The sequence below is a fragment of the Corynebacterium tuscaniense DNF00037 genome (genome assembly GCF_000759055.1).
GTDB classification, from domain to species: Bacteria; Actinomycetota; Actinomycetes; order Mycobacteriales; family Mycobacteriaceae; genus Corynebacterium; species Corynebacterium tuscaniense.
On sequence record NZ_JRNG01000020.1, the window covers coordinates 1 to 55,054 of the forward strand.

The window sequence follows — 55,054 nt, forward strand, 5'->3', positions numbered from 1 at the left end:
CCTGTGCGAAGCTCACCACATCACCGCGTGGAAAAACGGTGGGGAAACCAACTTGAAAAACCTGGCACCACTGTGTCGTTACCACAACCGCGTCAACGACGACGACCTACACAAGCCGCACCGCGGTCACATCGAAATACGCACCGGCACCCCCACGTGGATCTCCCCCAAGGGCTATCCGGTGGTCAACACCACACACCCGTACGGAGCGATGCAAACGGTGTTCCCCCAAGCCGCTTAAACAGACGAAAAAGCGCCCCCGGGTGGGAGCGCTTCGTCGATAAGCAATTGCTTAGTGCTGGTGACCTGCCTCTTCTTCTTCAGGCTTGTTCACCACAGAAGCCTCAGTGGTGAGCACCATGCGTGCCACGGACGCGGCGTTGACCACAGCAGAGTGAGTCACCTTCACCGGGTCGATGATGCCCTGCGCGATGAGGTTGCCGTACTCGAGCGTGGCGGCGTTGAAGCCCTCGCCGTTCGGCAGCAAAGCGACCTTGGACACAACGACGGAACCATCCAGGCCCGCGTTCTCTGCGATCCAATAAGCCGGCTTCACCAACGCGTGAGCAACAGTGAGTACACCGGTCTTCTGCTCACCCGGGTAGTTCGCAGCGAGCTCCTCGAGCTTGGCTGCGATCTGCACCAGCGCGGAACCACCGCCGGCGATGATGCCTTCCTGTGCAGCCGCACGGGCAGCGTTGATGGCGTCCTCGACGCGCAGCTTGCGCTCGTTGACCTCGGTCTCCGTCGGCGCACCGACGCGGATGACAGCGACACCACCGGACAGTTTGGCCAGGCGCTCTTCCGCCTTCTCCTTGTCCCAGGTGGAATCGGTGTTCTCGATCTCGCGGCGGATCTGCTCGCGGCGGTTCTCCACTGCTTCAGGCGTGCCAGCGCCGTCGACGATGACGGTGTCATCCTTGGTCACGGTGACGCGGCGGGCGCTGCCCAGCACGTCAAGCTCCGCGTCCTTGAGGTTCACGCCGACCTCCGGGTCGATGACGGTGGCGTCGGTGACCACAGCGAGATCGTCCATGAAGGCCTTGCGGCGCTCACCGAAGTACGGCGACTTCACCGCAACAACCTTCAGGGCACCACGGATGGAGTTGACCACGAGGGTCTGCAGCGGCTCGCCCTCAATGTCCTCAGCGATGATGAGCAGCGGGCGGGAGGTGCCCACGGCCTTCTCCAGCAGCGGCAGGAACTCCGGCAGGGAGGTGATCTTGTTGCGGACGAGCAGGACCTGCGGGTTCTCCAGGATGGCCTGGCCGGCTTCCGGGTCGGTCATGAAGTAGGGGGACAGAAAACCCTTCTCAAAAGAGATACCTTCGGTGACGTCCACGTAGGACTCGATGGACTGGGACTCCTCAACGGTGAGGACGCCGTCCTTGCCCACCTTGTCCATGGCGCCGGCAACCATCTCGCCGACGACGGAGTCGCGGGAGGAGACGGTGGCAACGTTGGCGATCTCCTCGTTGGAGGACACCTCGGTCGCGCGCGCCTTGAGCTCTTCGACCACAGCCTCAGCAGCTGCTGCGATGCCCTTGTTCAGCTCGATCGGGTTCGCACCAGCGGCAACGTTGCGCAGGCCCTCGTTGATGATGGCCTGGGCGAGCAGTGTTGCGGTGGTCGTGCCGTCACCAGCGATGTCATTGGTTTTCACAGCGACGGACTTGACCAGCTGCGCACCGAGGTCCTCAAACGGTTCCTCGAGGTCGATGTCGCGGGCGATGGTCACGCCGTCATTGGTCACGAGTGGACCACCGAACGCCTTGTCCAGCACAACATTGCGGCCACGCGGGCCTAGCGTCACGCGGACTGAGTCGGCGAGGATGTCCACACCGCGCTGGATGCCCTCGCGGGCCTCCTGGTCAAATGCAATGAGTTTTGCCATAAGGGATTAATCCCGCCTTTTACTTCTCGACGACGGCCAGCAGGTCACGCGCCGACAACAGCAAGTACTCCTCGCCGTTGTACTTCAGCTCGGTGCCGCCGTACTTGGAGAAGATCACGGTGTCGCCTTCCTTGACGTCCACCGGGATGCGGTGCTCACCTTCGTCGTCCCAGCGGCCGGGGCCGACAGCAATAACGGTTGCTTCCTGCGGCTTCTCCTGTGCGGAGTCCGGGATGACCAGGCCGGAAGCGGTGGTGGTCTCAGCTTCGACAATCTGAACGAGGATCTTGTCTTCCAGAGGCTTGATGTTGACGTTTGCCACGATTGAACCTTTCGTGAAAGTTGGATTCATTACACGGTTTCTCGGTGCGCAGCCGTCGTCGCGGGTGAACAAACTGTGCCCAAAACCTGTTTAGCACTCTACCCATGCGAGTGCTAAACGACAACAATGGGGCTCACCAGCCCCACGCTCGGAGCTAGTCCTGCACCGTCCCCATGTTGAGCACAGCGTTGTGCCAGAGGTTGTACTCCTCCGGGTTGTCGTCCTTGTAGTGGCGGACGGCGCGGATGGCTTGTTTGATTTGGTCCACGATGTCGTCGTCAATGCTGTGCCCATCGCGACCGACGAAGATGACCGGGCCGGAAATCGCCGATGTCGGGTCTTGCAGGAAATTAGCGTTGTCCGTCGCCGCCAAGTTCGCCGCCATGGACGCAACCGGGTTCGGCGCGGCACGATTCTCACGAGCCTGCGGTGAGTAAATGGCCTCATATTGCGTGTCGTTTTGGGAAAACGCGACACGCACTCCCTCAAGAACAACGGGGCCGAGGAACTGGCTCGCGTGGTCAATGTCAAAGATGATCCGACGGTAGGTCAGGTCCGGATTCACCAGAAAACCGAAGCGTTCATGATCGCGAGACTTCATGGCGGGAGAGCGTCCTTTCGGGATGTGAATTTTTACGCGGTTGTCACGTTAACCCGAAAGTACAGACTTCGCTCGGTGAGATTTAAGAATGAACGAGCGGGGTCTCCACCTCAAGTGCCGTGTCCGTTGCGGTGTCCCACCCGGAAGGCTGCGCGCCTTCGTGGATGAGTTGGGCGGCAAGTGCCGCAATCATCACTCCGTTGTCGGTACACAGGGCGAAGCGCGGCACCCGGAGTTCGATTCCGTGGGCGTTGCACCGTTCTTGCGCGAGTTCCCGCAGCCGCGAGTTCGCCGCGACTCCCCCACCGAGCAACAGGGTGCGCGCTCCTGCGTCTTCGCAGGCCATGATGGCTTTTGCGGTGAGAACGTCCACGACAGCTTCCTGGAAGGATGCGCACACATCCTCGACGCTGATCACCTCTCCGGCCCGCTCGGCGGCCTCAACGTACCGCGCGACGGCAGTTTTCAGGCCGGAGAAAGAAAAGTCGTAGCGGTGCTCGCCGCGCAGGTCTTCAGCGCGCGACAGGGCGCGCGGGAAAGAAATTTTCGGCTCACCACGTCGCGCAAGCTTATCGACGACCGGCCCACCCGGATACCCCAACCCCAACAAACGGGAGACTTTGTCGTAGGCTTCGCCGGCAGCGTCGTCAAGCGTGCTTCCGAGCTCCTTCATAGGTTTGCCTACCGCATCGACTTCAAGGATTTGGCTGTGCCCGCCGGAGACGAGTAGCGCAATGGAGTGCGGTAGTTCATCCGCATCATCAAGGTTGGCCACGGCAACGTGTCCCCCCAGGTGATTCACACCATAGAAGGGCACACCCCACGCTGCGGCGTAGGCCTTCGCCGCTGACGCCCCGACGAGCAACGCCCCTGCTAGACCCGGCCCGACTGTCGCAGCGACGGCGTCCGGTTTGGTGATGCCAGCATCCGCCAACGCTTTTTCCATCACACGTGGCATCGCCTCGAGATGGGCGCGGGACGCGATCTCGGGCACCACCCCACCGAAGCGGGCGTGCTCTTCCATGGACGATGCCACGACGTCTGCGAGGATCTGCATGCTGCCGTCCGGCTGTAGATCAATAACACCCACGCCTGTTTCGTCGCAGGAGGATTCGATTCCCAGAATGATCATTGCTCTGACTCCTTTGACCCCACTGACACCTCAGACACGGAGTGGCGCATCATCGTGTACGCATCTGCTCCAGTAGAGGGATAGTATCCCTTGCGCACTCCCACCTCGGCAAACCCGTAGCTCTTGTACAGCGCGATGGCGGGCTCATTATCGGTGCGGACTTCGAGGAACATTTGGGCGTCGTACATATCCGCGGCGTGCACCAGCTGGTCCATGAGCGCACGTCCAAAGCCACGGCCCTGGAATTGGCGCGCAACCGCGATGGTGTGCACCTCAAACTCCGGGTCTTCGCGTGGCCCTAGGCGGGCGACGCCGGCGTACCCGGCAAGAACGACTTCGTCGCTGTCTTCCACGAATGCCCCAACATAGAAGGTGTAGGGGTGCGCGAGTTCCGCGAGGAAGACATCGCGGGACCATGGACTTTCGTCGACAAAGAGATCCGCTTCAATGGCCGCGGCTGCAGCCGCATCGGCGGGTCGGAGTTCACGGATGCGCACGGGGTCACTCCTCGCCGACAGCTACGCGCGGAATCGCCGGTGACAGCGGCTTCGCTGCGGGCTCTTTCGCATCTGGGCGACGCAGATACAGCGGGACGAGTGGCTCACCCGGCGCGCCCAGATCGCGCACAGTTGCCCGCGCGGCGGCAACCAACGCCCCAGCGCGCGGTGCTTCATACGTGACGGTGCCCGCCGCTTCAACGAGCGCCGGTGGCAGTTTCGCACGCAAGTGATCCGGCACGGACACGACGTCCACCGCGCCTGACTCAAGCTGGTCAGGCGCAATTACGTTGGGGCCATCAACGCGTTCGCCGCCGGAGTAGCGCGCCCAGTACACCTCGCGGCGGCGGGCGTCGGTGAGGATGAGGGAGGAGCCGCGCACAAGCAAAGCAACCGCATCATGTGTGCACACACCATGCACGGGCACCCCCAGGGCCTGCCCAAACGCGGATGCAGTAGCCATGCCCACGCGCAGACCCGTGAAGGGGCCGGGGCCGCAGCCCACAACAATCGCCTCTAAGTCGGTGAACGCGAGCCCTGCGGACGCGAGCAGTTCCATCACCGTGGGAACCAGCAGCTCATTGTGGGCACGCGTCGGGGTGACCACCTCCGCGAGGGTCTCCCCCGAACGCGCATCAACGATGCCGGCCACCAAATCTGTGGTGGCCGTATCAAGCGCGAGGACAATCATGTGGCTGCTGGGCTACTGAATACGTGGGCCGAAACGCCACATGCTGCCGTCGTAGTGGACCGGGAAACCCTGCTCAGTGCTGAAGATCTCCTGGAAATAGTTGTCTCCGCACAGGTCCATCACGTTGGCCGGGACCGCATCAACTGCGACAGCCTGCTCACTCGAATCATCGAACAGCAGAATGTAGTTGTTGCTACCGTCCAGTTTGATCTGATCCGCAAGATCACCGGCGGCCTGCAGCTTCATGTCCACCAGCTGCTCCGGCTCGTTGTTGCACACCGGAACAAAGCCTTGAATCTCCTGGCCGTACACGTAACGCAGGTCAATAATCTCGGCTGCGACGGCGTCATTGGTCGGCGGCTGCATCTCCGCAAGCGTCGTTGCCAACGACCCAGATGCTTCTGCTTCTCCAAGCGCTTTCTGCCCGGAGGCGGCGCTCAAACTCGGCATAACAAAAATCAGGGCTGCGAGCACGATCACCCACAGCGCGATAACAATGGCGGTCCAACCTTTTTGGCTAGCAGTCAGCTTTTGCATGGGACCAACCCTACTCTGATGGCGCCCAGGAGATGATGCGGGCCTGCGATTCTGGGTCTTCCATCACACGCGTGTCACGGTCCAGAGTGACTAGTAGGTAGCGTGTGGCCAGCTGTTCAACGAGGCCCCCGCCCCACTCCGCCACCACGACGGCGCTATCGAGTTCGGAGTCCAGGTCGAGCGCATCCAACTCGCCGAGCGGGTCGACCGAGCCGGTGCCGCCGACGCTGTCGAGGAGCCGGTAGGCATCAACATGTACGAGCGCAGGCCCACCCGTCGGGTTTTTGTGTTCGCGCGCGATGATGAAAGTGGGGCTAGTCACGCGCCCTTTCACACCCATCCCTTGGGCGATTCCCTGCGTGAGGGTGGTTTTGCCAGCGCCGAGGGGGCCGTCGAGGATGACAACGTCGCCAGCTTCCAGCGCCTCGCCCAGCGTGCGGCCGAACGCGCGCGTGTCATCAGCGCTCGCGCATTCGACGGTTCCTGGGGAATCAAACGGTTGCTTCATGGCTCTCCTGCTTATCGACGTACTCCCTCACCACACGCCCACCCGGCGCACACACCACCTCGTAGTGGATCGTGCCCACCCGGCGCGCCAGCTCAGCGGCACTCATGCCGCCGCCTCCGAAGATGACTGCTTGGTCACCAACGTTTATGCCCGCGCGGTCAGCCCCCAGCCACACGATGAATTGGTCCATGCACACCCGGCCGACCTGTGGGTAGCGGCGACCACCGATGGTGACCTCGATGTGATCCTGCCAAGCACGCGGGATTCCGTCGGCGTATCCCATCGGGACAATGGCGGTCCAGCCATCCTCCGGTGCTGTCCAGGTCAAACTGTAGCTCGCCCCTTCGCCCTTGCTGATGCGCTTCACGGCGGTGAGCCCAGCGGACAGGGTCATCGCTGGTTGAAGTTCAGCGCCAGCGCCAGCCGTCGCGTCGGCCCTAGTGCCCTCCACCGGGTTAAGCCCGTAGAGCGCGATACCCGGGCGGACCATCCCGAAAGCATTTTCCGGACCGGTGAGTGTGCCCGGTGAGTTGGCCAAATGGTTCACGGGCACCTCTAACCCGTGGGCGCGGGCAAGGGTGATGGCCCGCTGAAAAGCATCACGCTGCACCTGGTTGTAGGGATGGGTGGGTTCATCAGCACAGGCAAAGTGCGACATCAGACCGCGAACCTCCAGGCCGGAGGCGGTGGCAAGGTCGAAGGCTTGCGGCCAGTCTTCCTCATCAATCCCGGAGCGATTGAGGCCGGTGTCCACGATGAGGTGCACGGGGCACTTCACGTTGTGGTTCACCAGCCAACGCAGATGCTCCAAGCCGGGAACCCCCACCTCGATGCCCTCAGGGATCTCCTCCCCCGGCTGCCAAATCCACGCCAGTACCGGTTTATCGGTGAGCTGGCGGATCCGGGCAGCCTCCGCAAGAGTGGCCACCCCGAACGCGTCGGCGCCGGCGTCTTCCATCGCCGGGATAACGCGCTGCGCACCATGGTTATAGGCGTCTGCTTTGACCACGCACATGAGTTTGGCCTCACCCGCCACGCGCTTCATCACGGCAGTGTTGTGTGCAATCGCACCGAGGTCAATGGTCAAGGTGGCGGGACTCATAGCTGTCATTGTGCCAGCTGCCCCACATCACACCAGATGCAGCACACCCAGACCCGCCAACAACACCGCCACAGCCCACGTCGCACCAGCGGATACGGCTGCGGAGTTCTGCCGCGCAGCCTCAAACACGCGGCCGGCAGGGCTCTCCGGGTAGCGGCGAACCCAGGCGACAAGCAGGGCACATAGCGTGGGCAAACTCAACGCGACGGTGGCGTACAACACCAGGAAGGCGTAGCGGGTCCCCACTGGCACACCCGCCGTGGACAGCACTGCCAAACCACCGTAGAACGGCACCGACGTCGCCGACTGGATGATGCCCAGCACGAAGCCCACCAGCACCGTCGTGCCGGATGGGGTGCGCAGCGGCCGCATAATGCGCTGCACAAGCCCAGAATTGTCACCGCCACGCACAGCAAGCACCGCGGTAAGAAGACCGGTGGCAATGAGCAAAATGCCAAACACCGGCCCGTCGACAAAGCGATGCACCACATCGCCCAGCCCGTCGAATACGACGAGCATCAAGAAGGCCAACGATGCAACGCCGAGCCAGTCGCCGGCGATGAGCAAAGCGGCGGTCGTCGGAAAGCGAGGTGCCACAATGCCCACCGCGACGATGACCCCGATCAACAACAGGTTGATCGAGTCAATGAACGCGAAGCCGAGAGCTGCGAGCACTACTCGACCGTGACCGATTTGGCCAGGTTGCGCGGCTTATCAATGTCATCGTTGCCGCACTCCCGCGCGATGAACGCCGCGAGGAACTGCAACGGAACCGTAGCCAGCAACGGCTGCATGATCGTCGGCGACTGCGGGATGCGGATGAGCCAGTTCGAGTACGGCTCCACCGAGGTATCGCTTTCCTCCGCGATCACAATCGTCTTCGCGCCACGCGCCCGGATCTCCTGGATGTTGGACACGATCTTCGAGTGCAGCTGCGGCAACCCGCGCGGGCTCGGCACGATGACCACGACCGGCAGATCGTCCTCGATCAGCGCAATCGGACCGTGCTTCAATTCGCCTGCCGCGAAACCTTCCGCATGGATGTACGCGAGCTCCTTCAGCTTCAGCGCTCCCTCAAGCGCAATTGGGAAGCCAACACCGCGCCCCAGGAAGAGCATCGTCTGCACCGCGCCAAGCGTCGAAGCAATCTGCTTCGCCTGGTCGTGGCTGGCCAGCGCCTCCTCGATCTTGGCCGGAATCGCCTCAAGCTCATCCCAGATCGCACGGATCTCATCCGGGTATTTCGTGCCCTTCGCCTGCGCGAGAGCAAGACCCACGATGTAGTTCGCCGCCACCTGCGCGAGGAACGCCTTCGTCGACGCCACACCGATCTCTGGACCCGCATGGGTGTACAGCACTGCATCGGACTCACGCGGAATCTGCGAACCATTCGTGTTGCACACCGCGAGCACCTTCGCGCCCTGCGTTTTCGCGTGGCGCACGGCTTCCAGCGTGTCAGCTGTCTCACCGGACTGGGAGATCGCGAGCACAAGCGTGCGCTCATCCAGCACCGGGTCGCGGTAGCGGAACTCAGAGGCCACCTCAATCTGCACCGGGATGCGCACCCAGTGCTCAATCGCGTACTTCGCAGCCAAACCCGAGTGGTACGCGGAGCCACACGCGACAACGAAGACCTGGTCGAAGGACTCCAGGTCACGCTCAGAGATCGTGTTCTCATCCAACACCACGCGATCCCCATTCCAGTGGCCAGCAAGCGTGTCGCGGACTGCGGCGGGCTGTTCATAGATCTCCTTCATCATGAAGGAATCAAAGCCACCCTTCTCCGCAGCCTCTAGGTCCCAGTCGATGGTGAACGGCTTGCCTTCGCTCGGCGTTCCATCAAAATTGAGCACCTCGTAGGAATCCTTCGTGATCACCACGACGGAATCAGATTCCAGTTCGACCGCATCCTTCGTGTACTCAATAAAAGCTGCCACGTCCGAACCCAGGAACATCTCACCGTCGCCCACACCCACGATCAGCGGGGTTGAGCGGCGCGCCGCAATGATGGTGTCCGGGTGATCAGCGTGCGTAAACAGCACGGTAAACGCGCCCTCAAGGCGGTTGAGCACGCTTAACGACGCCGCCTTAAAGTCCCCCGCCGTCTCCCCCGCGTTATACGCCTGCGCCAACAAATGCGCGGCGACCTCGGAGTCCGTGTCTGAGACCATTTCTATGCCGTCGCGCTCCAACTCAGCCCGCAGGGGCGCAAAGTTCTCAATGATGCCATTGTGAACAATCGCCGCCTTGCCGTCGAAGGACACATGCGGGTGAGCATTCTCATCAGTCGGGCGACCATGCGTTGCCCACCGCGTATGACCAATAGCAGTGGTACCTGCCAGGGCATCCGCGCCCATCTCCGCAATCTTGTCTTCGAGGTTCTGCAGCTTGCCGGCACGCTTCGCCACATTGATGTGGCCACGGTCGACCACAGCGATGCCGGCGGAGTCGTAGCCGCGGTACTCCATTCGTCGCAAAGCGTCGAGCGCAATGCCAAGAGCCTGCTGCTTACCTACGTATCCCACGATTCCACACATGCGGACAACATTAATCTATGAACCAACTCCATCCCACTCTGTCCGCCCGTACCGTGGAACCAGCCATGCGCGAATGCAGTAGGGTTGGTGGCGTGTCTGCGAACCTGAAAAAGCTCAGTGAACTGTCCAAGCGAGGCCCGCACCGCGTACTCGAAGGCGACCTCGGCTTCACCGGCCTCCCCGGCAAGGTGTACGTCCCCGCTGAAGGCAAAGCTATTCCCGGTATCGCTTTTGGCCACGACTGGATGAAAAACGTCGGTGACTACCACAAAACACTGCGCCACCTGGCCAGCTGGGGCATCGCCGTCGCCGCACCGGACACCGAACGTGGCCTGCGCCCCGATCACGCCGGCTTCGCCGCAGACCTAGAAACCGCCCTGCAGATCCTCGCTGGCGTGAAACTGGGAAACGGCAACGTCACCGTTTCCCCCAACCGGCTTGGCATCGCCGGCCACGGCATGGGCGGTGGCTGCGCCGTTCTGGCCAGTGTGGATAATCCCCAAGTCAAGGCCGTTGCCGCCGTGTACCCAGCTGATGTGGCCCCATCCGCGATCACCGCGGCGCGTGGCCTATTCAAACCGGGCCTGGTCATCGGCCCGGATGAGGATTCCGATGGCATCCTCGCCTCCGGTAACCCCGCTCAACTCGCCTACAACTGGTCCGGCCCTGTTGCATACCGCACGGTGAAGAAAGGCAACCAGCAATCCTTCAGCGAGGACTCCCTGGCCAAACTGGTGCTGGGCTCTGGCCGCTCCAAAACCAGTGTGCAGGAAACCGTCCGCGGCTTGCTCACTGGTTATTTCCTCCACCAGCTGTGCAGCGAGAAAACCTACAGCGCCTACTCCGAGGCAGACGCCTCCGGCAAGGGAGTGAAATCCCTCGTAGGCCAGGACCTCGCCGACGCCACCAACCTGTTCTAGGTGGGCCGCTACCCCCTGTTTTCGGTCGGGCCCTCTTTTCGCAGCACACCCTGAACCTTGCCTGGCCGGAAACCCCGGTATACGCCCTGCGGCGTCACCGGTGGTGGCTTTTGAATGTTCATCTCTTTAGCCAACTCCTGCTGCCTGACCAGCTCCTCCATTTGACGCTGGCTTTGCTTCAGCACCTTCTCAAACTCGGCCATTCGGTGGGCCGTGCGGCGGCGGAACTGCTCCGCGTAATCACTAAATTCCATTACCAGCTCCTCGTCTTTCTGGTGCGTTGTTGATCTTCTTGGGCATCAGCGTTGGCAGCAGGCTCAGGCTGGCTCGCAGGCTGCTGCACCGGCTTCTCTGTCGGTTGCTCCGTCACTGTCTCAGCTGCAGCAGGCGTGCTCTCTCCCTTCGGTGGCGGGGCTGACTCCGGCGAGCTGTACTCCTTCTGCGTCGGAGGTGGCGTATCGGTCTCCTTGCACAGTTCATCAAGGTGCTGGTAGCAGCAGCCGATGGACTCGTTTCGGTCGTCCACAATCTTTTCAATGAGAGAAAGTGCCGCAATGATCAGGTAGATAGCCTGCGCCCCCGCGCGGATCAAGGGGTGCCGCTGTAGCAACGAATTGAGAGTGAGAACCACCCGGATAATCTCGGTGGCGCCGGTTTCGGCATCGTCGGCGATCTCTTTGATAGTCTCGACGCAGGACTGCGCCTGGCGCCACAGGTCGTCCAAAACATCGGAGTGTTCCGTTTGTTCGGAATCCAGTTCCTTCTCGTGGCCAGTAATGCCAATATCTTCCAGCCAACTGGATTCTCCACCGCTGCCAATCTCAAAAAGAAATGGTGCGAAGTTACCCAACAGACTCAGCAGCCCACCCGCCTTGCTGCCGCTGGACGGCGCGGAGTTCACACGTTGCACTTGATCCGGCAATGCGGTGTTGTTCATGCCATTGGTCATATCCAGTTTGGAGTTGATGGTTTTGACTTTGGATTCCACCCGTGAGACGTCGTCAGACGAAATACCAGGCACACCGGCTGTCCCGAGCGCGATGGCATTCAAACCTTCTTTGATCTGTGCATTACCCATGAGCATTCAATTCCCCTGCAGTCGTGCCATCCGTCGACGACACATCCTCCGCCATCGTGAGCATGGACTTGTACTGCTCTACACGCGACCGCAGTCGGTCAAGAGTGCGCTCGTAGACAGCATCTACGGATGCGGCGATGGACTCCCCATGCCCCACAAACCCCTCACCAAATGAGGCCGGATTGATCTCTGGCTTGTTGGCAACCAGATCTGCAATAGCTTCGTTGTACTGGTTGATCGCATCATTGATACGCTCCCGGAATTCCTCCGGGTCGAGTTCTAACGACGTATTCACATTGATCCCCCGCTTGGTCGAGCCGCCTAGGGCAGGCGGCAGTCTTTATCTTCCATAGACTTAGACTGCCTTACCCCCCGGTTTGGTTCCCTCAAATCCCAAACTTTTTTCAAAAAAGGGGGTAACTACACCGCCGCGACAACAGCAGCAAGACGGCCGGCAACTCGTCGGGCCTGCTCTTCTTCAGCGGCTTCGACCATGACGCGGAAAAGTTCTTCGGTGCCAGATGGGCGTAACAGCACGCGGCCGCTGGAGCCGAGTTCGTTTTCGGCTTCGACGATCGCCGACGTCACCGCAGGATCATCAAGGATGAGTGATTTATCGGACACTGGGACGTTGATGAGCACCTGTGGCAGGACCGTCATCACGCTGGCGAGCTCTTTGAGGCTCTTGCCGGTTTCCGCCATGCGCTGCATGAGCATGAGACCGCACAAGGTGCCATCCCCAGTTGTGGCGCGCTCCGGAATCACCACATGACCCGACTGTTCACCGCCAAGCGAGAACCCCCCGCGCTCCAGTTCCTCTAGCACGTAGCGGTCGCCTACCTTGGTTTCGCGCACCTCAATGCCCTCGCGCTCCATCGCAAGCTTCAAACCAAGGTTGCTCATCACAGTTGCCACCAGCGTGTTTTTGCGTAGCGACGACTTCTCCTTCATATTCACAGCCAAAATCGCCATGATCTGATCCCCGTCAACCACATTTCCCTCAGCATCGACGGCGAGACAGCGATCCGCATCACCATCATGAGCCAAACCAAGATCCGCGCCGTGGGCAACCACAGCCTTCTGGGTTTGCTCGATGTGTGTGGAACCAGCGTTGTCATTGATGTTGTACGCGTTCGGCTCGTGGAAAATCGGAACGACCTCCGCACCCGCCGTCGCGTATGCCTTCGGCGCAATCCGGGACGCTGCACCGTTCGCGCAGTCCACCACAACCTTGATGCCGTTCAGCGGCGTGGCCACGGACTCTTCCAAGTGCTGCAAGTAGCGCTTGAACGCATCCGGAGATTCCTCCAGAATGCGTCCGATGCCGGTGCCAGTCGGGCCAGCTTCGTCGATGGAGGCCATGGCGCGTTCGATGCGGTCCTCCACATCGTCGTCAAGCTTCTTGCCCCCTGCTGAGAAGAACTTGATCCCATTGTCCGGCATGGGGTTGTGCGAGGCTGAAATCATCACACCAATATCCGCACCGTAATCATCGGTGAGGAAAGCCAGGCCCGGCGTAGGGATCACCCCCACACGCAGCACATCAACGCCTTTCGACGCCATCCCCGCCGCCATCGCCGCCGCCAACATCTCCCCCGATACACGCGGATCACGGCCAATGATTGCCGTGGCGCGACGCTGCTCCGGCATTTTCGTCTCAGTCAGCACCATCGCCGCCGCCTGCCCGAGCTTCATCGCCAACGGGGCCGTCAACTTCTCATTAGCCAGCCCACGCACACCATCGGTTCCAAAAAGTCGAGTCATGACAGCCAATTATGCCCGCCACGTGTACGCGGCGCCGAAACCACCCTTACCCCTCCCCATACAAGGCGAAAGCGCCGCCACCCCGCAACGGGGATAGCGGCGCTTGGCCTGTACTGAAAACAGTAAACGATTAACGCTTGGAGTACTGCGGTGCGCGACGGGCCTTGTGCAGACCAGCCTTCTTACGCTCAACAGCACGAGCATCACGGGTGAGGAAACCGGCCTTCTTCAAGGTCGGACGCTCAGCCGGGTTGTAGATGTTCAGCGCACGGGCAATAGCCAAACGCAGCGCGCCAGCCTGGCCGGTCGGGCCACCGCCACCAATGTTGGCCTTGATGTCGAACTGGCCTTCGCGCTCAAGCAGAACCAGCGGGGACAGAATATCCTGCTGGTGCAGCTTGTTCGGGAAGTAGTCCTCCAGATCACGGCCGTTGACGGTGATCTTGCCTTCGCCCTCAACAACGGTCACACGAGCAATCGCGCGCTTACGGCGACCAACGGTCTGGATCGGGCCCTCGTGGTAAGCCGGAGCTTCAGCCACGACCTCATCTTGAGTGTCAGCCTCAGCAGCGACTGCGTCACCGATGGTGTAGTTGAATTCCTCGGTAGCCGCGGTTGCAGCGTCGATGTCGGTCTCGCCAGCGAGATCGCTAGCGGTATCTGGGGTGATATTCGGCTCGGTCATTACTGCGCCACCTGCTTAAACTCGAAGGTCTCCGGCTTCTGCGCCTCATGCGGGTGCTCAGAGCCGACGTAGACGTGAAGCTTCTTAATGGACTGACGGGAGAGGCGGTTGTGCGGCATCATGCCCTTGACTGCCTCCTCGATGACACGGTCCGGACGCTCATCCAGAGCACGGCCGAGCGTGATGGACTTCAAGCCACCCGGGTAACCGGAGTGACGGTAACGCGTCTCACGCTCACGCTTGTTGGAAGAAATGTGGACCTTGTCAGCATTGATGACAATAACGTGGTCACCGGTGTCGACGTTCGGTGCGAACTGTGGCTTATGCTTACCACGCAGCAAGTCAGCTGCGGTGGAAGCAAGCTTGCCCAGCACCACGTCGGTAGCGTCGATGACGTACCACTTACGGGTAATGTCACCGCTCTTCGGGTGGTAGGTAGACATTCATGACTCCTTGAAGTCTTAAATCTAGAAGGCTGCCGGCCATGGCGTGCTTCCCCGTCCCCATCCCTTATCCGGCGGCCGGTGGAGACCCGGTGAGGTGGGCCGGGCACACATGCACCCGGAAAGAAAACACACAGGGCATCAACTCTAAAGCACCCGCCCCTGAAAACCCAAAACGCCGGCGGGCGGAACATGTCCGCATACCGGCGCCTGGATAACCATTAACCGCGCCTGCCCAGAATGAACCAAATCAAATGAAATGACTAATGGAATGACCTGGGGCAGGCCACGAAGCTTTATCTCTCGTATTAATCCTCCCTACTCTTCTGGGATTTAAGGTCGCATGATCTTAAGACCAGCTGTTTGCTGCCGCGGTGTTGACGGCCTTCATGCGCTGATTGCCCTCTTCAACCGCGCGACCAATGGTGGACAGAATTTCAGCAAGCTCCAAAGCCGCGGCATCCCACTTGTCTTGGTGCTGCTTGTAGCTGGTCGCTGCGTCACCTTCCCAAGCGGAAACCATCGGCTTGATCTGTGCCTTTAGGTCTTCCAGCTGGCCGGTGATTGTGCGCGAGGACGTCTCAATATCTTCCGCAGCCGCAGACAGGGACGCGAAGCTGTACTTAATAACGGACATGATGTGGAATCTCCTTAATCTTTTACAGTGTCAGTGACTTACAGCGGCAGCCCAGCAGAAGCGGCAGACGTGAAGGAATCCGAGTTCTTAGCCTCCACGTTCTCGAAGTTTCCGGCGTTGTCACGGATGTTGTCAGCGATGCCGCGCAGGGCTTCACTCAGGCGACGCTCAGCGTCGTCGAAACGCCTCATGAGACCATCGAAGCTCGTCTGTGCCTGACCGGTCCAGTAGCTGCGGGTAGATTCCGCAATGTCCTGGAGGCGGTTGAGTTCCGTATTCACCGAGTCATTGGTCGCGTCAACGTTGTTCGCGGCCGTGCGCATGACGTCGGCTTCTGTCCTGAATTGATCGTTACTCATCTTTCCCCCGATTGGTGGTTGTGTGATTGATGGAAGTGGTCCGGCTCCTCGATTGGCGCCGTTCCTATTTACTTAGACTGCTTCAGGACCCCATTTGGTTCCCTCACAATCCAAAATTGTGCAAAAAATTTTTTCACACGCGGTCTACCTGCACTTTCTTCAGGCTATGGCGGGTTAAACCGTGCGGTGTCGTTTGCCATCGTGCAGGCGGCCAGCTGAATTGTTGTGGGTGCCGTGCGGCTATGGCAACCAATAGAAATCTGGTAGTCATGCTCAGCCCACGCGACCCAGAGTGCTTCCGAACCATCCGGAAGCACGTGACGGTAGCGGATCTTTCCGCCCACACGTTCAAGCAGAGTGAGTTCCGGGTCTTCGGTGATTTCCTGCTCAATCTGTCCCATTACTGCCTCCGCCGGCACCCCGTATAGAGGGTCCACCGCGAATTGGATGCGCAGGTCCGGGTCGGATCCAGTGGCACGCCACATGTCCTCATCGGGCGCGAGGGCGAAGCCCGCGGGAAGTTCAACGCTCAGGCCATCTTGGCTCAGAGTCACGGTTTCAGGCGCAGGCGCAGGCGCAGGCGTGCTGGAGAGCTCTGCGGAAGACTCAGTAGACGTAGAAGGCGAAGCAGAAGGTGACGCAGGCGCAGAAGCCGTGGATGACGATCCCATCACCCGTCCCATGACAAACCAGATCGCCACAGCACACAGCAGAATCACCACCCCAACAACACCGATGAGCAGTAAGTTCACCCGTCGCCCCTTGTCCTGCACATTAAGGGTGGGGCGGGAAACAGTGACGGTGTCCTGTTCGGAGATGGCGGACGCAGGGGTGTCAATAAGCGAGGCTGCTTCCACGTTGTACTCAGTGAGCAGTGCGCGAAGCTCCTTCACGAGGGTGTCCTCCGCGGCGACCTCAATGCGCACGGACGTGGGGTGCTCGGCGAGCAGCCCACGGACGGAGGCGGCAATGTCGGCGGCGGTCGGCTCGTCGAAGCGATGCAAGTTCGCGGCGCCACTGAAGATCGCGCATCCCTCTGCTACCTCGATGCGCAGCACGTGGCGTGGTTGGTGGAGCGTATGGGTCATGGGGTTTCCTCCCTCGCAGCGATCTGGATGGGGCCAGCATTGTCCCCGGCGCGGACGAGAATGCCGCGGCCCGGGTTAAGTGGGATCGGGCGAACACCGAACAGTTGGCCTTCTTCACGGGTGCCGGAGAAGATGACGGCATCGGGCTGCTGGTCGCGCAGTGTGGACATGAATTGGGACATCAGCGCGCGTGCGGCACCACCGAATTTGCGCGCGACGACAATATGCAGGCCAATGTCTTGAGTATGTGGCAGCAAGGGCATGAGGGGTTGGAGGTGTTCGGGCGGGAGGAGCTCGAAGTCGTCGATAAGCAGGTAGATGTCCGGGCCGGTCCACCAGGAACGCGAGGCGAGCTGCTCCGCGGTGACGTCCGCGCCGGGCAGGCGGGCGGTCAGCGTGGCGGCAGTATCCGCGATCGCAGTGCGCATCGCGTCGGTGGAACTGCCGTATGCCGCGACCATCGTGTGCTGCGCGTGAACCAGGTGCGCGCGACGCGGATCAAGCAGCACGATGCGCGCGCTCTCCCGCGGGAGTGCCGCGACCTGCACAAAGACCGTCTCAATGAGCGTTGACTTGCCGCAACCCGCTTCACCAATAGCCACGAGGTGCTGCGCGTCCAGGTTGATCGGGCCAAGATCGCGTCCGCCACGTCCAAGCAGAATGCTTCCCGATGTCTCCCCTAAACGCACGAACCTCGGCAATACCTTCAACCTTGGCACAGGGGCCTGGTCCGCGGACTGCGCTGCAACATGCGCGATGTCTTCCTTTGAGGTGAACGCGACGAGCATGCTTTGTCCCTGCGGGGTGATGCCGCGGCCGGGCAAGGTTGGAAGTTTTTCTTGTGCCTTGCGGTCGATGACGGAATCCATCGGCTCGGTGAGCTTGAACTCAAAGCGTGTGCCCACCAGGTCGCGCACATTCGGGCGGATCGCGTTCCAACGCTGAGTGGTGAGCACGAGGTGAACGCCGGCGGCGGGACCGTCCGAAGCGATGCGCGCTAGGGCATCACGGAGGTCTTCCAGCTTGGAATCGGGCGCGGTGAGCGAATGCCAGCCGTCGATGACTAAAACGGTGTGGGCAGGCGAGTTGTCCGTGCTCGGGTTATCCGAGCGCGGATTGTCAATGAACCCTTCCACCTCATCGATGATCCGGCGGACTCTTTCCTCATCGGTGCGTTCAGCCACGCCGGCGACATGGGGCAGTGCTTCAAGCGCTTCGTGTTCTCCCCTACCAGCGTCGATGATGTAGAAGCCGATCTGTCTCGTGGTGTGCGTGGCTGCCATCGCAGTGACTAGGGTGCGCACCGCCATCGACTTACCGGTCTGCGGGCCACCCGCGATGGCCACGTGACCACCGGCTGCACTGAGATCACAGGTGAAGGGGTCTTGGCGTTGGCGGTAGGGGTCATCCACAAGCCCGATGCTCGCCGCAAGCTCCCCCGCCGGTTCGCACACATCAGGTAGATTCACCCGCGCCGGCAACGGTGGCAGCCAGATTTTCCGTGCCTGCTCCCCGCGCAGATCAGCGGCGGCCCGGGCAGCGCTGACAACCGCATCGAGCAGCGTTGTCGAAGTATCTGCGGACATTTCCGGAGCTACATCTGCCTCCCACCCGGTGAAAACCCGCACACCCGTCGGTGCCGCGACGCTATTTATACGTCGCATCAGTGGGCCAGAGACGTAAGCAGCTTTGAATCGCGTGACCTCACTCGACGCAGTTTTGAGATACCCGGAACCGGGGTCTGCCGGCAGCTCGTACGCATCTGGAACCCCCAGCACCTGGCGTGATTCCGCCGCAGAGAACGTGCGCAAACCAATCCGGTAGGACAGGTGTGAATCAAGTCCCCGCAGCTTCCCCTCCTCAAGGCGCTGCGAAGCGAGCAGAAGATGCACACCTAGGGAACGGCCTAACCGGCCCACCGCAACAAACAACTCCGCGAAATCCGGGTGCTGCCCCAGCAGTTCAGAGAACTCATCGACCACGATAAGCAGCGCCGGCAGCGGTTCCAGGTCAGGGCGCGCACCCTTGCGCGCGGCGTTGTAGTCACTAGCATTAGCAAAGTTACCGGCCGCGCGCAGTAGCTCCTGACGCCGATTCATCTCACCAGAGATCGCATCAAACATGCGCTCCACCAGCACCGCCTCATCCTCGAGGTTGGTGATCACAGCGGAGGTGTGCGGCAGCCCCTCACACCCCAAGAACGTGGCACCACCTTTGAAATCCACGAGGACAAAATTCAACTCATTCGGTGAATGCGTGGCCGCCAGTGCTGCAACAAGGCTTCTTAAGAGTTCCGATTTGCCGGAGCCCGTCGCTCCAATGCACAACCCATGCGGCCCCATCCCGCCATGAGCAGACTCCTTCAAGTCAAGATAGACCGGTGCACCACTCTTCCCAGGACCTTCAGTGCCGATGGGCACCATGAGTTTCAGTCGCGTCCCTTCCCGGCCCGGCCACATTGTCGTCGGCGTGAGGGATTCCACATCCTCCAAGCCGAGCAACTCCATCAGGTCGCCGCTCCCACTGCCGGTGGTGGAGTCGGGTCGCCGATAGAAAGCAAGGTTGCGAGCAATGAATTCGGCGGCGGGGTTCGGAAAATCGTCGATAAGCCCGAGCTTTTCTTTGCCAGCAGCCGTGAGCGCGTGCAGCTCACCATCACACACAAGGTGCAGCGCGTCGTCCTGGATGAGCGAGGTCTCCCCATCATGAACTGCGATAACGCAGTTGTGTGATGCCGCAATTGCCTCCGGCGACCCCGCCTCCACCACGGCTACAGTGAACTCCGCGGACTCCGGATCTTTGGTGTGTGGCAGCCACTTTGCCCACTCACAGCCCTCCGCCGTGATGTGCAGTCCCACCAACTCTGGCCCATGGAAAAACGCCAACTGTGTGATGATGGACCGCGCCACATTCCTCGCATCCGGCCCCGTCAACGTTACCGCGGGAAAGGCCTCAAGCTGCACCACAACCGGCACCTGCGGGACAACACTGACTGCCGCGATCGTGCGCCGCAAGCTCACCGCACACACCGGATCAAGGTCTTCGGGTGAGCCGGGATCTGGGACATCAATAGGAGTACTCATCCGCGTCATCCCCGTGCCCACCCGCACTTCCAGCGAACGCGGATGATCCTGGCTGCGCTCCCACACACGCTCCGCCGGAACCCCATTGACAAGTGCTTTCGGATGAGGATGAAAGTACTCGACGTGCTCGCGTTGCTGCGCACCGTTCTCCCGCGCACGCGCGGCTAACGCGTCCAGGTGGCGCAGGTACACCCGGCGCGACTCATCAATATCCCCCGCTTTCTCTGGTGGATTAAGCATGGTCAAAAGACCCATGACCATCATGAGGGGAAACACCATCATCATCGGGCTTACGCCACGACCGGACAGCGCCATGATGACCACCATCGCGCCAATCGCCGCAACCATGACGATAGGCATGATCACCTTCATCAGCGGCTCCGGTGGCCGCCGCACCGCGAGTGGCACGGCTTCCGCGTCGAGCTTCCCCGTAGGCATCGGTGGCGCAGCATCAAGTGCGTATTCTGCCTGCTCCCCCGCTTGCACAACGCGGACTGGATCACTGTCAAGCCCAAGCATAAAGTTCCCCCTTGCGAAAAAGATCCCCCCGGATCTTCTGAGAACTAGAAGACCACACCTCTGGCGAAAATGCCAGTGCTTCAACCAAAAATTTTTCTACCTCGGTGCGCGTGTCCCCGGTGTGATGTACATTTGGGCCACTGGTTTGTAGGTTTTTGGGTTTCGTGCCTGCGCGCACGGGGGTGCGCCGGCACGAACAGTAACAGGGGGGGGATTTATATGACTGCACCGTCGCTGCAGCCAACAACATCAACATCGCAGGTAGTGCGCGTATCTATCCGCGCAAATGCGAATGAGTTTGCGCGGTCAATTGATCTTTCCGTACCCACGTCATCCTCATTCAGCGACATTTTGCCGGAGATCGCCCGGCTCATTGATCTGCCACAGATCAATCGTCCGTGGGAATTCAGCACAGCGGCGGGTGCCCCGCTTGATCCGCACACAGCGCTGATGCACATGCGGCTGCGCGACGGCGTGGTTCTCACGCTGCGCCCGCATGAACCGGTTGTCCCTCCAGTCGTGCGCGATGCTGCTGAATCGCTCGCCGCTGACTCCGCACGATCCACGCCACGTGGCGGCATTGACCTGCTTTTTTCGTTGACGGGTGCGGTGGGCGCTGGGTTGTTGGTAGGCACGTTCATCAACCAGTTTGCTGGTGCCGGGATCACAGCATTGCTACTGCTCACAGTGGCCATCGTGGCGCGCTCCCGAGTGCTGTTTCCCATCGCCGCCACCGTCGCGGGGCTGGGCTGTGGTGCGTGGGTCGCTGACTTAAGCAGCGGGCCCGCGTCGCTGCATCCGCTCTCACCTGCCGTGGCGCTTGGAGCGCTGTCCGCCATTGCTGTCACGTGTGTTCTACTTACCGGTGGTTCTGCGTTGCGGCTTGTCAGCCCTCGCTGCGGTGCCGGCCTGGTCACTGCCAGTTGCCTGGTGGCTGCTGGTTCGCTGGGTGCCTGGTTGCCATCGCCGTATGCTCCCGCCGCGCTCATCATTCTTGGGGGGCTCGCCGCAGTGATGGGCACACCCGCCGCTGCCACCCGAGCTGCTGGCCTGCGCATTCCACGTGTCCCTACCGCCGGCCAAGAGTTCTCCATCGCGGACGATTACCAGGAGGATGTGGACCAACGCACGCAGGTGGCACGTCGCGTCGCCGACGGCATCAGCATCGGCGTTGCCGCCTGCACGGTGCCCGCACTCATCCTGCTCGCCTTCGCCGCCACCGCATGGGTCTGTGCACTCGGTATCACGCTTGCCGGCGCGCTCCTCGTCCACGCCTCCCGCCATCACTCCAGCGCACCGCGACTCAGTCTCGGCCTCACCGCCGCTGTTGCTGCAGGCAGTGCCATTCTCACCGTGTCGCTTATCGACGCTCCCCATCCCACCCTCATCGCCCTCACCACACTCCTCACCATCTCCTGCGCCTCCGCCGCAGTCTGGGCCCGGCGAATTCCCGAACTGGAACCCACCACCCTGGTATGGATTGAGCGCGCTGAGGCCGCTGCCATCATCGGGGTGATCCCCGTGGCGGTGTATCTCACCGGAATCTTCGACCTGATCCGGGGGCTGTGAGGATGCGACGCACTGCTCATGCCATAGGTGTGTCTGCCCTGCTATTCGGCTGCCTCGTCCACCTGCCGGCTGTGGCTCAGGCTCAGGACATCGCCTGTGCGGTGGCCGCCCCTGCCGCGGATGGCCCCGAGGGGGCCTATGACGCTGAGGAGCTGGCAGAGCTTCGTCGATTAGCAACCGGCGCCGGCGTCAAAGTCGCCGTCATCGACACCGGAGTGGCCAAAAACCCCCAGCTTGACCAGCTCGTCCCCGGTGCAGATTTTGTCACCCCGGATGACCCGCAACCGTTTTTGGACTGCGATGTCCACGGCACCGTCGTCGCCGGCATCATCGCCGGAACGCAAGTAGGCATCGCCCCCGACGCGGAAATCCTGGCCATTCGGCAATCCTCCGCGCACTACCGTGCGCCACGGGAGCCGGGGGTAGACGCTGCCGAATTCGCCGCCGCGGGAACCGTGGAAACCCTGTCCCAAGCCATCCTTAGTGCCCTGGATGAAGGCGCGCAAGTGATCAACATATCCGTCGTGTCGTGCTTGGAACCGTCCGTGGCACCACGCGTGGATACCCGGGGGCTGGTCGCGGCATTGAACCGCGCGGAACAGGAGGGCGCGATCGTCGTCGCCGCCGCGGGCAACGCCAACCCGGACTGCCCGCCCGGATCCATGGTTTTTCCTGCCCACTTTCCCACGGTGCTTGCCGTCGGTGCCCGCGCCGATTCCCACACCCTGACGGACTATTCACTCCCCGTCCCCAAAGAACACCTGCTCCTGTCCGCCCCGGGGCGCCCCGCCATCGCCTTGTCTCCTGGTTCCGGTGTGTGGGCGGCTGGCATTGCCGCTGACCGCGGTGCCGTCAAACCGTTCGAGGGCACCAGTTTCGCCGCACCAGTGGTGAGCGGAACCGCCGCTTTGCTCAAGCAGCGCTACCCGGATGCTTCCGCCGCACGGATCCGTGGCATCATCGCCGCAGCCGCTGAACCGTCCGGCGGTGCCGTGGACCCGTTGCACACTTTAACCTTCCTGGGAGCCACGAACCCCGCGCACTCGGAAACCGATCCACTGGTACTCACCCCAGAGGTGAAAGCCCATTCACCAGCACCCCTGCGGGCCGGCATCATCGTGGGTGTCCTGACGGTGGCAGGCCTACTGGTCACTGCGGTGGCATCAGCTTTTAGTAGGTCGCGGTCAGCGCGGCTTCCCGGTTCAACTCCGGGCCCGCGGGCAGCAGGCGGATAATCGCCCACGGAACATTTTCTGTGTGGGCTGCCCCGATGACAGACAAAAGTTCCTGGTTGCTTACCTCATGGCGTTGCCCTTGCGCGGAGATAACGTGATAGCCGGCACCCGTGTCCACGGCCACAGCCCCGGCGTCCAAGCCACGGAACCGCGCCGCGGGCGCATCCCCGGATAGCTCCACTGCCCCACCCGCATCGTGGGGTGCAGCCGTAGCCACACGGCCGGTCTCCGTGGCACACACCTCGGCGCCACCAAGCTCCAGCCACTGTGGTGCTTCCTCCGGGATGTCCAGTGGCATCGGCGGATTCGCGTCCGGGTAGGCGGCAATGGCTGAAGCAGTGGTTTTACTCACCTTCGCGCCAGCTTCCCCCAGCACCTCCCGCTGCGTGGGCGTCACCTGCTGGATACCCCCGTGAGGGGTAAGTATCCACGCTTCTGTCTCCGTTTCTAGGACCTCCGGTAGCGGATCCGGCAGGCGGATAGGGGGCAGTTCCCGCATCGCGTTGAGCACACCGTCCGCCTCGCCGACATCCCACCGTGGTGTCGAGGCGTCAATCCCAAGCGTACGGCGCAGAACCCGGGAAGCTGGATCACTAGCAGCAGGCAGTTTTGCCCGGCCGGCTGTGGTGAGGAGCCACTCTTCGCCGCCATAAAGCGCAACGATTCCTTGCCCAGCGTTGAGCTCCTTCACCGGAGTACCTGCTGTGACGGTGATACCTCTTACATTGCGGCCGGTACCCACACATGCGGACCACACCTCATCCTCGCTGTCCGCTGGCGCAAACATCGCTGGTGCTGTTGGCAGGCCGACAGGCACGCCACGAGGCATGGCAGCCAAACGTTCATCACCAATTCGCTGTGGTTCCTCCGGCACACCGGCGATGAGGCGAGCCGAGGTCAGGTTCGTCACCGGGTGGACGGTCTCCCCGACGCGGACGTACAGCGCACCATCCGTCGCCCGTAAGATCGCCGCGGTTCCTGGGTCCGGGTTCGGGCGCAGCCAGGCAAATAAACCACATCCAGCAGCGATGAGCGCCACAGCGATTACTCCAAGTATCGCTGATCGGCGCCGCGACGCCAGCGGGTCATGGATCATTCGGATGTCTCCGTAGATCAGGCCATGTTCCACACGCCGCCGCATGAAACGGTGGCCAGAGACCTGCGATCGTGTGGTAGGAAGCAGCCTTTGCGCCCCCGATTGTTTGTTGTTGTCCGTGCCCACCGGCACATCCCCCCTAGTGGCCTTCATCCCCCAACGCGCACCCACCCCTGTGCGGGCGCGCGACTGCTCTCAAAGTCTAGGGTGCTCCAGGCGGTGCCACAACTGTTTGCAGGCCCCAGCGTTCGCGCGCGTGCGCCTCGGTTTGATTATCGCAACAGCACCAGTGGCGCGACCTGGGCTTTTAGAAACCACAACTGGCGATAGTCAAACCGCTAATTATCAGAACCAGGTGCGCGGGAGGCAACCTCCGATGCTTCCCGACGGTCCCGGGTCACCACAGCACGCGCCGCCAATTCATCGTCCGCTGGGTAGTCCACGCGGGCCAAGGTGAGGCCGCGGGCGGGGGCGAGGCGGATGTGGGGGGAGCGGGCGTCGATAAGCAAAAGGCCTTGAACCCAGTCAGCGGGTTGTTGCCCTGCACCCACGTCGAGACAGCCAGCCACCAGCGCGCGCACCATGTGCCAGCAGAAAGCGTCCGCCGTGACCGTGGCCTCGTAGAGCTCCGTTTCCTCATCCGTGGACACGTCCTCCCAGGTAAACGAGTGGACATCGCGGATCGTCGTCGCATGTGGGCGCGGCTTACAAAACGCCGCGAAGTCGTGAAGGCCCACCAACGTGGTCGCGGCCTGTTGCACCGCATCAAGATCCACCTTCTTCGGCCACACCGCAGTATCGCGCACGCGCAACGGCAACGCGCCCGGCTCCGCCGTGGTCACGCGGTAACGGTACGTGCGGCTCAGCGCCGAAAAACGCGCGTCAAAGCCTTCCGGGGCCTCCGTCACGCGGAGCACCCGCACATCAGGGTCCAGCAACTTTGCTAATCGACGCACCAACCGCCCCGCATCCCCCTCAATCGAACGCTGCTCCAGGCTCGCGCGGGGGACGTCCGCATGCGCGACCTGCCCGGTGGCATGCACTCCAGCATCCGTGCGCCCCGCAACGGTGAGTTCAACTGGATAGCGCAGAACAAGGCTCAGCGCATCCTCGAGAACCCCCTGGACAGTGCGAATCTCCTGACCATCGGCTGGTTTCTGGCGCGCCCAGCCGTGAAACTCCGTCCCGTCATATGCGATATCGAACCGGAGCCGCACCATCTCGCCTGCCTGCTCCGAGGGCAAACCAGGCTCTTGACCACCTGCAGATGCATCTGTCCCTGCGTTCATGGCTTCCACCATAAAGCCCCCGGTTAGTCGCGTTTGAAATCGCCTGATAAACCTGCACGTCACGTGTTGACTATGTGGCTTATGTGTTTAGGAATCCATACGCGACTAACCAACCCGCAAAGCCCCAGGAATCCCCTCCCCGATACACAAAAGCACCCGCTCCCCATGAAAGGGAACGGGCGCTTGGCGCTGAAAGACGCTAGACGTTTACTCCTCGTCCTCAGCCTTATCCTCAGTCGCGGTCTCCTCGGCCGGAGCCTCCTCGACCTTCTCGTCGGATGCAGCCTCTTCAGCCTCAGCCTCAGTCTCTTCAGCCTTAGCTTCTTCGGCCTCAGCCTCAGCCTCAGCGGCCTTCTTCTTGGATGCGGCAGCGCGGGTAGCGCGGGTTGCCTCGGCGGTCACCGTCTCCTCGAGAACGAGGGAGATGTTGGCCATCGGGGCGTTGTCACCCTTGCGGTTCTCCAGCTTGATGATGCGGGTGTAGCCGCCATCGCGGTTCTCAAACAGCGGTGCGAGCTCGTTGAACAGGTAGGCAACGACGTCCTTGTTCGGGATTTCAGCAGCCACTGCACGACGGTCGTTGACCGTGCCGGACTTCGCCTTGGTGATCAGCTTCTCTGCGTACGGGCGCAGAACCTTCGCCTTAGCTTGGGTGGTGTTGATGGAGCCGTTTGCGAACAGCTGGCTAGCCAGGTTGGACAGAATGTGCTTCTGGTGCCCAGCCGAGCCGCCGAGACGCGGGCCCTTCTTCGGGGTAGGCATTGTTACTCCTCGTGTGGTTTATAAATGTGTGCTCGAGCGTGTGCTCAGTGCTTTACTCGGCGTCATCCAGTCCGCCGTCGACAAAGTCGCCGGTTTCTGCGTCGTAGCCTTCAATCTGCGTGGGATCAAAGTCTTCCGGTGCGTCCTTGAGGGTGAGCCCCAGGGATGCAAGCTTGATCTTGACCTCATTGATGGACTTCTGACCGAAGTTACGGATGTCCAGCAGATCAGACTCGGAGCACTCAGCGAGTTCACCGACGGTGTGGATTTCCTGGCGCTTCAAGCAGTTGTAGGAGCGCACAGAGAAGTTCAGGTCCTCAATGGGCATGTTGTAGGCCGCAATGAACTCCGTCTCCTGCGGGGACGGGCCGATTTCAATGCCCTCGGCTGCGGTGTTCAGCTCGCGTGCGAGGCCAAACAACTCAACCAGGGTGGAGCCAGCGGACGCGAGGGCGTCACGGGCGGTCATGGAGTTCTTGGTCTCCACATCGATGATCAGCTTGTCAAAGTCAGTGCGCTGCTCAACACGCGTTGCTTCAACCTTGTAGGAGACCTTCAGCACCGGCGAGTAGATCTGGTCGACTGGGATACGGCCGATCTCGCCACCGGAGTTGGGCATTGCCGGAACGTAGCCACGGCCACGCTCAACGACGAGTTCCATCTCCAGACGTGCGTTCTCATTCAGAGACGCGATATGCAGGTCCGGGTTGTGCACGGTGACATCTGCTGGCAGATCAATGTCTGCGGCGGTGACGTCAGCCGGGCCTTCCTTGGACAGGTACATGACCACCGGCTCGTCAGATTCGGAGGACAAGACCAGGTCCTTAACGTTGAGGATGATCTCGGAAACGTTCTCTTTCACACCATTGATCGTGGTGAACTCGTGGAGCACACCGTCGATCTTGATGGAGGTCACCGCTGCGCCCGGGATGGACGACAGCAGCGTACGACGAAGCGAGTTGCCCAGGGTGTAGCCGAAACCAGGCTCGAGAGGTTCGATGACGAACTTCGAACGGTTGGTATCGATGTATTCCTCGGACAGTTGAGGACGCTGTGAGATGAGCATTGAACTTCTCCTTTATCGGCGACCGCTATATGACGCCGGTAGGTTCCAAACGGCAAATACCGCCAGAACGGGAAAGTGGATGGATGCGCCGGGTAGCGAATCCTGTTGTTTTACTTCGAGTAAAGCTCGACGATGAGCTGCTCCTGCAGCGGAACGTCGATCTGAGCGCGCTCGGGCAGCTGGTGCACGAGGATGCGCAGGGTCTCAGGAACGACCTGCAGCCACGCGGGAACGACAGCATCGACCAGGTTGTCCTGGGCCTCTTCGAACCACAGCATGTTGCGGGACTTCTCGCGGACATCGATGATGTCGTACTGGGTCACACGGTAAGAAGGCACGTTGGTCTTCTTGCCGTTCACGGTGAAGTGACCGTGGGACACCAGCTGGCGGGCCTGGCGGCGAGTGCGTGCCAGACCAGCGCGGTACACAACGTTGTCCAAACGGGACTCCAGGAGAACCAGCAGGTTGTCACCGGTCTTACCCGGGAGGCGGTTAGCCTCCTCGTAGTAGCGGCGGAACTGCTTCTCCATCACACCGTAGGTGAAGCGGGCCTTCTGCTTCTCCTGCAGCTGGAGCAGGTACTCAGATTCCTTGATGCGAGCGCGACCAGCCTGCCCCGGAGGGTACGGACGACGCTCGAAGGACATGTCGCCGCCGACGAGGTCGACGCGGAGGCGACGGGATTTACGGGTAGCAGGGCCTGTATAACGAGCCATGATGTGTTACCTCTATTCCTTTCTGCCTAGTTAAACGCGACGACGCTTCGGCGGACGGCAACCGTTGAACGGCTGCGGCGTCACGTCGGAGATCGAGGACACCTCCAGGCCGGCGGCCTGGATGGAACGGATTGCGGTCTCGCGGCCGGAGCCCGGACCCTTGACAAAGATGTCAACCTTCTTCATGCCGTGGTCCATTGCTTTGCGGGCAGCGTTTTCAGCAGCCATCTGCGCAGCGAACGGAGTGGACTTACGGGAACCCTTGAAGCCGACATGGCCGGAGGATGCCCAGGAGATAACAGCACCGCTCGGGTCCGTGATGGTCACGATGGTGTTGTTGAAGGTGGACTTGATGTAGGCGTGGCCGTTGGCCACGTTTTTCTTAACGACGCGGCGACCAGTGCGACGCGCGCCGGAACGAGTCTTAGGAGCCATGAATTACTTCTTCTTTCCTGCGATGGTCTTCTTCGGTCCCTTACGGGTGCGCGCATTGGTCTTGGTGCGCTGGCCACGGACGGGAAGACCGCGACGGTGGCGCAGGCCCTGGTAAGAGCCAATTTCGATCTTGCGACGGATGTCAGCCTGGACTTCACGGCGGAGGTCACCCTCCACCTTCCAGGAGCTCTCAATGACATCACGAAGAGCAGCAACCTGATCATCGGTCAGGTTGTCAGTGCGCAGGTCAGGAGAAATACCAGTTTTCTCCAACAGTTCCTTGGAACGGGCAGGGCCGATTCCGTAAATGTAGGTAAGTGCGACCTCCATGCGCTTGTTGCGCGGCAGGTCAACACCAGCAAGACGTGCCATGTGGTACGTGCCTTTCAGGTTGTTTCGGTGGTTTTCTCCCTACTCGTCCACGCCACGCGACGCTTGTGTCCGGACCGTACCGGACGATTGGGTCATGATCCACGTGGCTCCAGCCACCGCAGCCGGAGGTAAGAAGGCACACCCACCTTGGGGTATGCCGTGAATAAGGAGGCTTAAAGGTTTACTTGTAGCGGTAGACGATACGTCCGCGTTCCAGGTCGTACGGGGAAAGCTCCACGACAACCCGGTCCTCAGGGAGAATGCGGATGTAGTGCTGGCGCATCTTGCCGCTGATGTGAGCGAGAACTTCGTGCCCGTTGTCCAGTTCGACACGGAACATTGCGTTCTTCAAGGGCTCGACAATGCGACCCTCAACCTCGATTGCGCCTTCTTTAGCCATACACTCCGCTTTCCCGGCACCATGCTTGATGCGGTGAAACCGCTGGTACCTAACGTATTTGAGTCAACTGCTTAGAGCGTGCAGCACAAAACTACACACCGTTTGACAACTATAGCCATCTACCTGCGGGAAAACAAAATTCTTTCACGCTCGACGTGCACCGGTGGCGCGCCATAACTCCCACAAATAAAGGTCTGAATCCGTCAGATCAAAAGCACGGATTTTTTCAAGTTTGTTGCGCACGGTATTCGGGTGAATCTCCGCCATTTTTGCTGCTTTCCCCGTGGAGAACCCGGAGCGCACCAGTGCTTGGACTAATTCTGGCGCACCCGCAATATCTTTCAGCAGGTCATCCAGCTCACGTACACAGTTATAAAGTTCAAACTCTGTGAGCATGGAGGCGGCTTTGATGGTGGGACCGCAATCGTCGATAAGCCTCATGGGCACGCCTGAAAGCGACGCGGCATATGCAGCGATCCGTGCTTGCCTGAGCGCCTGAGAAGCACCGTCATGGGCGTGAAACGGTGCCGATCCTCCCGCGACAGTGCCGAGCTGCGCGCCCATGCGACTCACATAGTCATTGGCGGTTGTCAGAACTGCGGGCGCGTTACCAATGAACCCAACGATGACGGGAACCCTGGCTTGAGCAGCCACTTGAGCGATACGCTCAGCAAATACTGCGCCCTGCTTCGGGCTTTCCCCACCCGCGACCACAAGGCGCAGGCGTGCCTCGGAGGAGAAACCATGCGCCGCCAAAAACGCGGCGATTTTTTCCTGATCTGCTTCGGCCCCAGTGAAACCTTCAAGAAAGACGGTCGCATCTGCAAAAAGGTTGCGCGCGAAGCGCCGTTGGGTTTCGAAGTAGATGTGGAGCAAGTTGGCTAACGTCGCGGCAACTGGATCTTCCTTGTGAGGCGGCTTGCCACTGCGCGTGCCCCGCACAAGCCAGGCATCATGTGTCAACGCACGCTGGGTGTCAGATTCACCCAGAACAGTGGCGTCCAACAACCATCGGCCAAGTTCAAAAGCTGTCTCCGTCTCACGTCCAGCCAGGAGCCGACGAGCAACAGTGCGGCTGGGCAGCGCTCCCACCTGCGCGAGAACTTTGCCCGTGGTTGAGATGACCGCTACCGATTCACCCACCATCGCGGCATACTGCTCTACCAGTGCAACCGCGGGGTTTTCCGCGAGAAGAGCCGGGTTGAGCCTTTCTACCGCACGTAGACGGCGATACATCGCAGCATCTGGGTGCTGGCTTTGTACATTCCGCGCTGCCGCATACACATCGATGCGGCGAAGTGTCGCCTCTGCCTTGAGCACAGGAAAGGAGGCTCGGGATGCAGCTGAGATGAACTCGGCGGGCGGCCCGGAGCCAAGCCACACGATCCCAGCCGCATGGTTAACGGAACGAAGCAGCCCGCGGTTGACCGGTGCACTGCCCTGCTGGTGGATCACCAGCCACCCCGCTGGGATGTCATCTTCTGACGTGCAGATCCCTTCGAACACGGTTGAAGCAGCACCTTCTGTGAGGGGGCGCAGCCGGGGCTCTTCCAAGAGAAGATCTCCGAGGGTTGCCGTGGACACGATTCAACTTTCTCTCATGGGGATGAGCTGTGCATTTGTGGGTTTACACAAGTTTTTGAAACAAGATTCAACTTATCAATATTGACCCGTGTTCACGCCGGCACCATAGTGAGTGAAACCCAGATCACTTTTGGGTCCGAAATGAGATTGGAGTCACTATGGGGCAGAAAGAAAAGCCGTACCGTATCGCCGTCGATGTCGGTGGAACCTTCACCGACGTGGCCATCAGCAACACCCAAACCCACGAATTGACCGTGGCTAAAGTTCCGTCGACACCGCACGACCCTATGGAGGCGGTTCTTAACGGGCTCGCTGAAGGCGGAGTATCCCTCGACGAAGTGGAAATCCTCAGCCACGGCACCACCGTTGCTACGAACGCGCTGATTCAGCGCCGCTTCCCTCCCGCCGCCCTCATCACAACGAAAGGATTCCGGGATGTCCTGGAAATCCGCGATGGCACGAAAGATGAGCTTTGGGATGCATATGTGGATGTTGGGCCGCCGTACATTGCTCGCCGCAACCGCTACGAGGTCACCGAACGCATTGACTATGACGGCGTTGAGCTGACTCCCCTCAATGTGGAAGAAGCCCGCGAGATCGCCCGTATCCTGCGCCGGAAGAAGATTGAGACAGTCGCCGTATGCTTCCTCAACTCCCATGCGAACGCGGAGCACGAGCAGCAGATGGCGCAGATTCTCGCTGAGGAATTGCCGGATGCGGCGGTGTCCACCTCCGCGGAGATCCTGCCCGAGATCTTTGAGTACGAGCGTTTTTCCACAACGGTGTCCAACGCAGTCCTCGCTCCGCTGGTGTCTGGCTACGTCAACCGGTTGTCGGAGCAACTCAAAGAGGGCGGATACACCGGTGATCTGCTTCTCCTCCACTCTGGCGGTGGCTCAATGACACCGCAGATGGTGTCCAAATACCCGGTGCGTCTCGCCGCCTCTGGTATTGCGGCCGGCGCCATTGCCGTCCAAGACATTGCCACTCGTTGTGGATACCCCAACGCGATTGGCCTGGAAATGGGCGGCACCTCCACCGATATTTCGTTGACCTATGAAGGTGAGATCCGCATTACTAAACAGTGGCAAGTGGAGTACGGCTTCCCCATCACTTTTCCCTCCATTGAGGTTCTCACCATTGGTGCTGGCGGTGGGTCTCTCGCGTGGATCGATGATGCTGGGTCGCTGCGCAACGGACCGCAGTCTGCAGGTGCAGATCCAGGCCCCGCATGCTACGAGAGGGGCGGTGACCAGCCCACAAACACTGATGCGAATTTGCTGCTGGGGCGTCTCGGGGACAGCCTCATCGGCGGCGCATTGACCTTGAGTAAGGACGCTGCCAAGGAATCCATCGAGCGCGTGGTTGCAGGCCCGCTCAACCTGGAGCTCGATGTGGCTGCGGAAGACATCATCAAGGTTGCTAACGCGAATATGGCTGATGCGGTGCGCCTGCTGTCCATCCGCCGTGGCTATGACCCACGTGACTTCGTTCTCGTTGTCGGCGGTGGTGCCGGTGCACTGCACGGCGCGGAAGTCGCGCGTGACCTCTCAATTCCCACCGTGGTTGTGCCATATTACCCGGGCGTGACTTCAGCGCAGGGATGCTTGCTCGTGGACATCCGCCATGACTTGTCGCAGATGTACCAGGTCGCTATGCAGGACATTGATGCGAATGATCTGCTTGACACCTTCCATGGCATGGAAGACCGGGCACGTACCAAACTCGCGCATGAAGGGGTGCCCGAAGAGAACATGCGCTTTAAGCGAACTGCGTCGCTGCGTTACCGCGGTCAATGGAGGTCACTCACCGTCGAGTTGCCAGGTTCGGGCACGCTTACCGACGAAGCCTTGGCCCTCTTCCATGAAGAGCACGAACGCGAGTACTCCTTCTCTGATCGGACGAAGGAGGTGGAGCTCTACCAAGTTGGCTTGGTGGCTATCGGTGAGCTTGAGTCCCCACCATTCAAGCGCTATGAGGTCACGGACCCGTCGACTTTGTCGGCGCCTGAGGCTGCGTCGGAACGCGACGTGTACTTCTCCTCCAACGGGGGTTGGGCCACGGTTCCTGTGTACCAACGCGAAGATTTGCAGCCCGGCGTGCGCCTGAGTGGCCCTGCCATCATCGACCAATTTGACGCAACCACTGTTGTTCCTCCGGGTGATCTCGCGGAGATCGACGAGTGGAAGAACATCCGTATCCACATCGGCCAGGCCGAGTAACAAGAGAGGAAAACAGGCAATGTCTATCACACCCACCTCCCGCCGCACACTCGATCCCGTCACTTTCGAGGTTCTCAAGAATGCTTTTGCAACATCTGTGAACCTGATGAGTGAGCAGATCCTGCGCACGTGCTATTCGTTTGTGATTTACTCCCGCGACTTCTCTTCTGCTTTGTGCGATGCGGAAGGAAATACCGTCATGCAGGGCAGCCAGGACATCGCTGTCCACGTGGGTACTCTGCACTTCCAGTGCAAGGCTGTACTCGAGGAATTCGGCGACGACATCCATGAAGGCGATGTCTTTGCGGTCAATGACCCGTACATGGGTGGCACTCACATGAACGATGTTTCGTTCATCCGCCCTATTTTCGCTGAAGGTGAACTCATCGCCTTTGCACAGAACAAGGGACACTGGGCTGATGCCGGCGGCAGTGTTCCCGGTTCCTTTGATGTTTCCGCGAAGACCTTCTACAGCGAAGGGATCCGCATCACGCCAGTGCGGATCTGGAGTCAGGGCCACTACCTGAAGGATGTGGCAAAGATGATCGCCTCCAACACTCGCGACCCAGAGATTGTTATCGGTGACCTTGAAGCGCAGGCAGAGGCCACCGCTGTGTGTGAGCGCGAAGTGCTCCGTCTCGTGGATAAGTACGGTGTAGACACTATCCGCACCGCTTTGCGGGAAGTTCAGGACTATGTCGAGGATATTGTGCGTGCCCGCGCAAAGGAGCTTCCTGACGGCGAATGGTCCACCGTCGATTACATTGATTACGACCCAGCCCACGGCGAAGGCATGGTGCCCGTCAAGGTGACCATGCGCATCAAAGACGATCAGATCTCCTACTCTTTGGACGGCTCCGCGCCCGCTGTGGGCAGCTTCCTCAACGCGGGGTACGGTTCCGCGTTCTCCGGTGTGGTTGCGGGCACGAAGACGTTCTTCCCGGATGTGCCGTTGAACTCTGGCTTGTACCGCGCCTTGGACATTGATCTGGGCAAAGAAGGCACCGTGGTCAACGCAGGTATCCCCCACGCGGTCACCGGTTTCTGTTCCGGCCCGTACGAGAAAATCATGAACGCGGTCTTTGAAATCTGGTCCACCGTCAACCAGGAACGCGCCATCGCCTGCTCCTTCAACTTGGAGTATCTACTGATCGGTGGCTGGGATACGCGGGAAGTACAGCAGTCCGGCGGCAAAGGCGCGTACTTCATGTGGTACGACTGGATGGCCGGTGGCTGGGGTGGTCGCACTGACCGTGACGGTTCCGGGGCAACAGCTCCAGTATTTGGCACCGGCCTGGCCGTGCAGCCGATCGAAGGACAGGAACGTCTCTCCCCCGTGATCACCAGCCACCACAGTGTGGTCACCGATTCCGGCGGGCCGGGCAAGTTCCGTGGCGGAGTGGGTGTGTCCAAGGGTGGCACCCTCACTGACTGCACTGACACAGTGATGAGTTACTGCTGTGACCGCTCACGCAATGTCACCTGGGGTATCAATGGCGGGCTGCCCTCCACACCGCAGGGTGTCTGGCTCAATCGTGACACCCCGGATGAGGAATTCCTTGGGGCACTGTTTTCCAACCACACCATTCGTCCGGGCGATGTTTTCGAGCGCCCCTCCGCTGGTGGTGGCGGATTCGGTGACCCGCTGGACAGGGATCTCAATGATGTCCTGGAGGATGTGATCGATGGCTATGTTTCCATAGAACGCGCAGCGAAAGATTACGGAGCCGTCATCAACGCTATCGATCCAGAGATTGACCACTACGAGGTTGATCAGGATGCAAGCGCGAGCTTGCGGGAAGAACTTCGTTCGACCCGCGCCGCCAAGATCACAGAGGACGCGGAAAGTGTTGCGCAACGTTTCCGGGACGGCGAGCTGGACATCCTGGATCTGGTGCGCCACTACGGTGTCATCCTGGATTGGGCAACCGGCGAACTCCTGCCCACCACCACTCAGCAGTACCGCGAGCAGCTGCAGCGCCGCTCCCTGAGCCACTGGGGCTAGGCCCAGAATAGAAAAACGGCGCTTCCGACTATCCGGGAGCGCCGTTTCTCACACGGAGCTAGAACACGTGCACCTGGTCACCGATGCGCAGTGTGTTGAAGTAATGCTGTGCATCAGCGCGGTACATGCGGATGCAGCCAGCGGACTTGATCGAAGGATCGCCCTGGTGGAACGCGATGCCGTTGTAGGTGAAGTAGGTAGCAAACGGCATGGGCGCGTTGTCGAACTCGAAGGAAATCTCATCGCGCACCTTACGGTTGACGCGGTGGAAGCCCTTCGGGGTGTCCTGTCCCGGCTTGCCGGAGGCCATGCGGACTGGGCCGTAGGTGACCTTGCCGTTTTCCTGCAGCCAGGTGCGTTGGTTGGCAATGTCCACACAGGCGCGAGCAGTTGGGGCGCAGCCAGCCGGCTGGTTCGGCTGAGGGACCGGTGCTGGTGCGGGTGCGGGTGCAGGTGCCGGCGCTGGGCGCGGGGTGCGCTCTGCGATCAGGCCAGGGGCAATACTTTCCACCAACCGGTCAATGTCGGCGTGGAACTGCTGTTCCTGGGCCTTGTTTCCGCCAGCGAGGTTGGTGGCCTGTACGCGCAGTGCGTTGCGCACATCCCACACAGCGTTACGAGCGTTGTTGTTAATGGTCATCGCGGCAGCCTGGAGGCTGTGCTCCGCCTGCTGGAGGAACGGGCTGGTGCTGCTCACGTTCGCGGAAAGGTCAACGGGCTGAGCCTGCGCGGTCACAGGGGTGGCGATAAGACCAATAGCCAGGCCGGTTGCAGCGACGAGGGAGCCGAATCGGCGCGCTAAGCGCTGCACGCGCGTGCCTTTCGGGGGCAGATGTAATTGATGCATGCGGAAAGTATAACTGTTATGTGTGAAAAACATTGCTTCTGCACTCTACAACATTGTCAGAGAGCTGACTATGCGCTGCGCGGTGTCAGGATGCGCGGGCCATCATCCGTGGCGGCCACGGTGTGTTCCCAGTGGGCTGCAGGTGATCCATCAGCGGTAATTACGGTCCAGTCATCCTCCAGCACGAAAGACTCGGTTTCTCCACCAAGGATGAGCATCGGTTCTATCGCAAGCACGGAGCCAGCTTGGATGTAGGGCCCGCGACCAGGATGGCCCTGGTTTTCCAGGTAGGGGTCCTCGTGCATGGTGCGACCAATACCGTGGCCACCGTAGCCCGCGAGGATACCCAGCTTCACGCCAAAGGCGGCCTCGGCTTCGCGGGTGGCGCGTTCGAGGGCATGAGAGACGTCGGTAAGCCGATTGCCTGGAATCATTGCCTGGAGCCCGTCGAGAAGCACGGCGCGTGTTGCACGATTGAGCTTATCGACGTCCCCCGCTAAGTCCCCCACCCCAAAACTCCACGCCGAATCCCCAACCCAACCATCAAAGGTGGCACCGCAGTCGACGGAGACGAGATCGCCTTCCTTCAATACCGCATCGGCAGAGGGGATACCGTGAACCACCACTTCATTAACTGAAGCACAGATGGAACCCGGGAAACCCTGGTAGCCCTTGAAGGTGGGCACTGCACCATGATCACGGATGACTTGCTCGGCGATGGCGTCCAGCTCCAGCGTGGTCACGCCAGGGGCGGCGGCGTCACGCACCGCGGTGAGAGCGCGTCCCACGATCCGGCCGGCAGCCTCCATCGCATCTAGCTCACCCGGGGTTTTCGCGGCAATGGTCTTCTTACGTCCGAACAGCATTGTGTGGTCCCTTTCTTGAAAAAGAGAAGCGCTGGCCTTCGTGTGGCCAGCGCTCATCAATTGGGCAGTTTACTTACCCAGCTTCTCCATCGTGCGGGCATTAACCTGCTCGACTTCACCATCAGCATCAATGTTGATCAGGGCGTCGCCGTAGTGGTCAATCAACGGAGCGGTCTCATCGCGGTAGACCTGCAGGCGCGTGCGGATCGTGTCCTCATTGTCATCAGCACGGCCACGGGCAAGCATCCTGGCCACCACAGTGTCCTCATCGACCTGGAAGTTGATCACACCATCGAGCTTCTGGCCCTGGGAATTCAGGAGCTCCTCCAGGATCTCAGCTTGCTCAACGGTGCGCGGGAACCCGTCGAGAAGCCAGCCGTTCTGGGCATCATCCTCAGCCAGACGCTCCTCCACCATGCGGGCTGTCACCGACGTGGGGACGAGCTTGCCGGCGTCAATGTACTCCTTTGCCTCTACACCCAGCGGGGTTCCCTCGCCGATGTTGGCGCGGAACAAGTCACCGGTGGAGATATGCGGGATACCGAGCTTCTCCGAAATGATCGCCGCCTGGGTGCCCTTACCGGCACCGGGAGGGCCGAGGAGTACAAGTCGCATTATTTCAACAGTCCTTCGTAGTTGGATTGCAGGAGTTGGGATTCAATTTGCTTCACCGTGGTCAAGGCCACGGACACCATAATCAGAATAGCCGTACCACCGAATGCGGACATTCCGCCGGCACCGCTACCCCCGAGACCCATATCAAGGGCGATATTCGGCAGGATGGCAATCAGACCAAGGTAAATCGCACCGACGAACAGCAAACGGTTCATCACAAACGCAAGGTACTGCGCGGTCGGACGGCCAGGACGGATACCTGGAATGAAACCGCCGTACTTCTTCATGTTGTCGGCCTGCTCGTACGGGTCGTACTGAATAGACACGTAGAAGTAAGAGAAGAAGATGATCAACGTGAAGTAGGTCAAAATGTACTGCCACGAAGCCGGGTTCTGCAGCCACGCCATCACGGTGGACATCCACCAGTTATCCGGCGGGGTCGGATCATTCGAGTTCACAATCTGAGTGATCAGAACTGGAACGTACATGAGTGAGGACGCGAAGATCACCGGGATCACGCCAGCCTGGTTGACCTTGAGCGGCAGGTAGGTCGACGTGCCACCGTACTGGCGGCGACCCACCATGCGCTTGGCGTACTGGACCGGGATGCGACGCTGGCCCTGCTCGATGAACACGATGCCCACAACAAGGAAGATCACCGCAGCAATCACCACTGCGAAGATCAACGGCCCAGACTGGCGGAGAATATTCGCCCCATCCGTAGGCAGACGGGTCGCAATACCAGCGAAGATCAGCAGGGACATACCATTGCCCACGCCCTTCTCCGTGATGATCTCACCGAGCCACATGATCAGAACAGCACCGGAGGTCATCACAACCACCATCATGACCAGCGTCCACACCGTGCGGTCTTCAACGAGGACGGGAATACCCTGACCAAGCAGCTGCTCACGGTCCGCCAGGGCTACGATGCCAGCGGACTGCAGCAATGCAAGCGCCACCGTCAGGTAGCGCGTGTACTGCATCATCTTGGCCTGGCCAGCCTGGCCTTCTTTCTTCAGCTCTTCAAACCGCGGAATCACCACGGTGAGCAACTGCGTGATAATCGACGCGGTGATGTACGGCATGATGCCGATAGCAAACACGGACAGCTGCAACAAAGCGCCGCCGGAGAACAAGCTGATCACCGAGAAGATGTTGCCTTGATCTCCCTCAGCGAGGGCGCGAAGACGCTCGGCAATGATGCCGTAATCAACTCCCGGTGTAGGGATTTGCGCGCCAATGCGGTAGAGGATGATCAGAGCTAGCGTGATCAAGATCTTCTTGCGAAGATCAACGTCCTTGAACGCCTGGAAAATGGTGGACACGTGGCCTCCTGGCTTATCCCGCGCGGCTTAAGGCCGCACGGCGATAGCGGACAGTAGATAACGTAATTGACTTGTTTACCCTAGCAGGTGTTAGCAGAAAACATTTATTCCGGTGGCAATTGCTATAAACCGTCCAAAGCACGCTTGCCCCATAAATGCAGAAACTCCCCGAGCAAGACGAGCAGATGCTCTTTCGCGCGGGGAGTTTTGAGAAAACTAAGAGTGAGAAACTACTTCTCCTCGCCAGCCTTCACAGTTGCCTCCGTGGTGGAACCACCAGCAGCGGTGATCTTCTCCACCGCAGACTTGGAGAACTTCTCGGCGGTGATGTCCAGCTTGACGCTGATCTCGCCGTCGCCCAGGACCTTAACCGGCTGGTTCTTGCGCACAAGACCAGCAGCAACCAGGTCCGCAACAGCGACGGTGCCGCCCTTCGGGAACGCCTTTGCCAGGTCAGAAACATTGACCACCTGGTAGACGATCTTGTTCGGGTTCTTGAAGCCCTTGAGCTTCGGCAGACGCATGTGCAACGGCATCTGGCCACCCTCGAAAGCAGCAGAAACCTGCTTACGAGCCTTGGTGCCCTTCGTACCGCGACCTGCGGTTTTACCTTTGGAAGCCTCACCGCGGCCGACGCGGGTCTTGGCCTTGTTAGCGCCCTCAGCCGGGCGCAGATCATGGAGCTTGATTACTTCAGCCATGGTTTATCTACTCCCCTGCTACTTCTTCGACGGTGACCAGGTGGGCCACCTTGAGGATCTGGCCGCGCGTTGCGTCGTTGTCCTGCTTGATCACGGACTGGCCGATCTTGCGCAGGCCCAGAGCCTCCAGGTTCTTACGGGCAGCCGGCTTCTGGCCGACCTTGCCGTGGTGCAGCGTAATCTTCAGAGCCATTGTGCTTAAGCCTCCTGTCCTGCGCGTGCGCGCAGCATACGGGCCGGTGCGACCTCCTCGAGGGACTTGCCACGACGAGCGGCAACTTCCTCAGGGCGGACCAGCTCCTTCAGGCCAGCAACAGTGGCCTGAACCACGTTGAGGGCGTTGTCGGAGCCGAGGGACTTCGCCAGGATGTCCTGGACACCAGCGCACTCAAGCACCGGACGGGCTGCGCCACCGGCGATGACACCAGTACCAGGAGCAGCCGGGCGGAGCATCACGATGCCCGCTGCCGCTTCGCCCTGAACCGGGTGAGGGATGGTGCCGCCAATCATCGGGACGCGGAAGAAGTTCTTACGGGCTTCCTCTGCACCCTTCTGGATGGCAGCCGGGACTTCCTTTGCCTTGCCGTAGCCGACGCCGACCATGCCCTGGCCGTCGCCAACCACAACGAGTGCGGTGAAGGACATGTTGCGGCCGCCCTTGACGGTCTTGGCAACACGGTTGATGGTGACGACGCGCTCGATGTACTTATCGCGCTCGTCCTGTGCACCGCCACGGCGGTCGTCGCGGCGGCCTCGGCCACCACGCTCATTGCGGTCGTTGCGGCCACCGCGCTCGTTGCGGCCACCACGCTCGCCACGCTGTTCGGTGCTGTTGTTTTTCTGGTCTTCGGCGGATGCTCCGCCGTCACGCCGTTCACGCTCGGCCATTACGCGATCCTTCCGTTGATGTTTACGTACTTAGCTGCGATGGTCATTAGAACTTCAGACCACCTTCACGTGCGGCGTCTGCCAGAGCGGCGACGCGGCCGTGATACTTGTATCCGCCGCGGTCGAAGACGATCTCTTCGATGCCAGCAGCTTTGGCGCGCTCAGCGATGAGCTCACCAACCTTGGCTGCCTTGGCTTTCTTGTCGCCCTCGAGGGTGCGCACGGCATCTTCCATGGAGGAAGCAGAGACCAGGGTGTGGCCTGCCAGGTCGTCGATAACCTGCACGTGCACGTGGCGGGAGCTGCGGTGGACAACGAGACGCGGGGTCTCCGGGGTGCCACGCAGCGTCTTGCGGATGCGGTTGTGGCGGCGGACGCGTGCTTCGCGGCGGCGGGTTGCAATGTCCCGGCCGACCGGGGTGCGCTTCTGCTTTGCTTCAGTGCTCATTGTTTACTTACCCGTCTTTCCGACCTTGCGGCGAACCTGCTCGCCCGCGTAACGGATGCCCTTACCCTTGTACGGGTCATCCTTGCGGAGGCGGCGGATGTTCGCAGCGATCTGGCCAACCTGCTGCTTGTTGATGCCTTCGATGGACAGCTTCGTGTTGCCGTCAACGGCGAACGTGACGCCCTCCGGAGCCTCAATGAGGATCGGGTGGGAGTAGCCGAGGGAGAACTCGAGGTCCTTGCCCTTGAGCTGGACACGGTAGCCAACACCGAAGATCTCCATGTTGATCTTGTACCCCTCGGTCACGCCAACAACACAGTTGTTGATCAGCGAGCGGGTCAGACCGTGCAGGGAGCGGTTGTTGCGGTGGTCATCCGGACGGGTGACCACAATCTGGTTGTCTTCCACAGCAGCGGTGATCGGCTCCGGAACGTCGACGGAGAGGGTGCCCTTCGGGCCCTTCACCTCAACGAGCTGGCCATCGATCTTGGTTTCTACACCGTTGGGGATAGCGATGGGTGCGTTTCCTACGCGAGACATGTACTACTCCTCCCTTACCAGACGTAGGCGAGGACTTCCCCACCTACACCCTTCTCTTGGGCCTGGCGGTCCGTGAGCAGACCCTGGGACGTGGAGATGATTGCCACACCCAGGCCGCCGAGAACCTGCGGCAGGTCAGTCGACTTGGCGTACACGCGCAGGCCCGGCTTGGACACGCGACGCAGGCCAGCGATGGAAGCCTGACGGGACGGGCCGTACTTCAGGTCGAGGGAGAGGGTCTTGCCCACCTTTGCGTCCTCAACCTTGTAGTCAGCGATGTAGCCCTCCTGCTTGAGGATCTCCGCGATGTTGACCTTCAACTTCGAGGAGGGCATGGACACGGTCTCGTGGTGCGCATTGTTTGCGTTGCGCACGCGAGACAGCATGTCCGCAATGGGATCTGTCATGGTCATAGTTGACCGCTTACCTTTCTCGTTGCGGTTCCTCTCCACCCAGATGTCCACTGCGGGAAGCGGCTGACTGCGTTATCCGTGTGATGTGTCGGGGGCTACTTTTGCTCGCACACAGCGTGTGAACGAGCAGTTGGGGCGCTCCCCAGCGCTTAGTAACGCCAGGTGCTCGCCGCCACCCTCCATACGGTCCGCATTAAGGCGGGGGGCCTGCAACAAAGTTGGATTCTTACGTTCTTACGGCTCTGACGCGCACGAAATGCACACTACGTGCCATGCGCGCAGGTCCGCCGGTCAACCATACAGGTCAGCGCAGTTCAAGCACAAATCGCTTATCGACGCCACCCCACACCATCAACACGGCAGCGCCGGCCGAGACCTCACCCGCGTTTGACCGAGGTCGCTCTGTTCCCCATCACTCATGCCTTGCCAGTACGAGGCACTATCCGTCTGGCGCTTGGGCTTCGACGCGACCAAGTAAAGGCCTTGGGCGCGAATGAAGTCATCGCGGGCGTTTTCGGCCTTGCCCACATCGTCGATAAGCGCGAGCACATATCTCTCTTTTCCAGCGGCGACAGTGGTTTCCGCAGCGCTAAGGCGTTCATAGATTGTGATAGCGAAACCGTGCATGTATGAGCGGCGCGCCACCACCGTGGACACCCCGCGCATTCGATCCCCTTTCACCCGGCGCGCACCCGCGGCCATCTGGGGGTTGAGGATGGTGAAGAGTAATTCTACGCGCTCAACATGCCTGCGTACCCCAAAGACCATGGTTGATTCAACCTTGGTGGAATTGCGCTTGCCGTGCCTAAATGCCACACAATGAAGCGCCGCTACAAGGTAACTCAATAATTGCGACTGCATATCGGTGTACGAACCGACGAAGCGGAACTCACGCGTAATCACCTCATCGTTCGCACCGGGACTGTCTAAGTCCCGCTCCTCAAAACCGTACGTAGCCATTAAATCGAAGGCTTTACGGTAGAAGGCTTCACCTTCCGCAGTGCCCTCCTGATCAGCGGCTTGGTTGAGTAGCTTCTGAACACGCTCTTTGATTTTGTCGATGTTGCCGTGTGTCCCGATTGTTCCTGCACCCATTGTTTCCCCCTTGGCTGTTGTGTTGTTAAAAGGTACGAACCCATATCTATCGTCTAGGTGCGACACGCCCTCCTCATTGTGCGCGACAGCCTGTGGATAACTATTCGAATATGCAGCTCAGAACCTTTTGCCAAGCACGATGCGCGCTACTGGACTACCGTCGATAGCACAACCGTTACAGGCAGTATTGGTGGCGGGACCACATTCGATCTCAACTACAACTGAAAGGACAGACCTCCGCCATGACAACCACAACTGACAAACCCACCCCCGGCAACAAGATTGTGCTCATCGGCGCTGGCGATGTCGGTGTCGCCTACGCCTACGCGCTGGTGAACCAGGGATTGTGCGATCACCTGGCCATCATTGACATCAATGAGGAAAAGACATGGGGCCACGTTGAGGATCTGAACCACTCAGTTCCGTGGTCCGGACACAACACCCGCGTCACCGTGGGCACCTACGAGGACTGCCGCGACGCCGCCTTGGTGGTCAACTGCGCCGGCGTGGCCCAACGCCCGGGCGAAACCCGCCTAGATCTGGTTGCGCGCAACCTGAAGATCTTTAAGAGCATTGTGGACGAGGTCATGGCGCACGGCTTCAACGGCATTTTCCTCGTGGCCACCAACCCGGTAGACGTGTTGTCCTACGCCACGTGGAAGTTCTCCGGGCTGCCATCTTCCCGCGTGATCGGCTCCGGCACCATTCTGGATACCGCACGCTACCGCCACTCACTCGGCGAGTACTTTGGCATGAGTTCCACCTCCGTCCACGCCTACGTCATCGGTGAGCACGGCGATACGGAGTTGCCTGTTGTCTCCACGGGCAGTGTGTCCGGCGTGCCACTGCCAGAGAAGCTCAGGAAGGCCGCAGAGCACAACCCGGAAGCTTCCTCCGACATGACCACCATTTTTGAGGAAACCCGGGACGCTGCCTACAAGATCATCCAGGCCAAGGGGTCAACGTCTTACGGTATCGGCGGTGGCCTTGCCCGCATCACCCGCGCTGTGCTGAGCAATGAGGATGTTGTGCTGCCGGTCAGTGCCCTGCTGGAAGGCCAGTACGGCCTCGAAGACATTTACATTGGCACCCCGGCTGTGATCAATCGCAACGGCATCCGCGATGTCGTCGAACTCACGCTCGACGAGACAGAGTCCAAGCAATTCCAGCACTCCGCAGAGGTACTGCGCCAGGTGATGGTGGACGGCGGGCTCGTCGGGTAGCAGCCAGGGCGACATCAATGCATTACGACGAGGCCTTGGACCAGGCAGGTTCTGCTACGGCCGAGGTCCTTGGAGCGCTAGCCACTGTCAAAGTGTTGCTCCAAGGTTTCATCCGCCCGTGCGCCGCGCGGTGGCCTGACGTACGGGCCGTGATCAACCATCTCGAGTACGACGAGGCGACGGGTCAGTTCTCTCTTCCGCAGGAGGCACGAGATCTGCTGGATCGTTTCGAGGAGGAGTTTGATCAGGCCGAGGATAATGCGTGGCCCGAGGATCTGAATCCGCTTGATGGGCTGGCCATGGATGCTTTCATGGCCGTCCATAGGCTCATCCACAATACTGGGTATTCCTGGGGCAACCTCGGCTTACTCCTGTCCACCGACTGCGATGACTACCTGCATTTCATCCGCTTGTTTGCCTCCGCGCGGTGCCGGTTCACGGGTGAGACTCTCCACTTCTCAGAAATCGGAGGCGTGGGAAATGTCTTCGTGTTTGAGGATTTTCTGCCTCCCACACTCGTGGCAGCTACAGGTCCGAAGGATGTTGCCCGCATGCTTATCGACGCTGCCTGGGTCGCCCCCAACACAGTCGACGTAAAGCATGAGCCTGGAGTGATCTCACTCACCGGAGATGTAGACACGATGCGGCACATCTACGAGGTGGCCATGCGAAACGAGGACACGGAAGCAACGATCCGAGCACAGTCACCCTCCTTACCAGCAGATAAACGGGTGCGGTACGAGCCTGTCGTGGACTTCACCACCGAATGTCCGGTGCCTTTTCCGGATATTCTGGCTGCCATGGGCAACCCCGAACCACAGCCCATGATTGATGATATGAACTGGGGTGCCTTCCTCGGCAACGCCTACCGAGGCACGATCACACTCAATGGTGAAAAACTCCACGCTGCTGCAACGGAGAAAGACGGTGTGATCACCGAACTTGAGATCAGCCCCCAAGACAACGCCAGCTTCCTAGGCATCCCCTTTCATATCCCTACACCGACATTCACCGAACGGCTCGATGAGCGCGGCATACCCTGGGCTGATGACGGAAGACTGGGAATTGTGCTGTACGAACACTGGGTCACGCTGTACAACCATGACAGGAGGATCGAGGCGATTCTGTGGCACAACCCAGATACGTTGACTGATATTGATCTGCTCGATCTCGCGTTCCCGCCTGATAACCACCGCGGTTAGCAGCGGGAGATCGCTTCAGTGGCAATTCTTCGGGGCTCTTCGAGGCACTCAGCCCACCCTTCGGGCGCACCCTCATTAATAAAAGCAATGAGATCAAGTGCGCTTTTCGGCTCAGGAGTAAGCACCAAACTATTGCCACTTTTCCTGATCACCACACGGCCCTCTCCTTTCCAGCGACCTCCAGTAAAGGAAAGTTATCTACCCTGACCATACGCGGGTTGCGCGAGAAGATTCGCCAACCAACTACGCTGTCTTACGCTGCAAGCTCAAGGAAGCGACCCCGATCAGTACGACGCAGAAGGCCCCGAGAATCGTCGCGTCGCAGCTGAGTGAGTACACGCTTTGCTACAGCCAGGGTTGCCCTCATCGATCCCCGCGGCAAGCTGAAAGTGGCACAGTCCACAATGCGGGCTGATGCACCTTCCATCACTACGGCCGCGTCCTGTTTTTTCGCGTTACACATAGCTTCACCTTTGAGCACAAAACAGTAACCTGGCAAGTGTATTGAATAAAAGACACGGAAAGCCACGCCGAAACGAAAGAAACATGGGAAACACAGACCTGATCATCCACAAACCTGACGCACCCCTGACCATGCCCGACCAAGAGCTGATCGAGGCCGTGGTCGCTGCCACCGACGGACCACAGGTATCAGATGAATACCTGGAACAGCTACACAACCAGATCCTGCAGGACAACCGCGACCTCATCGAGGACGGACTCCTCTACCCCGACAGGACTGGACTTCGCGGCGAGCGCTGCCTCGTCGTTGACGTGTCGGACCATGTGGTCCCCTTGCTAGTCAAACGTCTTTCACACATCGCGGCGGGAATGGGGCTAGTGGTCGTCTCAGAACTCGATGATCTTGTATTCGCCTACGGTAATGAAATTCCGGGCATGTCCATCCGCACAAACGAATGGGACATTGCGTGGGCTTCCCCCCGTGCATTGCCACAGTGGTTGGAGCGTACGACAATGGCCATGAACTTTTACCACGACCGTGGCGATGACGCTGTGGACTTCCTCATCATCGAAGACACCAGCAAAGAACACCAGTTCATCCAAACGATCTACCGGCCCGCTATAGAGGCGTACCAGGTGGAGGTCCGCGACGGCGGCGCTGATGCCCACTACCAGGCAATGATCGCCAGCTACGACGAGACGCTCGCCGCATTTGAAACGTGGATGGCTACCGGTGAACGCCTGCCGCAGGTTGACTGGGCCCTCATCGACATGTAACCGAAATCTTTTAGAAAGACGAAACCCCCACCACCCAGCGGGAAGGCTGCGTGGTGGGGGCCAAGTGAGACGTCGATAAGCAAAAGCTTATGGGCGCTGCATCTTGCCATCCTTGTCCTTGAACGGGAAGCCGAAGTGGCGCAGGAGCGCGCGGCCTTCCTCGTCGTTGGCAGCGGTGGTCACAACGGTGATGTCCATACCGCGCGGACGGTCGATCTTGTCCACGTCGATCTCGTAGAACATGGTCTGCTCGGAGAGGCCGAAGGTGTAGTTGCCGTTGCCGTCGAACTGCTTGTCGGACAGGCCACGGAAGTCGCGGATACGCGGGAGAGCAACCGTCAGCAGACGGTCGAGGAACTCCCACATACGGTCGCCGCGCAGGGTGACCTTCGCACCGATGGGCATGCCTTCACGCAGCTTAAAGTTAGCAATGGAGGTCTTCGCGCGACGCAACTGCGGCTTCTGGCCAGTGATAGCGGTGAGGTCCTCGAGGGCACCGTTGATCACCTTGGAGTCACGTGCAGCGTCGCCGACACCCATGTTGACCACAATCTTGGTCAGACCCGGGATCTGCATGACGTTGTCGTAGCCGAACTCCTCAGAGAGCTTGCCGCGGATTTCGTCCTTGTAGCGCGTCTTCAAACGCGGGGTGTAGTTAGCCTCGCTCATTAGATGTCCTTCCCGTTCGACTTGGCCACGCGGACCTTCTTGCCGTTCTCATCGAAGCGGTAGCCCACACGGGTCGGGTTGCCATCAGAATCAACGAGCATCACATTGGACACGTGGATCGCTGCTTCCTGGGTAACAATGCCGCCGGACTCAGCGCCGCGCTCATTGTAGGAGTTGGCAACGTGCTTCTTCACACGGTTGACGCCCTCAACGAGGACGCGGTCGCGCTTCGGGTAAGCCTCAATGACGCGACCCTGCGCGCCCTTGTCCTTACCAGCGATGACCTGGACCATATCGCCCTTCTTGATCTTCAACTAGATCACCTCCGGAGCGAGAGAAACAATCTTCATGAACTTCTTGTCGCGCAGCTCACGTGCCACCGGGCCGAAGATACGGGTACCGCGGGGCTCGGTGTCGTTCTTGATCAGAACTGCAGCGTTCTCATCGAAGGAGATGTAGGAGCCGTCCGGGCGACGGGTTTCCTTCTTTGCGCGCACGATAACAGCGCGAACAATTTCGCCTTCCTTGACGTTGCCGCCGGGGGCAGCTTCCTTCACGGTGGCGACAATCGTGTCGCCGATACCGGCGAAGCGTCGAACAGAACCGCCGAGCACCTGGATGCACAGAATTTCGCGTGCACCAGTGTTGTCGGCGACCTTCAGACGCGATTCTTTCTGAATCACTTTTGGTCTCCTGACCTGGATCAATGTGCGCCAGATTTCCGTCCTGCACGCACGTGGTCAATGTCTTTGTGCCTTTTCGCTTATCGACGAACAGTGGAACCCACCGTCGAAGGGTCTCGCAGCATCAGCTCGGAAACGCGCGTTAGCTACGACCAGCGTGAGACAACTGTGGTATTTAACCATGTTTACCCCGCTGAACCCAAATCCATGCAGGGCTACGCAGCTTCGACCGCGAAAAAGAAAAACACCATTCCCCCTGGTCGGTTCAAGCCTGAAGAGGATGGTGTTGTTTCTAGCTATTTAGGAGCTGAATGCGGTGATGGCAGTAGCGGCCACGGCAGTGGCAATGAAGCGACGAATCTTCATGTCTTTTCCTTAAACCCAGACTGTGCTCAGCTGCCCACTATCCAATCTGCCAGAATGGATCAGGTGAAGTCCTCTACGCCTGACATGCTCGATGCTGTGCACGGGGTGCGCGACGCTCTCGCCGCAACCCGGCTGGATGACGCAGCTGATGATGCCCGTGCAATTGTGAACCAGCTGGATGACTACGTCTTACCGCGGCTGGCCAACCTAGACGCCCCGCTACTGGCGGTGATAGGCGGGTCCACGGGTTCCGGCAAATCAACCCTGGTTAACGCGATATTGCGTGAACGCGTATCCAACCCGGGCGTAATACGCCCTACTACCCGCCAGCCGGTGCTGGTTGCTCACCCAGATGACGCTGATTGGTTCAATTCGCCACAGGTCCTTCCTGGCCTGGCACGGTCCCATGGCGCGGGGGATGAACAATCCACCACACTGCGGATTGTTCCCACCACCAACATTCCAGCCGGCTTAGCGCTGTTGGATGCGCCGGACTTTGACTCAATCGACGATCGGAATCGCGCGCTGGCATCACAACTGTTGGCCGCTGCAGATCTGTGGGTCTTTGTCACCACCCCAGCGCGTTACGCCGATCAGCTTGTGTGGAACTTTTTGCATGATGCTGCCGGAAGGGGCATCGAGGTTGTCGTGGTGCTCAATCGGCTTGATGAATCTGCGGCAGCAACCGTTCCCGATGACTTGCGCCGCATGATGGATGAGGCAGGGCTGGGTGGGGCCACCGTGTTCACCGTCCCCTTCGTTCCCGGTCTGGGCAGCGATGATGCTGGCAAGGACGACGAATTCCTCGGCGATGAACTTGTCGCTGATGTGCGCACGTATCTCACCCGTCTCGCTGAAGATTCCGTCGCGCGCCGTGCCGTCGCAGGAAAAACTGTCGCGGGAGCCATCGTCGGGGCCCTTTCGCGTATCGACGCTGTGGTACAGGCCCGTTCCCGCCAAGAAGCCTTCGCCTCCCAACTCGACACCGCGATCAGTGAACAGTACTCGGCCGCCCATTCCCACGTCATCGATGCCACCTCCGACGGCAAGCTGCTACGCACCGAGGTGATGAACCGCTGGCAAGATGTTGTGGGCACCTCCGATGTAACCCGCGGATTCGAACGCTGGTTTTCCAACGCCATGGATAAGGTGGGCAGCTTCTTCAGTGGCGAGCCTGCGCCGTTGCGCGAAGTGGAAACTGAGCTGGAATCCGGCTTACATGCCGTCATCGTTGATGCCGCCGATACTGCGGCTGCCCGCTCCTGGTCCCACATCGGGGCAGTTGCCCCAGATCTTCGCGCTGCCGCTGATCCGGCTCTGGCACGTTCTAGCGAAGACATTGATGCCCAAGCTGCGGCACTCGTGAGAGAATGGCAAGCTGCGTTGCTCGCTCACATCCAGGAAACCGCCGGGGCGAAGCGGCAGCGTGCCCGAGTCATGTCGTTTGGTTTGAATGTCCTCACCGTGGCGCTGATGCTCGTCGTGTTTGCTTCCACAGCGGGAATCACCGGCTCAGAAGTTGCCATCGCTGGCGGATCAGCGGTGCTCGGCCAGAAGCTGTTGGAAACCATCTTCGGCGAAGACACTGTGCGCCGCATGGCCACTGATGCCCGCAATGATTTGAATGAGCGCCTCTACGCACTTCTGCAACGCGAACGCGCGCGCTTCTACCCCGTCACTGACCCCTTGGTTGAAGGTACTCCGGCAGACGAACTACAGGAAGCTGTCAGCACTGCCCGCACCGCCGTTGCTGGCCGCTTCCCTGAGCTAGCCGGGACCACTGCCCCATCGCGCGCACTGGCACCTGCCACACAGACCGGCCACGACAGTCACGACAGTGATGCCACCACGGATCTGGCGGAATCTGCTCAACGTGGCCCCTTGCGTGATCTGTTCACCCAACTCCGTGGCGGCTTCCAGCGCCCCGCGCAACAGCCGGAAGGAGAAACCGATGGCATTGTTTAAACGCAACACGCCCCTCGGTGAGCGCCTGACCGCTTTAGAAGATGCTGCCGAGATTGGTGCACCGTACCTCTCCCCCGCACAAAAGGAAAGGTTGGAAAAAGTTGCACGCGCGGGCGCGGAGCGCCGTGCACTGTCAGCAGAGCACACCGTCGTCGGATTCTTCGGGGCAACGGGCTCCGGTAAGACGTCTTTGTTCAACGCTGTTGTTGGGGAGGATCTAGGCAAGGCTGCTGCACGCCGCCCAACGACCTCCTCACCGCTGGCAGCGGTCTGGGAACCTGCCGGTTCAGAGGAGTTGCTCGACTGGCTTGAGGTGGAAGACCGTAGGACACGCCCCGGTGAATTCGCTCCCGGTGCTGGGCCTTTGATCTTATTGGACCTCCCAGACTTCGACTCAGTGGAGCTGTCTAACAGGGAGATCGCCACCCGACTTGCAGGGCAAGTGGATGTACTCGTGTGGGTCTCCGACCCAGAGAAGTACGCCGATAGCGTCATCCATGAACAGTTCATCCAACCGCATGCTAACCACTCTGCAGTCACCCTTGCTGTTCTAAATAAATCAGACTTGTTGGGTTCGGCGAACGTTTCCACCGTTGCACAGTCTTATGCGCAGCTGCTTCGCTCCGATGGCCTCACACATGTCTCTGTTCTGCCCACATCCACGCTCACCGGTGCAGGTATTGGCGATGTTAGGGCAGCCATCGCCCGCGTCGCCCGTGCACACTCGGCCCAATCCGCCAGGATTGAGGCAGACATTGTGTCCGTCACTGATGAATTTGTCGACGGCACCAAGACAAACACCCCGGACAAACGCGCAAAACGTGAACTAGATAAGGCCTTGAACCACGCTGTAGGTGCAGACCGTCTGGCCAACACCACCGCGGCTGCCTACCGCAAGCGGCTTTTCCAGCGCACCGGTTGGCCCGTTGTTTCCTGGATGGCGCGTTTCCGGCCTGACCCCTTAAAACGACTGGGGCTGCGCGAAGAACCAGATAGTGTTGGGGTTCACCGCTCATCCCTGCCTGAATTGGACGCTGCTTCAAAGGCTGTGGCCAACAAGGGTGTCCGCGAGTACGCTGCCACGATTGCGGAAGGTTTGCCACCACAGTGGGCCGGAGCTGTGTTCGACCGTGCTGATGATGTGGCTGTAAGTGTGCCGGCCGAACTCGATGTTGCTGTGACACGGACGAAACTCCCGGCAGAGCCCTCAAAGGGATGGGGTGTGCTCACCTTCATCCAATGGCTTGCCTTTGTCGCGGCGCTGGTGGGCGCGTTGTGGTATCTCATCGTGGCGCTGGTTCCGGGAATTCTCACCCCGCTTTTAGGCGATGACCTCGTTCCGGACGTTGAGGGATGGCCCATTCCCACTCTGCTCATCATGGTGGGAATCCTCACCGGCGTGGTCATCGGGTTGATGTCTGCGGGGGTTGGCGGGATCGTCGGTAGCAATATCAAGCGGCGTACGCGCACAGCGCTGCGCAAAGAAATTGCTGCGATGTCGGAGACAACCGTGGTCGCGCCCTTAGAGGAGATACGCGATGACTATGTTCGTTTCACCGAACGCATCGCCGTCGCCGCGGGCGCTTAAGTCCACGCATCGAATGCACTAGTCACCTACGGTTGTCTGTTCAATCTTGCCGTCAGGCCCTTCAACAATCAGGTTGGCGGCTTTGCCGTCGACGGATTGCGACAGGATTTCTTTGACCGGATCCAGCTCAGCGGGGTCGTATTCGCCGTCGGCGTAGAAGTACCACACGCTCAGCGGACCGATATTTCCTGCGTTGTACAGGTAAAGGGAAGTTGCGGCATCAACGCGTTCTGCCTGTTCAACGAGGGCACTCAGTCTCGCACCTTGCGGGCGCAGCTGGAGGTTCGGGGCGAGATCATCCCAGTCAGCTATGCCGTCCAGCCGCGCGCGCTTGTGCAGCGGAAAACCGCGCAGAGTGAAAGTGTCGCGCTCGTGCATGTCAAGATGCCCGAACACATGGTCCCGGAATTCACGCGCCGCGCTATCGCTTATCGACGTCTCCCTCCACACCATCACGTCCAGTCCCCCATCCGAACTCGAAGCCGAGATGGACACCTCTGCTACCTCGGGTGCTGCAAACAGCGCCAACTGCTCTGCAGTTTCTGCTCCGAAGTCCGCCGTTGGGAACGGGCCCTGCCACTTGAATGCCGTGCTACCCAGCTCAGCCTGCACATGTGAAGTCATCTTTTGATTGAGCTCCTCCCCTTTGTCATGCAGCGTGACCAAGGCAGCCACGAACTCGGCGGCATCGTCTACGTTCACGGAACCGCTCACCTGGACCGTGCCAGTCGGGATTCCGCCCCCAATTACCGAGGAAAACGTCAGCCCCTCAAACACCGGGTCAGTGGCAGCCCACTGTGCCAACGCCTCCTGCTCCTCTGCAGTCGGGTCTGAACAACCAGAAAGCGCCAGAACAACCGCACCAACAAGGCCAGCAAGAACTTTCCGCATCATGCCCACCATCTTAAAAGGCAGCACTGTCCAGCAGTTTAATCAGCGAAAAGGTGAACCATGCGGTCGCCCCACGGCCCGGTGCCCTCAGGCTGTTCGGCCATTGGTGCCCCGACGATCGCCTCGCCCAATCGGCCGTCAGGCCCCTTGATCCTTAGCCCAACGGGATCTCCGGCCACTGGTCTAGCCAGCAGGGACTTCAACTGCTTCATCGCTTCCTCGTTGTAATCGCCCTCCGTGTAGAACTCCCAGTGGTAAAAGCCCTCGAAACTCCAGACAGACCGCAACGCATAGGGGGTTGCGGCATCCACGTCGTCCGCGAAAGCAGCTGTGGCTGCGTACCCTGCGGGGAACTCTGAGAAGCGAAGCACCGGCGAAATACGCCGGGAAGGCTTTTCCCCATCCGCAAGAGTGGGTCTCGCCAGCGGGAATCCCACCAGTTCAATACTGCCGGAAGGCTGCACTTCATCCAGGTGACGGAGCAAACTGTCGCGGTACGCTCGCGCATCATCGTCACTGAACTCCAAGTCGCGGTAAACCTCTGCTCGCAAGCCTCGAGAGAAGTCATCAATCAATACAACACGTACCTCGGGTGCTGCGAACGGCTCGAAAACAGCTGCTAGTTCTTTATCCCTGCCGGGTGCCCAATTGCGCCCTTTCCAGGTGAACGAAGTGCCCTCGATATCGGCGTTGATGTTCAGGTCCAACCCGAGGCGACTCCCACCAGGCATCTCAGCGAGCCTGGCGTAGATCTGATCCAAGGCGGAGAAGAACTCTGCCACGCTGCCCACGTGCACATCGCCAACAACATCAATCTTGTTCGTCGGGATGCCACCTGCCAAAGACTGCGAAAATTTGAGATCAACGAGTGCAGACTGAGTGGCAGCCCAATCCGAAAGCTCAGGGATGCGTTCTTGCGTCGTCTTAGTAGACACACAACCAGCAAGAGCAAAACTGGCCAACACAGTCACGGTGGCAATGATCTTCCGAAACATAGCCGACATTTTAAGAGCCATAAAATACCCGATCCATGTCCTCCTGCCACGGCCCAGGTTTTTTCGGTGGGTACTCCTGTTTTGCCCCAATTAGTGCAACGCCTAGGACCCTCGTACGACTTGTGATCTTGACTTCGATGGGACTGCCAGCATCTGGGTGTGAGAGCAACTGCTTGATTAGCTTCAGCGCCTCCTCGTCGTAATCATCGTCAGCGTAAAATTCCCAACGATACATCCCCTTGTAACTTGTGACAGCTCGCACCGCATAAGGTGTTGCAGCGTCTACAGTCTCCGCCAGGGTGGCTGTACCTACGTATCCCTGGGGGAATTCCGAGAAACGAAGCGAGGGACTACCGGCTCCAAACCCACGTGTCCCACCAGGGTCGGTGCGGTGCAGCAGTGGGAATCCGGACAGTTGGATCATTTCGGTTCCTTTTACGCTGTCCAGGTGACGGAACGCTCTGTCACGGTACGCGTGCGCAGCCTCGTCGGTGACCTGAAAGTCCCGGCTCACTTCCACCCAGAAAACTTCTACATCTTCCCGCATATCCACGGAGCCAACCTCGGGTGCTGCGAAAGGTTCGAGCAGTTCTACTAGTCTCTCGCCCTTTCCTGGCTCCCACTCACGCCCTGTCCACGTGAACTCTGTCCCCTGAATATCAGCCTTGACGTCAACGTCCAGCCACCGGCGTTTTCCACGTGGCAATTCATCGAACCTGGCGTACAGCTGATCCAACGCAGTAAAGAATTCGGCAACACTGTTCGCATGCACCTCACCTTTCGCCTGAAGGGTGTGAGAATACGAGTCCCCAAAAAGGCTGGGTTCCCTCGGCCGCGAAACGTGCAAGTCCGCCAATGCAGGCTGGGTATCAACCCACGCCGACAATTCCTTGAGTCGATGCTGCGACGACGCTTCAGCAAAGCACCCACCGAGAGCGAAGGTAGACAGCACCGCAACCAAGGCGACAATCTTCCGAAACATGAGTGCCAGTCTAAGGATAGGAGGTACAAAAGAACCCCGCCCTTCCTCCGATCCAGGAAGGACGGGGTGAGGGGCGGGGCGCCGGAAAACGTCGATAAGCGATAAGTGCTTAACGAGCCTTCTCGATGATCTCGACGAGACGGAAGTGCTTGTCCTTAGACAGCGGACGCGTCTCCTCAATGCGGACAAGGTCACCGATACCAGCGGTGTTCTCCTCGTCGTGTGCCTTCACGCGCTTGGTGGTACGGACAATCTTGCCGTACAGCGCGTGGGACTTGCGGTCCTCGAGCTCGACAACGATGGTCTTATCCATCTTGTCGGACACGACGTAACCGCGGCGGCGCTTCTGCAGACCCTTCTCC

The 55,054-nt window shown here is 60.1% G+C and carries 61 protein-coding genes (1 of these 61 cut by a window edge); 11 read left to right on the plus strand and 50 right to left on the minus strand.

Annotated elements, in window-relative coordinates:
- The coding region (locus tag HMPREF2129_RS05610; protein ID WP_034664175.1) for an HNH endonuclease at window positions 1-241 on the plus strand (241 nt) is incomplete at its 5' end.
- Window positions 242-292: 51 nt separating this feature from the next.
- Here HMPREF2129_RS05610 and groL read toward each other — a convergent pair.
- The 11 genes from groL to glmS all read right to left on the minus strand — a co-directional run bounded on the left by groL (window position 293) and on the right by glmS (window position 9,821).
- The gene (gene groL, locus HMPREF2129_RS05615) at window positions 293-1,894 is read right to left on the minus strand and encodes a chaperonin GroEL (RefSeq protein WP_034664176.1); all 1,602 of its coding nucleotides are present in this window, start codon (window positions 1,892-1,894) and stop codon (window positions 293-295) included.
- 19 nt (window positions 1,895-1,913) lie between these two features.
- Window positions 1,914-2,216 carry a co-chaperone GroES gene (gene groES, locus HMPREF2129_RS05620; RefSeq protein ID WP_034664178.1) on the minus strand — a complete coding sequence of 101 codons (303 nt, stop codon included), beginning with the start codon at window positions 2,214-2,216 and terminating at the stop codon, window positions 1,914-1,916.
- A 154-nt stretch (window positions 2,217-2,370) separates the two neighbouring features.
- Entirely contained in the window at window positions 2,371-2,817 is a 447-nt protein-coding gene (locus HMPREF2129_RS05625) for a hypothetical protein (RefSeq protein WP_034664180.1), read from the minus strand.
- An 82-nt stretch (window positions 2,818-2,899) separates the two neighbouring features.
- Window positions 2,900-3,949, minus strand: a complete 1,050-nt coding sequence (gene tsaD, locus HMPREF2129_RS05630; protein WP_034664182.1) for a tRNA (adenosine(37)-N6)-threonylcarbamoyltransferase complex transferase subunit TsaD — start codon at window positions 3,947-3,949, stop codon at window positions 2,900-2,902.
- Window positions 3,946-4,446: a ribosomal protein S18-alanine N-acetyltransferase gene (gene rimI, locus HMPREF2129_RS05635; RefSeq protein ID WP_084576594.1), complete on the minus strand. Its 501-nt coding sequence runs from the start codon at window positions 4,444-4,446 to the stop codon at window positions 3,946-3,948. Before rimI ends, tsaD begins: the two co-directional genes overlap by 4 nt.
- 4 nt (window positions 4,447-4,450) lie before the next feature.
- Window positions 4,451-5,137 carry a tRNA (adenosine(37)-N6)-threonylcarbamoyltransferase complex dimerization subunit type 1 TsaB gene (gene tsaB / locus HMPREF2129_RS05640; RefSeq protein WP_034664186.1) on the minus strand — a complete coding sequence of 229 codons (687 nt, stop codon included), beginning with the start codon at window positions 5,135-5,137 and terminating at the stop codon, window positions 4,451-4,453.
- 12 nt (window positions 5,138-5,149) lie between these two features.
- Complete coding sequence (locus HMPREF2129_RS05645) at window positions 5,150-5,674, minus strand: hypothetical protein (protein ID WP_034664187.1); 525 nt, start codon at window positions 5,672-5,674, stop codon at window positions 5,150-5,152.
- 10 nt (window positions 5,675-5,684) lie between these two features.
- Complete coding sequence (gene tsaE / locus HMPREF2129_RS05650; protein ID WP_034664189.1) at window positions 5,685-6,182, minus strand: tRNA (adenosine(37)-N6)-threonylcarbamoyltransferase complex ATPase subunit type 1 TsaE; 498 nt, start codon at window positions 6,180-6,182, stop codon at window positions 5,685-5,687.
- Window positions 6,166-7,284, minus strand: a complete 1,119-nt coding sequence (gene alr, locus HMPREF2129_RS05655) for an alanine racemase (RefSeq protein WP_034664288.1) — start codon at window positions 7,282-7,284, stop codon at window positions 6,166-6,168. Before alr ends, tsaE begins: the two co-directional genes overlap by 17 nt.
- Window positions 7,285-7,311: 27 nt before the next feature.
- Complete coding sequence (locus tag HMPREF2129_RS05660; protein WP_034664191.1) at window positions 7,312-7,959, minus strand: GAP family protein; 648 nt, start codon at window positions 7,957-7,959, stop codon at window positions 7,312-7,314.
- On the minus strand, window positions 7,959-9,821 hold the full coding sequence (glmS, locus tag HMPREF2129_RS05665; RefSeq protein ID WP_084576596.1) for a glutamine--fructose-6-phosphate transaminase (isomerizing): 1,863 nt from the start codon (window positions 9,819-9,821) through the stop codon (window positions 7,959-7,961). Before glmS ends, HMPREF2129_RS05660 begins: the two co-directional genes overlap by 1 nt.
- A gap of 92 nt (window positions 9,822-9,913) precedes the next feature.
- On the opposite strand from glmS, the gene HMPREF2129_RS05670 reads away from it, so the two are divergent.
- Entirely contained in the window at window positions 9,914-10,741 is an 828-nt protein-coding gene (locus HMPREF2129_RS05670) for a dienelactone hydrolase family protein (RefSeq protein WP_034664194.1), read from the plus strand.
- A gap of 8 nt (window positions 10,742-10,749) precedes the next feature.
- Here the strand turns inward: HMPREF2129_RS05670 and HMPREF2129_RS05675 are convergent, their stop codons facing one another.
- The 10 genes from HMPREF2129_RS05675 to HMPREF2129_RS05720 all read right to left on the minus strand — a co-directional run bounded on the left by HMPREF2129_RS05675 (window position 10,750) and on the right by HMPREF2129_RS05720 (window position 20,397).
- Window positions 10,750-10,995: a hypothetical protein gene (locus HMPREF2129_RS05675; protein ID WP_034664196.1), complete on the minus strand. Its 246-nt coding sequence runs from the start codon at window positions 10,993-10,995 to the stop codon at window positions 10,750-10,752.
- Window positions 10,995-11,819 (minus strand): hypothetical protein, encoded by an 825-nt coding sequence (locus HMPREF2129_RS05680; protein WP_146014962.1) that lies wholly within the window; start codon window positions 11,817-11,819, stop codon window positions 10,995-10,997. Before HMPREF2129_RS05680 ends, HMPREF2129_RS05675 begins: the two co-directional genes overlap by 1 nt.
- Window positions 11,812-12,114 carry a hypothetical protein gene (locus HMPREF2129_RS05685; protein WP_034664200.1) on the minus strand — a complete coding sequence of 101 codons (303 nt, stop codon included), beginning with the start codon at window positions 12,112-12,114 and terminating at the stop codon, window positions 11,812-11,814. The genes HMPREF2129_RS05680 and HMPREF2129_RS05685 overlap by 8 nt, the downstream gene beginning before the upstream one ends.
- 125 nt (window positions 12,115-12,239) lie before the next feature.
- The gene (gene glmM, locus HMPREF2129_RS05690) at window positions 12,240-13,583 is read right to left on the minus strand and encodes a phosphoglucosamine mutase (RefSeq protein ID WP_034664292.1); all 1,344 of its coding nucleotides are present in this window, start codon (window positions 13,581-13,583) and stop codon (window positions 12,240-12,242) included.
- A 130-nt stretch (window positions 13,584-13,713) separates the two neighbouring features.
- Window positions 13,714-14,268 (minus strand): 30S ribosomal protein S9, encoded by a 555-nt coding sequence (gene rpsI / locus HMPREF2129_RS05695; protein WP_034664202.1) that lies wholly within the window; start codon window positions 14,266-14,268, stop codon window positions 13,714-13,716.
- The gene (gene rplM / locus HMPREF2129_RS05700; RefSeq protein ID WP_034664204.1) at window positions 14,268-14,711 is read right to left on the minus strand and encodes a 50S ribosomal protein L13; all 444 of its coding nucleotides are present in this window, start codon (window positions 14,709-14,711) and stop codon (window positions 14,268-14,270) included. The genes rpsI and rplM overlap by 1 nt, the downstream gene beginning before the upstream one ends.
- A 349-nt stretch (window positions 14,712-15,060) precedes the next feature.
- Entirely contained in the window at window positions 15,061-15,348 is a 288-nt protein-coding gene (locus HMPREF2129_RS05705) for a WXG100 family type VII secretion target (protein ID WP_034664206.1), read from the minus strand.
- A 38-nt stretch (window positions 15,349-15,386) separates the two neighbouring features.
- Entirely contained in the window at window positions 15,387-15,707 is a 321-nt protein-coding gene (locus HMPREF2129_RS05710; protein WP_034664208.1) for a WXG100 family type VII secretion target, read from the minus strand.
- Between the two features lie 164 nt (window positions 15,708-15,871).
- Window positions 15,872-16,795, minus strand: coding sequence for a type VII secretion-associated protein (locus HMPREF2129_RS10615; protein ID WP_052092848.1), 924 nt, complete (start codon window positions 16,793-16,795; stop codon window positions 15,872-15,874).
- Window positions 16,792-20,397, minus strand: a complete 3,606-nt coding sequence (locus HMPREF2129_RS05720) for a type VII secretion protein EccC (protein WP_034664210.1) — start codon at window positions 20,395-20,397, stop codon at window positions 16,792-16,794. The genes HMPREF2129_RS10615 and HMPREF2129_RS05720 overlap by 4 nt, the downstream gene beginning before the upstream one ends.
- A gap of 219 nt (window positions 20,398-20,616) precedes the next feature.
- Here HMPREF2129_RS05720 and eccD point away from each other — a divergent pair, with 219 nt between their 5' ends.
- Entirely contained in the window at window positions 20,617-21,966 is a 1,350-nt protein-coding gene (gene eccD / locus HMPREF2129_RS05725) for a type VII secretion integral membrane protein EccD (protein WP_198021526.1), read from the plus strand.
- Between the two features lie 29 nt (window positions 21,967-21,995).
- Complete coding sequence (locus tag HMPREF2129_RS05730) at window positions 21,996-23,201, plus strand: S8 family serine peptidase (protein ID WP_052092850.1); 1,206 nt, start codon at window positions 21,996-21,998, stop codon at window positions 23,199-23,201.
- On the opposite strand, the gene eccB is transcribed toward HMPREF2129_RS05730, so the two are convergent.
- From eccB to HMPREF2129_RS05775, 9 genes are all read right to left on the minus strand, one after another.
- On the minus strand, window positions 23,137-24,450 hold the full coding sequence (gene eccB / locus HMPREF2129_RS05735; protein ID WP_084576602.1) for a type VII secretion protein EccB: 1,314 nt from the start codon (window positions 24,448-24,450) through the stop codon (window positions 23,137-23,139). The genes HMPREF2129_RS05730 and eccB overlap by 65 nt on opposite strands.
- A gap of 185 nt (window positions 24,451-24,635) precedes the next feature.
- Window positions 24,636-25,586: a tRNA pseudouridine(38-40) synthase TruA gene (gene truA, locus HMPREF2129_RS05740; protein WP_156959243.1), complete on the minus strand. Its 951-nt coding sequence runs from the start codon at window positions 25,584-25,586 to the stop codon at window positions 24,636-24,638.
- Between the two features lie 207 nt (window positions 25,587-25,793).
- The gene (gene rplQ / locus HMPREF2129_RS05745) at window positions 25,794-26,348 is read right to left on the minus strand and encodes a 50S ribosomal protein L17 (protein ID WP_034664214.1); all 555 of its coding nucleotides are present in this window, start codon (window positions 26,346-26,348) and stop codon (window positions 25,794-25,796) included.
- Between the two features lie 52 nt (window positions 26,349-26,400).
- Window positions 26,401-27,414, minus strand: a complete 1,014-nt coding sequence (locus tag HMPREF2129_RS05750; RefSeq protein WP_034664216.1) for a DNA-directed RNA polymerase subunit alpha — start codon at window positions 27,412-27,414, stop codon at window positions 26,401-26,403.
- A 110-nt stretch (window positions 27,415-27,524) separates the two neighbouring features.
- A complete protein-coding gene (gene rpsD / locus HMPREF2129_RS05755) occupies window positions 27,525-28,130 on the minus strand; it encodes a 30S ribosomal protein S4 (protein WP_034664218.1) in 606 nt (201 codons plus the stop codon).
- Window positions 28,131-28,160: 30 nt separating this feature from the next.
- Complete coding sequence (gene rpsK, locus HMPREF2129_RS05760; protein ID WP_034664220.1) at window positions 28,161-28,565, minus strand: 30S ribosomal protein S11; 405 nt, start codon at window positions 28,563-28,565, stop codon at window positions 28,161-28,163.
- A gap of 3 nt (window positions 28,566-28,568) precedes the next feature.
- Window positions 28,569-28,937 (minus strand): 30S ribosomal protein S13, encoded by a 369-nt coding sequence (rpsM, locus tag HMPREF2129_RS05765; protein ID WP_034664222.1) that lies wholly within the window; start codon window positions 28,935-28,937, stop codon window positions 28,569-28,571.
- Between the two features lie 181 nt (window positions 28,938-29,118).
- Window positions 29,119-29,337: a translation initiation factor IF-1 gene (gene infA, locus HMPREF2129_RS05770; protein ID WP_034664224.1), complete on the minus strand. Its 219-nt coding sequence runs from the start codon at window positions 29,335-29,337 to the stop codon at window positions 29,119-29,121.
- A 144-nt stretch (window positions 29,338-29,481) separates the two neighbouring features.
- Window positions 29,482-30,921 (minus strand): CdaR family protein, encoded by a 1,440-nt coding sequence (locus HMPREF2129_RS05775; RefSeq protein ID WP_034664225.1) that lies wholly within the window; start codon window positions 30,919-30,921, stop codon window positions 29,482-29,484.
- 158 nt (window positions 30,922-31,079) lie between these two features.
- On the opposite strand from HMPREF2129_RS05775, the gene HMPREF2129_RS05780 reads away from it, so the two are divergent.
- Both HMPREF2129_RS05780 and HMPREF2129_RS05785 read left to right on the plus strand, forming a co-directional pair.
- Window positions 31,080-33,143, plus strand: coding sequence for a hydantoinase/oxoprolinase family protein (locus HMPREF2129_RS05780; RefSeq protein ID WP_034664227.1), 2,064 nt, complete (start codon window positions 31,080-31,082; stop codon window positions 33,141-33,143).
- 19 nt (window positions 33,144-33,162) lie between these two features.
- Complete coding sequence (locus tag HMPREF2129_RS05785; protein WP_034664229.1) at window positions 33,163-35,148, plus strand: hydantoinase B/oxoprolinase family protein; 1,986 nt, start codon at window positions 33,163-33,165, stop codon at window positions 35,146-35,148.
- 58 nt (window positions 35,149-35,206) lie between these two features.
- Here the strand turns inward: HMPREF2129_RS05785 and HMPREF2129_RS05790 are convergent, their stop codons facing one another.
- From HMPREF2129_RS05790 to HMPREF2129_RS05840, 11 genes are all read right to left on the minus strand, one after another.
- Window positions 35,207-35,995 (minus strand): L,D-transpeptidase, encoded by a 789-nt coding sequence (locus tag HMPREF2129_RS05790; protein ID WP_232218109.1) that lies wholly within the window; start codon window positions 35,993-35,995, stop codon window positions 35,207-35,209.
- 68 nt (window positions 35,996-36,063) lie between these two features.
- A complete protein-coding gene (gene map / locus HMPREF2129_RS05795) occupies window positions 36,064-36,861 on the minus strand; it encodes a type I methionyl aminopeptidase (protein WP_034664233.1) in 798 nt (265 codons plus the stop codon).
- A gap of 69 nt (window positions 36,862-36,930) precedes the next feature.
- Window positions 36,931-37,476: an adenylate kinase gene (locus tag HMPREF2129_RS05800; RefSeq protein WP_034664234.1), complete on the minus strand. Its 546-nt coding sequence runs from the start codon at window positions 37,474-37,476 to the stop codon at window positions 36,931-36,933.
- Window positions 37,476-38,804, minus strand: coding sequence for a preprotein translocase subunit SecY (gene secY / locus HMPREF2129_RS05805; RefSeq protein WP_034664235.1), 1,329 nt, complete (start codon window positions 38,802-38,804; stop codon window positions 37,476-37,478). The genes HMPREF2129_RS05800 and secY overlap by 1 nt, the downstream gene beginning before the upstream one ends.
- A gap of 230 nt (window positions 38,805-39,034) precedes the next feature.
- Window positions 39,035-39,505: a 50S ribosomal protein L15 gene (gene rplO / locus HMPREF2129_RS05810; protein WP_034664236.1), complete on the minus strand. Its 471-nt coding sequence runs from the start codon at window positions 39,503-39,505 to the stop codon at window positions 39,035-39,037.
- A 7-nt stretch (window positions 39,506-39,512) separates the two neighbouring features.
- Window positions 39,513-39,698: a 50S ribosomal protein L30 gene (gene rpmD / locus HMPREF2129_RS05815; protein ID WP_034664237.1), complete on the minus strand. Its 186-nt coding sequence runs from the start codon at window positions 39,696-39,698 to the stop codon at window positions 39,513-39,515.
- 5 nt (window positions 39,699-39,703) lie between these two features.
- The gene (gene rpsE, locus HMPREF2129_RS05820) at window positions 39,704-40,393 is read right to left on the minus strand and encodes a 30S ribosomal protein S5 (RefSeq protein ID WP_034664238.1); all 690 of its coding nucleotides are present in this window, start codon (window positions 40,391-40,393) and stop codon (window positions 39,704-39,706) included.
- A gap of 46 nt (window positions 40,394-40,439) precedes the next feature.
- Window positions 40,440-40,841, minus strand: a complete 402-nt coding sequence (gene rplR / locus HMPREF2129_RS05825) for a 50S ribosomal protein L18 (RefSeq protein WP_034664239.1) — start codon at window positions 40,839-40,841, stop codon at window positions 40,440-40,442.
- A gap of 3 nt (window positions 40,842-40,844) precedes the next feature.
- Window positions 40,845-41,381 (minus strand): 50S ribosomal protein L6, encoded by a 537-nt coding sequence (rplF, locus tag HMPREF2129_RS05830; RefSeq protein WP_034664240.1) that lies wholly within the window; start codon window positions 41,379-41,381, stop codon window positions 40,845-40,847.
- A gap of 14 nt (window positions 41,382-41,395) precedes the next feature.
- The gene (rpsH, locus tag HMPREF2129_RS05835) at window positions 41,396-41,794 is read right to left on the minus strand and encodes a 30S ribosomal protein S8 (protein ID WP_034664241.1); all 399 of its coding nucleotides are present in this window, start codon (window positions 41,792-41,794) and stop codon (window positions 41,396-41,398) included.
- 351 nt (window positions 41,795-42,145) lie between these two features.
- Window positions 42,146-42,889, minus strand: a complete 744-nt coding sequence (locus HMPREF2129_RS05840; protein ID WP_052092852.1) for a DUF2786 domain-containing protein — start codon at window positions 42,887-42,889, stop codon at window positions 42,146-42,148.
- 242 nt (window positions 42,890-43,131) lie between these two features.
- On the opposite strand from HMPREF2129_RS05840, the gene HMPREF2129_RS05845 reads away from it, so the two are divergent.
- Together HMPREF2129_RS05845 and HMPREF2129_RS05850 are read left to right on the plus strand one after the other, a co-directional pair.
- The gene (locus HMPREF2129_RS05845) at window positions 43,132-44,112 is read left to right on the plus strand and encodes an L-lactate dehydrogenase (RefSeq protein ID WP_034664242.1); all 981 of its coding nucleotides are present in this window, start codon (window positions 43,132-43,134) and stop codon (window positions 44,110-44,112) included.
- Window positions 44,113-44,129: 17 nt separating this feature from the next.
- A complete protein-coding gene (locus HMPREF2129_RS05850) occupies window positions 44,130-45,314 on the plus strand; it encodes a hypothetical protein (RefSeq protein WP_034664244.1) in 1,185 nt (394 codons plus the stop codon).
- Here the strand turns inward: HMPREF2129_RS05850 and HMPREF2129_RS10995 are convergent.
- A complete protein-coding gene (locus HMPREF2129_RS10995; protein WP_156959244.1) occupies window positions 45,311-45,466 on the minus strand; it encodes a hypothetical protein in 156 nt (51 codons plus the stop codon). The genes HMPREF2129_RS05850 and HMPREF2129_RS10995 overlap by 4 nt on opposite strands.
- 101 nt (window positions 45,467-45,567) lie before the next feature.
- A complete protein-coding gene (locus tag HMPREF2129_RS11000; RefSeq protein WP_156959245.1) occupies window positions 45,568-45,777 on the minus strand; it encodes a hypothetical protein in 210 nt (69 codons plus the stop codon).
- Between the two features lie 83 nt (window positions 45,778-45,860).
- Here HMPREF2129_RS11000 and HMPREF2129_RS05855 point away from each other — a divergent pair, with 83 nt between their 5' ends.
- A complete protein-coding gene (locus HMPREF2129_RS05855; RefSeq protein ID WP_034664246.1) occupies window positions 45,861-46,553 on the plus strand; it encodes a hypothetical protein in 693 nt (230 codons plus the stop codon).
- Between the two features lie 87 nt (window positions 46,554-46,640).
- On the opposite strand, the gene rplE is transcribed toward HMPREF2129_RS05855, so the two are convergent.
- The 3 genes from rplE to rplN are packed head-to-tail and all read right to left on the minus strand — an operon-like array spanning window position 46,641 to window position 47,905.
- Window positions 46,641-47,222: a 50S ribosomal protein L5 gene (gene rplE / locus HMPREF2129_RS05860; RefSeq protein ID WP_034664248.1), complete on the minus strand. Its 582-nt coding sequence runs from the start codon at window positions 47,220-47,222 to the stop codon at window positions 46,641-46,643.
- A complete protein-coding gene (gene rplX / locus HMPREF2129_RS05865; protein WP_034664250.1) occupies window positions 47,222-47,536 on the minus strand; it encodes a 50S ribosomal protein L24 in 315 nt (104 codons plus the stop codon). Before rplX ends, rplE begins: the two co-directional genes overlap by 1 nt.
- Window positions 47,537-47,905, minus strand: a complete 369-nt coding sequence (gene rplN / locus HMPREF2129_RS05870) for a 50S ribosomal protein L14 (protein WP_034664252.1) — start codon at window positions 47,903-47,905, stop codon at window positions 47,537-47,539. It abuts the gene before it with no gap.
- A 420-nt stretch (window positions 47,906-48,325) separates the two neighbouring features.
- Here rplN and HMPREF2129_RS05875 point away from each other — a divergent pair, with 420 nt between their 5' ends.
- Window positions 48,326-50,236 carry a GTPase family protein gene (locus HMPREF2129_RS05875; RefSeq protein WP_052092859.1) on the plus strand — a complete coding sequence of 637 codons (1,911 nt, stop codon included), beginning with the start codon at window positions 48,326-48,328 and terminating at the stop codon, window positions 50,234-50,236.
- Entirely contained in the window at window positions 50,223-51,824 is a 1,602-nt protein-coding gene (locus tag HMPREF2129_RS05880; protein ID WP_232218110.1) for a GTPase, read from the plus strand. The genes HMPREF2129_RS05875 and HMPREF2129_RS05880 overlap by 14 nt, the downstream gene beginning before the upstream one ends.
- 18 nt (window positions 51,825-51,842) lie before the next feature.
- Here the strand turns inward: HMPREF2129_RS05880 and HMPREF2129_RS05885 are convergent, their stop codons facing one another.
- The 4 genes from HMPREF2129_RS05885 to rpsQ form a co-directional block, all read right to left on the minus strand.
- On the minus strand, window positions 51,843-52,742 hold the full coding sequence (locus tag HMPREF2129_RS05885) for a hypothetical protein (protein WP_034664254.1): 900 nt from the start codon (window positions 52,740-52,742) through the stop codon (window positions 51,843-51,845).
- A gap of 11 nt (window positions 52,743-52,753) precedes the next feature.
- Window positions 52,754-53,710 (minus strand): hypothetical protein, encoded by a 957-nt coding sequence (locus tag HMPREF2129_RS05890; RefSeq protein WP_150386720.1) that lies wholly within the window; start codon window positions 53,708-53,710, stop codon window positions 52,754-52,756.
- A gap of 10 nt (window positions 53,711-53,720) precedes the next feature.
- Entirely contained in the window at window positions 53,721-54,692 is a 972-nt protein-coding gene (locus HMPREF2129_RS05895) for a hypothetical protein (protein WP_034664258.1), read from the minus strand.
- 109 nt (window positions 54,693-54,801) lie between these two features.
- Window positions 54,802-55,054 carry the 3' portion of a 30S ribosomal protein S17 gene (gene rpsQ / locus HMPREF2129_RS05900; protein WP_034664260.1) on the minus strand. 32 nt of this gene lie beyond the right edge of the window, so only the last 253 of its 285 coding nucleotides appear in the window; its start codon lies off the right edge, out of view — the gene reads right to left on this strand; its stop codon occupies window positions 54,802-54,804.

Coding starts and splice junctions, on each gene's coding strand:
- HMPREF2129_RS05855 (WP_034664246.1), top strand. CDS start 45,861: ATGGGAAACACAGACCTGATCATCCACAAACCTGACGCACCCCTGACC.
- rplF (WP_034664240.1), bottom strand. CDS start 41,381: ATGTCTCGCGTAGGAAACGCACCCATCGCTATCCCCAACGGTGTAGAA.
- HMPREF2129_RS05880 (WP_232218110.1), top strand. CDS start 50,223: ATGGCATTGTTTAAACGCAACACGCCCCTCGGTGAGCGCCTGACCGCT.
- rplQ (WP_034664214.1), bottom strand. CDS start 26,348: ATGCCTACCCCGAAGAAGGGCCCGCGTCTCGGCGGCTCGGCTGGGCAC.
- HMPREF2129_RS05625 (WP_034664180.1), bottom strand. CDS start 2,817: ATGAAGTCTCGCGATCATGAACGCTTCGGTTTTCTGGTGAATCCGGAC.
- HMPREF2129_RS05790 (WP_232218109.1), bottom strand. CDS start 35,995: ATGCATCAATTACATCTGCCCCCGAAAGGCACGCGCGTGCAGCGCTTA.
- truA (WP_156959243.1), bottom strand. CDS start 25,586: ATGAACGCAGGGACAGATGCATCTGCAGGTGGTCAAGAGCCTGGTTTG.
- rpsI (WP_034664202.1), bottom strand. CDS start 14,268: ATGACCGAGCCGAATATCACCCCAGATACCGCTAGCGATCTCGCTGGC.
- tsaE (WP_034664189.1), bottom strand. CDS start 6,182: ATGAAGCAACCGTTTGATTCCCCAGGAACCGTCGAATGCGCGAGCGCT.
- eccB (WP_084576602.1), bottom strand. CDS start 24,450: ATGAAGGCCACTAGGGGGGATGTGCCGGTGGGCACGGACAACAACAAA.
- rpsM (WP_034664222.1), bottom strand. CDS start 28,937: ATGGCACGTCTTGCTGGTGTTGACCTGCCGCGCAACAAGCGCATGGAG.
- tsaD (WP_034664182.1), bottom strand. CDS start 3,949: ATGATCATTCTGGGAATCGAATCCTCCTGCGACGAAACAGGCGTGGGT.
- tsaB (WP_034664186.1), bottom strand. CDS start 5,137: ATGATTGTCCTCGCGCTTGATACGGCCACCACAGATTTGGTGGCCGGC.
- HMPREF2129_RS05645 (WP_034664187.1), bottom strand. CDS start 5,674: ATGCAAAAGCTGACTGCTAGCCAAAAAGGTTGGACCGCCATTGTTATC.
- HMPREF2129_RS05780 (WP_034664227.1), top strand. CDS start 31,080: ATGGGGCAGAAAGAAAAGCCGTACCGTATCGCCGTCGATGTCGGTGGA.
- HMPREF2129_RS05705 (WP_034664206.1), bottom strand. CDS start 15,348: ATGTCCGTTATTAAGTACAGCTTCGCGTCCCTGTCTGCGGCTGCGGAA.
- rpsH (WP_034664241.1), bottom strand. CDS start 41,794: ATGACCATGACAGATCCCATTGCGGACATGCTGTCTCGCGTGCGCAAC.
- HMPREF2129_RS05800 (WP_034664234.1), bottom strand. CDS start 37,476: ATGCGACTTGTACTCCTCGGCCCTCCCGGTGCCGGTAAGGGCACCCAG.
- HMPREF2129_RS05875 (WP_052092859.1), top strand. CDS start 48,326: ATGGATCAGGTGAAGTCCTCTACGCCTGACATGCTCGATGCTGTGCAC.
- HMPREF2129_RS05840 (WP_052092852.1), bottom strand. CDS start 42,889: ATGGGTGCAGGAACAATCGGGACACACGGCAACATCGACAAAATCAAA.
- HMPREF2129_RS05675 (WP_034664196.1), bottom strand. CDS start 10,995: ATGGAATTTAGTGATTACGCGGAGCAGTTCCGCCGCCGCACGGCCCAC.
- rpsE (WP_034664238.1), bottom strand. CDS start 40,393: ATGGCCGAGCGTGAACGGCGTGACGGCGGAGCATCCGCCGAAGACCAG.
- HMPREF2129_RS05785 (WP_034664229.1), top strand. CDS start 33,163: ATGTCTATCACACCCACCTCCCGCCGCACACTCGATCCCGTCACTTTC.
- HMPREF2129_RS05680 (WP_146014962.1), bottom strand. CDS start 11,819: ATGGGTAATGCACAGATCAAAGAAGGTTTGAATGCCATCGCGCTCGGG.
- HMPREF2129_RS05850 (WP_034664244.1), top strand. CDS start 44,130: ATGCATTACGACGAGGCCTTGGACCAGGCAGGTTCTGCTACGGCCGAG.
- HMPREF2129_RS05895 (WP_034664258.1), bottom strand. CDS start 54,692: ATGTTTCGGAAGATTGTCGCCTTGGTTGCGGTGCTGTCTACCTTCGCT.
- rplM (WP_034664204.1), bottom strand. CDS start 14,711: ATGTCTACCTACCACCCGAAGAGCGGTGACATTACCCGTAAGTGGTAC.
- HMPREF2129_RS05750 (WP_034664216.1), bottom strand. CDS start 27,414: ATGCTCATCTCACAGCGTCCTCAACTGTCCGAGGAATACATCGATACC.
- glmM (WP_034664292.1), bottom strand. CDS start 13,583: ATGACTCGACTTTTTGGAACCGATGGTGTGCGTGGGCTGGCTAATGAG.
- rpsK (WP_034664220.1), bottom strand. CDS start 28,565: ATGGCTCCTAAGACTCGTTCCGGCGCGCGTCGCACTGGTCGCCGCGTC.
- HMPREF2129_RS05845 (WP_034664242.1), top strand. CDS start 43,132: ATGACAACCACAACTGACAAACCCACCCCCGGCAACAAGATTGTGCTC.
- map (WP_034664233.1), bottom strand. CDS start 36,861: ATGCTGTTCGGACGTAAGAAGACCATTGCCGCGAAAACCCCGGGTGAG.
- HMPREF2129_RS11000 (WP_156959245.1), bottom strand. CDS start 45,777: ATGTGTAACGCGAAAAAACAGGACGCGGCCGTAGTGATGGAAGGTGCA.
- rpsD (WP_034664218.1), bottom strand. CDS start 28,130: ATGGCTCGTTATACAGGCCCTGCTACCCGTAAATCCCGTCGCCTCCGC.
- groL (WP_034664176.1), bottom strand. CDS start 1,894: ATGGCAAAACTCATTGCATTTGACCAGGAGGCCCGCGAGGGCATCCAG.
- infA (WP_034664224.1), bottom strand. CDS start 29,337: ATGGCTAAAGAAGGCGCAATCGAGGTTGAGGGTCGCATTGTCGAGCCC.
- HMPREF2129_RS10615 (WP_052092848.1), bottom strand. CDS start 16,795: ATGACCCATACGCTCCACCAACCACGCCACGTGCTGCGCATCGAGGTA.
- rplR (WP_034664239.1), bottom strand. CDS start 40,841: ATGAGCACTGAAGCAAAGCAGAAGCGCACCCCGGTCGGCCGGGACATT.
- rplE (WP_034664248.1), bottom strand. CDS start 47,222: ATGAGCGAGGCTAACTACACCCCGCGTTTGAAGACGCGCTACAAGGAC.
- HMPREF2129_RS05710 (WP_034664208.1), bottom strand. CDS start 15,707: ATGAGTAACGATCAATTCAGGACAGAAGCCGACGTCATGCGCACGGCC.
- alr (WP_034664288.1), bottom strand. CDS start 7,284: ATGAGTCCCGCCACCTTGACCATTGACCTCGGTGCGATTGCACACAAC.
- eccD (WP_198021526.1), top strand. CDS start 20,617: ATGACTGCACCGTCGCTGCAGCCAACAACATCAACATCGCAGGTAGTG.
- glmS (WP_084576596.1), bottom strand. CDS start 9,821: ATGTGTGGAATCGTGGGATACGTAGGTAAGCAGCAGGCTCTTGGCATT.
- rpmD (WP_034664237.1), bottom strand. CDS start 39,698: ATGGCTCTGAAGATTACGCTGCACCACGGCAAGGTCGGCCAGAAGCCG.
- HMPREF2129_RS05720 (WP_034664210.1), bottom strand. CDS start 20,397: ATGCTTGGGCTTGACAGTGATCCAGTCCGCGTTGTGCAAGCGGGGGAG.
- HMPREF2129_RS05890 (WP_150386720.1), bottom strand. CDS start 53,710: ATGTTTCGGAAGATCATTGCCACCGTGACTGTGTTGGCCAGTTTTGCT.
- rplO (WP_034664236.1), bottom strand. CDS start 39,505: ATGGCTGAAGTAATCAAGCTCCATGATCTGCGCCCGGCTGAGGGCGCT.